Genomic DNA, 56,301 nt, shown 5'->3' with positions numbered 1-56,301 from the left:
GCCGTTACGGGGGCGCGGGGTTGGCGCCGCGCCGGTCCGTCGTGCCCGAGGGTCGCAAGGCGGACGCCACTCCGACCTTGCGAGGGGCCTGCTTCGGCAGGCGGCGGCTGGGTCTTTGCGGCCGGTCGGGCAATCCGACGCCATGGCCTCCCAGGGGGACGGCGCACCCGGGTCCCTTCAAAGAGCTCTGACCCGGGGGTGCCTTTCCGCAGCCGTGAGGCCGGGTCCCGGGCGAGGACGGTCCTGTGATCCTGGCGAGGGGCTGGCCGTCCGAAGCCCCTGCCGACGGGAGCCCCGTTCCTTGAGGTCCTCCTTCGACGCAAGCGCCCTCCTGCTCTGAGGTCTTGGGCGGGCCGAAGGGAGGCGTCGCGGGACGGCGCTCCTGATGGGGAGAGAGTGGGGGAGCGGGGTTAACGATCCGTAAACGGGGCGTTCGGTGGGGGGGTAGGGCGACGCAACACCCCCGAGGCAAATCGTTGATCCGGCTCGGGAACGGCAGGGGCCGGGGTGTTGCGTGGCCCTTGGGGCGAGGCGCTTCGGCGGGTCGCGAATCGGCCCGCAGGGGCGCCGTCCCGGGCCGGGGATGGTGGGCTGAAGCCCGCCCTGCGGCGACCGGAGCTGGCCGGGGATGGTGGGGTGGACCGCCGCCCTACGAGGGACGGAGGGCGCGGCGGCCGATCCTGCCCTCGCTGGCGCGCTGAAGCGCACCCTGCGAAGGGTTCGGTGGTGTCGGGTGGCGACGGGGGGTGAACCTCCGCTTTGCCGGGAGCCACCCACCCTGCGGGGGTGCGTCAGCCCAGCGCCTCGGTCAGCAGGGCGCGGTAGTCCTCCGCCGTCGGGGGGCGGGGGTTGGTGGGGTGGCTGTGGTCGGCCAGGGCGCGCTCGATGAGCCAGTCGAAGCGGTCGGGCGTGACGCCGAGGGCCGAGAGGCCCGGGGGGAGGGCGAGGCGGCGGTTGAGGGCGGCGACCTCCTCGGCGAGGTCGGCGTCGGGCGGGAGGCCCATGGCGCCCTTGAGGGCGGCGAGCTTGGCGCCCACGGCGGGGGCGTTGAAGCGGAGGACCGGCGGCAGGAGGATCGCGTTCAGCGTGCCGTGGTGGAGGCGGAGGTCCTTGAGGCCGCCGAGGGCGTGGCTGAGGGAATGGACGGCGCCCAGGCCCTTCTGGAAGGAGAGGCCGCCCATCAGGGCGCCCATCATCAGGGCGGTGCGGGCTTCGAGGTCGCGGCCGTTCGCGCAGGCGCGTTCGAGGTGGCGCCAGATGCGGCCGGCGCCGTCGAGGGCGATGGCCTCGGCGGGTGGGTTGTCGCGGGGGGAGAGGAAGGTCTCGATGCAGTGGGAGAGGGCGTCGAGGCCGGTGGCTGCGGTGAGGCCGGGGGGCAGGCCGAGCGTGAGCTCGGGGTCGCAGATGGCGCGGCGCGGGATCAGGTGGGGGCTGACGAAGCCGAGCTTGCGGCCGCCGCGGAGCGTGAGGAGCGCGGCGCGGCCGACCTCGGCGCCGGTGCCGGCGGTGGTGGGGATGGCGATGACGGGGGCGACGGATGGGGTGATCCGGGCGAGGCCGCCCTGGATCATGGCGTAGGGCTCCAGCGGGCCGGGGTGGGTCGCCAGCAGGGCCACCCCCTTGGCGAGGTCGATGGGGGAGCCGCCGCCCAGCGCGACGAGGCCGTCGCAGGACTCGGCCCGGTAGAGGGCGAGGGCGGCGAGGACGGCGTCCTCGTCGGGGTTGGGCGGCGTGTCGAGGAAGCGGGGGGTGCCCGGGGGGAGGAGGGCCGTCACGCGGTCGAGGAGGCCGGTGGCGGCGAGGCCATGGTCGGAGACGAGGAGGGGGCGGGCGAGGCCTAGGTCGGAGAGGGCGGCGGGGAGGGTGGCGAGCTCGCCCGGGCCGAAGTCGATGGTCGTGAGATAGGCGATGCGGGCCATCGGGGTCCTCTGGAGTTGGGCGGGCCCACTCTGGCGAGGATCGTGGGCGAGGCAAGGGGAACGGCTTGGAGGAGGCGGTCTGGGCCCTGGGGGCAGCCCTTGTTCTCGGTGGGGCCCGGGCCATTGTGGGGCGGACGGCGGAAGCCCGAAGGAGCGGAAGGGGACGGGATGGACCAGGACCGGCTGGCGGAGCGGTATCGGCGCTACCTCGACTGCCTGAACGAGCGGCGGTGGGACGACCTCGCGGGGTTTCTGGAGGCGAGCGTCGTCTACAACGGCGTGCCCGGCTCGGCGGCCGAGTATCGGGACGCCCGGATCGACGAGGTGGAGCGCATCCCGGACCTGCGCTTCGTGATCGGGCTGCTGGTGGTGCAGGGGGATCACGTGGGCGCGCGGCTCGACTTCCGCTGCACGCCGGTGGGGGAGTTCCTGGGGTTTCCGCCGACCGGCCGGACGGTCGCGTTCTCGGAGAACGTGTTCTACCTGTTCCGGGAGGGCCGGATCGCGGAGGTCTGGTCGGTGATCGACCGCGAGGCGGTGCGGCGGCAGATGGCGCCCTGAGGCGTCAGGTCCCGTGGACGACGGCGGTGGGCAGGTCGATGAGGGCCGGTCCGCCACGCTCCGCCGCTTGCCGCAGGAGGCCGGGGAGGGCGTCGAGGGAGGTGGCGCGCTCGGCGGGGAGGCCGTAGGCGCGGGCGACGGCGACGAAGTCGGGGGCGGAGGGGGTGACGCCGATGGGGGTGACGCCGGCCTCGCGCACGGCCAGCTCGATCTCGGCGTAGCCGTTGCTGTTCCAGACGAGGACGATGACGGGTGCCTTGGCGTCGGCAAGGGAGCCCAGCTCGGACAGGGTGAACTGGAGGCCGCCGTCGCCCGCCAGCGCCACCACGGGGCGCGAGGGGTCCGCCAGCGCCCGGCCGATGGCGGCGGGGAGCGCGTAGCCGAGCGTGCCGAAGCCCATGGCGGAGTTGAACCAGAGGCCGGGGGCGTCGGGCTCGAAGAACAGGTTGCCGGCGTAGATGGGCTCGGTCGAGTCGCCGACGAGGGGGGTGCCGGGGAGGGTGGCGCGGATCGTCTCCAGCACCGAAAGGGCGCGCTGGTGGGCGGGGATGAGCGTGGCGCGGGCGGCGTCGCGAAGGTGGGTGGCGCGGAGGGTGCCGTCGCCGGGGCGGGGGTCGAGGGGGAGCGCGTCGAGGAGGGCCTCGGCGGCGGATCTGGCATCGGCGAGGAGGGCGAGGTCGGGGCGGGGGCCGCGCGCGACCTGGGCGGGGTCGATCTCCACGCGGATGAGCCCCGCGAGGGATGGCATCACGCCGGCCTCGTAGGTTTCATAGTCGGTGGGGCCGAACTCGGTGCCGAGCGCCAGGACGGCATCGGCCTCGCGCAGGAGGGCGCGGACGGGGGGAAGGTAGGGGCTCGCCGGGACGGAGAGCGGGTGATGGGCGAGGAGGCCGCGCCCGTTGACGGTGGTGACCACGGGAGCGTCGAGCGCCTCGGCCAGCGCGCGGAGGGGGACGGCGGCGCGGCGGGCGCCTCCGCCGGCGAGGATCACGGGGCGGCGCGAGGCGGCGAGGCGGCGGGCGGCCTCCTCGATGGCGGCGGGGTCGGGGCGCGCCGGGGCAAGAGGCGCGGCAGGCGGGGGGAGCGCGTCGCAGGGGAGGGCCAGCACGTCCATCGGGATTTCGAGGTGGATGGGGCCGGGGCGGCCTGTCGTGGCCGTCGCGAAGGCGCGGTCGAGGGCCTCGGGGAGGTTCCGGGGGTCGAGGAGGGTGTGGGACCAGAGGGCGACCGACTCCATGAGGCGGCGCTGGTCGGGAAGCTCGTGGAGCGCGCCGGTGCCCCGGCCGAGGGTGTGGCGCGGGAGGGTGCTGGAGATCACCAGCATCGGGATCGACTCGGAGCGGGCCTGCGCCATCGGGGTGAGGATGTTGGTCAGGCCCGGGCCGGTGATGACGAAGGCGACGCCGGGGCGGCCCGTGGCGCGGGCGTGGCCCTCGGCCATGAAGCCCGCGCCCTGCTCGTGCCGGGGGGTGACGTGGCGAAGGGGACTCCCGGCGAGGCCCCGGTAGAGTTCGAGGGTGTGGACGCCGGGGATGCCGAAGACGGTGTCCACGCCGCGCGCGACGAGGCCCTCGACCAAGGCTGTGCCCACTGTCCGCATCCTGTCCCTCCCTTGTTGATCGACAGCTAGGCCCGGCGCGGGGCGGGGCGTCAATAGACCGGCGGCGAGATGATCCAGACGGCGATGGCGGGCGTCTCGCCGTCGTTGCGCCAGGCGTAGGGCTGGCCCGCGAACTGGAAGCTGTCGCCGGGGGCGAGGCGGAACTCCTGCTCGCCGATGGTGAGGAGGAGCGTGCCTTCGAGGAGGACGCCGCCGTGCTCGGCCCCGCGCGCGGAGACGGGGCCGTCGCTGCTCGCCCCGGGGGCGAAGGCAGAGCGGATCATCTCGAAGCCGCCGCCGAGCTTGGGGGAGAGGAGCTCCTCGGAGAGGCCGCTCTCCATGGAGCCGATGGGGACGCGGTCGGGGGCGCGCTGGATCAGGCCGCGCTCGCCCTCGTCGCGGGCGGAGGAGCGGAAGAAGAAGCTGATGTGGATGCCGAGCTGCTCGGCCAGGAGGCCGAGGTCGCGGACGGAGGGGGTGGTCTGGCCCCGCTCGATCTGGCTGAGCCAGCCCACCGAGCGGCCGATGGCGGAGGAGAGCGCCTGCAGCGTCAGGTCGCGGGAGCGGCGGAGCGCGCGGATGTCCTCGCCGATCTGTCGCGACATGGGGCGTCCCTCCGTGGCTTGGCCCCTTGTGGCGGAAAACGGCGGCGGGTTTCAAGTGAGTGAAAATATCGCTTGAGATTTCACTAAGCGGATGCGAGCATCCGGCCCGTCCCACCCCTCAGCGAAGGTTCGGCCATGAGCGTCCTGCCCACCTCGGCCCGTGTCGTCATCATCGGCGGAGGGGCCGTGGGCGTGTCGGCGCTGTATCATCTGGCGAAGGCCGGGTGGACGGACTGCGTGCTCTTGGAGCGGAACGAGTTGACGGCGGGCTCGACGTGGCACGCGGCGGGGAACGTGCCGACGTTCTCCTCCTCGTGGTCGATCATGAACATGCAGCGGTATTCGGCGCAGCTCTATCGCGGGCTGGCCGAGGCGGTCGATTACCCGATGAACTACCACGTCACGGGGTCGCTGCGGCTCGCGCACACGCCGGAGCGGATGCAGGAGTTCGCGCGGGTCGTGGGGATGGGGCGGTACCAGGGGATGGACCTCGACCTGCTCTCGCCGGGGGAGATCGGGGAGCGCTATCCGTTCCTGGAGACGCATGACCTGACGGGGGCGCTGTATGATCCCCATGACGGGGACATCGACCCGGCGCAGCTCACGCAGGCTTTGGCCAAGGGGGCGCGGAACCTCGGCGCTCAGATCGTGCGGTTCTGCAAGGTGACGGGGGCGCGGCGCGAGGCTGGCCGCTGGGTCGTGGAGACGGAAGCGGGGGAGATCCGCTGCGAGAAGGTGGTGAACGCGGCGGGGTATCGGGCGCGGGAGGTGGGCGCGTGGTTCGGGCGCGACGTGCCGATGATGGTGATGAGCCATCAGTATTTGGTGTTCGACACGATCCCGGAGCTGGAGGCGTGGTCCAAGGGGGCTGGGCGGAAGCTGCCGCTGCTGCGGGACGTGGACGTGAGCTACTACCTCCGGCAGGAGAAGATGGGGTTCAACCTCGGCCCCTACGAGCCGGATTGCCGGGCGCATTGGGTGGCGCCGGACGATCCGATGCCCGAGGACTTCTCGTTCCAGCTCTTCCCCGACGATCTGGAGCGGATCGCGCCCATCGTGGAGGACGCGATGCGGCGGGTGCCGATCCTGGGGCAGGCGGGGCTCCAGCGGGTCATCAACGGGCCGATCCCCTATGCGCCGGACGGGAACCCGCTGCTCGGGCCGATGCCGGGGGTGCCGGACGCCTATGAGGCCTGCGTGTTCACCTTTGGCATCTGCCAGGCGGGCGGCGCGGGGAAGGTGCTGGCGGAGTGGGTGACGGAAGGGCGGACGGAGTGGGATATGTGGTCCTGCGATCCGCGCCGGTTCACGGACTTCATCGACTCCGATTATGCGGTCGCCAAGGGGATGGAGACCTACGGGCACGAATACGCGATCCACTTCCCGCGCCATGCCTGGCCCGCCGGGCGGCCCAAGAGGGTGTCGGCGGTGCATGATCGGACCTCCGCACTGGGCGCGCAGTATGGGGCGTTCAACGGCTGGGAGCGGGCGCTGTGGTATGCGCGGCCGGGGGACGACGTGTCCGAGGCCTCGACGCAGACGTGGCGCCGGGACGGGCCCTGGCTGGAGCGGGTGCGGGAGGAGTGCCTCGCGGTGCGGGACGCGGCGGGCATCCTCGACCTGCCGGGGTTCTCGCGCTTCGTGCTGGAGGGGCCGGGGGCAGGGGAATGGCTCGCGGAGCAGGTGACGGGGCGAGTGCCGAGGCCGGGGCGGATGGGGCTTGGGTACTTCGCGGACGAGGACGGGCGGATCGTCACGGAGATGTCGATCCTGACGCTGGGGGAGGACCGGTTCCTGCTCATCACCGCAGCGGCGGCGCAGTGGCATGATAGGGATTGGTTGCTGGCGCATATGCCGGAGGGGCTGAGGCTCTCGGACGTGACGGCGGAGTGGTCGTGCCAGATTCTGACCGGGCCTCGCAGCCGCGAGATCCTGGCGGGGATCACGGAGGCGGACCTGTCGCGGCCGTGGCTCTCGCATCAGGAGGCGACGGTGGCGGGGCGGCCGTGCCTCCTCGCGCGGGTGTCCTTCGCGGGGGAACTGGGGTGGGAGCTGCATACGCGGGTCGGGGATACGCCGGCCGTGTGGGACGCGGTGATGGCGGCGGGGGAACCGTTGGGGCTGCGGCCGTTCGGGATGTGGGCGCTGGACTCCTTGCGGCTGGAGAAGGGATATCGGGCGTGGAAGGGGGACCTGTCCACGGACTACTCGGTGCTGCAGGGCGGGCTGGAGCGGTTCGTGGACTGGACCAAGCCGGCCTTCCGGGGCAAGGCGGCCCTGGAGCGCGAGAAGCAGCGGGGCGTCGCCAAGCGGTTCGTGACGCTGGCCGTCGAGGCGGGGGAGTTCGACCCGCCCTACATGAGCACGCTTTGGCAGGATGGGACCGTGGTCGGCGAGACGACCTCGGCCGGGTGGGGGTTCCGCGTGGACCGCTGCGTGGCCTTGGGAATGCTGCGCGCCGACCTCGCGGAGCCCGGGACGCGGGTGGAGGTGGAGGTCTTCGGGACCCGCATCCCCGCGACCGTCCAGCCCGATGCGCCCCTTTGGGACCCTTTGAACGAGCGCCTGCGGGCCTGATCCAGAGAGACTTCGATGCCTGATCTTCCCTCCCATGCCCGCGCCGTCGTCATCGGCGGCGGGGTCTCCGGCTGCTCGGCGGCCTATCACCTGGCCAGGCTCGGCTGGGACGTGGTGCTGCTGGAGCGTAAGCGGCTGACCTCGGGGACGACGTGGCACGCGGCGGGCCTTGTCGGGCAGTTGCGGGGGAGCCGGAACATGACGCGGCTCGCCAAGTACTCGGCGGACCTCTACGCCCGGCTGGAGGCGGAGACCGGGGTCGCGACGGGGCTGCGTCGCGTGGGCTCTCTGTCGGTGGCACTGACGGCGGAGCGTCACCATGAGTTGCTGCGGCAGGCGACGCTGGCGCGGGCCTTTGGCGTCGAGGTGCACGAGAAGTCGCCCCAGGAACTGAAGGACCTCTATCCGCATCTGGAGATCGGCGATGTCGTGGGCGGGGTGCACCTGCCGGGCGACGGGCAGTGCGATCCGGCGAACATCGCCATGGCGCTGGCCAAGGGCGCGCGAATGCACGGGGCCAAGGTGGTCGAGGGCGTGAAGGTCACGGGCGTGACGCAGGCCGAGGGGGCGCGTGACGGGCGTGGAGTGGGAGGGGCTGGACGGGTCCCGGGGCTCCATCGCCTGCGAGCACGTCGTGAACTGCGGCGGGATGTGGGGGCGGGAGCTGGCGGGGCGGTCAGGCGTGACGCTGCCGCTCCATGCCGCCGAGCACTTCTATGTGGTGAGCGAGCCGATCCCGGGGCTGGAGCGGCTGCCGGTCCTGCGGGTGCCGGACGAGTGCGCCTACTACAAGGAGGACGCGGGCAAGATCATGATCGGGGCCTTCGAGCCCAAGGCCAAGCCCTGGGGCATGGCCGGCATCCCCGAGAGCTTCGAGTTCGACGAGCTGCCCTTCGACATGGAGCACATGGAGCCCGTTCTGGAGAAGGCCATCGAGCGGGTGCCTCTGCTGGCCGAGGCGGGGTTCCGCACGCTGTTCAACGGGCCGGAGAGCTTCACGCCCGACGACCGCTACTACCTGGGCGAGGCGCCGGAGCTGAAGGGCTACTGGATCGCGGCGGGCTACAACTCCATCGGGATCGTGTCCTCCGGGGGCGCGGGCATGGCGCTCGCGCAGTGGATGGAGGACGGGGAGCCGCCCTTCGACCTCTGGGAGGTGGACATCCGCCGGGCGCAGCCGTTCCAGCGGAACCGGCGGTATCTGCGCGAGCGGGTGTCGGAGACGCTGGGGCTGCTTTACGCGGACCACTTCCCTTACCGGCAGGTGGCGACGGCGCGCGGCGTGCGGAAGTCGCCGGTGCATGACCGGCTCGCCGCGAAGGGCGCGGTGTTCGGCGAGGTCGCGGGGTGGGAGCGGGCGAACTGGTTCGCGAAGCCCGGGCAGGAGCCGGCGTATCGCTATTCGTGGCATCGCCCGAACTGGTGGGAGAACCAGCGCGAGGAGCACATGGCCGTGCGAGAGCGCGTGGGGCTCTTCGACATGACCTCGTTCGGGAAGATCCGGGTCGAGGGGCGGGACGCCTGCGCGGTGCTCCAGCGGCTCTGCGGGGCGGACGTGGACGTGGCCGTGGGGCGGATCGTCTACACGCAGATGCTGAACCGGCGCGGAGGGATCGAGGCGGACGTGACGGTCACGCGCCTCTCGGAGACGGCGTTCCTGGTGGTGACGGCGGGGACGAACCTCCAGCGGGACCTTGCCTGGCTGCGGCGCCACGTGGGCGATGCCTTCGCGGTGGTGACGGACGCGAGCGCGGGGGAGGCGGTGTTCGTGGTCATGGGGCCGGAGTCGCGGGACCTGCTGCGGGCCGTGACTCCCGACGACCTGTCGAACGAGGGCTTCCCCTTCGGGACCGCGCGGGAGATCGAGCTGGGGCTGGGCCTCGCACGCGCGCACCGGGTGACCTACGTGGGCGAGCTCGGGTGGGAGCTGTATGTGCCCACGGATCAGGCGCAGCACGTGTTCGACACGCTGGTCGAGGCCGGTGGGGACAGGCTGAAGCTCTGCGGGCTTCATGCGCTGGATAGCTGCCGGATGGAGAAGGCGTTCCGGCATTTCGGCCACGACATCACCGACGAGGATCATGTGCTGGAGGCGGGGCTGGGCTTCGCGGTCAAGGCCGACAAGGGCGAGTTCCTGGGGCGGGATGCCGTGCTGAGAAAGCACAACGAGGGGCTGTCGCGGCGACTCGTGCAGTTCCGGCTGCGGGACCCGGAGCCGATCCTCGTGCACAACGAGGGGATCGTGCGGAACGGGGAGATCGTGGGCATCCTGACCTCGGGCGCCTACGGGCACGCCCTAGGCGGCGCGGTGGGGCTGGGCTACGTTCCCTGCGCGGGGGAGAGCGCGGCCGAGGTGCTGGGCTCCTCCTACGAGATCGAGATCGCGGGGACTCGGGTGCCGGCGGAGGCCAGCTTGCGGCCGATGTATGATCCGAAAGCGGAACGGGTGAGGGCATGACCGACGAGACCATCGACCCCGACCTCTGCGCCCCCCGGGCGGCGGCGCGGCGCCACGGTGGGCGGGCGGCGCGCACGGCGGAACGGGCGGCGCCGCTGGCCGAGAACCTGCGGCCCGTGCGGCCGGGGATGCCGGGCGGGCGCTACAACCCCCTGAGCGAGGAGGGAGTCCAGCGCATCCACCGGGCGGCGTTGGACGCGCTGGAGCAGGTGGGGTTCGGGAAGGCCCCGCCCTCGGCGGTGGAGATCCTGACGGGCGCGGGCGCGGTGCAGGGGGAGGACGGGCGCATCCGCTTCCCGCGCGCGCTGGTCGAGGACATGCTGGCCCGCGCGGCGCGGGGGATCGTGCTGCACGGGCGCGACCCGAAATACGACCTGCATCTGGAGGGGACTCGGGTCCATTACGGGACCGCCGGGGCGGCGGTGCATGTGGTGGACGTGGAGACGGGGGACTACCGGGATTCGACGTCCAGGGACCTGCACGAGGCGGCGCGGCTGGCGCAGGGGCTCGACAACGTCCACTTCTTCCAGCGGCCGATGGTGTGCCGGGACATCCCTGATAATCTGGAGATGGACCTCAACACGCTCTATGCCTGCTGCGCGGGGACGACGAAGCACGTCGGCACCAGCTTCACCGAGCCCGCGCACGTGGCGCAGGCGCTGGAGATGCTCCACCTGATCGCCGGGGGCGAGGACAGGTGGCGCGAGCGGCCCTTCGTGTCGAACTCCAACTGCTTCGTCGTGCCGCCGATGACCTTCGCGGAGGAGTCCTGCCGGACCATGGAGGCCTGCGTCCGTGGCGGGATGCCGGTGCTCCTCTTGTCGGCTGGGCAGGCGGGGGCGACCTCGCCGGCGTCCATCGCGGCGACCATCGTGCAGGCCACGGCGGAGTGCCTTGCGGGGCTCGTCTACGTCAACGCCATGGTGCCGGGCTTCCCGGCGGTGTTCGGGACCTGGCCCTTCGTGAGCGACCTGCGGACCGGCGCCATGTCGGGCGGCTCGGGCGAGCAGGCGCTGCTGACGGCGGGTTGCGCGCAGATGCACCGCTTCTACGGGCTGCCGGGAGGGGCGGCGGCGGGGATGGCGGACTCGAAGCTCCCCGACATGCAGGCGGGGTGGGAGCAGGCGATCTCCAACACCATGGCGGGGCTGTCGGGGCTGAACATGGTCTACGAGGCGGTGGGGATGCACGCCTCGCTGCTGGGCTTCTGCCCGGAGTCCTTGGTCCTGGGCGACGACATGCTGGGGCAGGTGCTGCGCTGCGTGCGGGGGATCGAGGTGACGGAGGATGCGGTCTCGGTGGACGTGATCCGGCAGACCTGCCTCGGCGGGCCGGGGCATTACCTGGGGAGCGACCAGACGCTGCGATTGATGCAGACGGACTACGTCTATCCGGCGGTCGCGGACCGGATGAGCCCCAAGGAGTGGAACGAGAAGGGACGGCCCGGCCTGGTGGAGCGCGCGACGGCGCGGAAGAGGCGGCTGCTGGAGGAGTGGCGGCCGGTGATCGACCCCGCGACCGACCGGGCGGTGCGGGAGCGGTTCCGGATATATTTCTAGGACGGCTTCCGATCAGACCGCCAGACGGGCGGAACTCCGGAGGGCGGGCTTCAGCCCGCCATGCAACCTTGGCTCAGGGCGCGTGGGCGGCGATTGGCGGGCTGAAGCCCGCCCTACGGATAATCGGCTCGTTACCGCCCTTTCCACACCGGGTCGCGCTTCTCGGTGAAGGCGCGGAAGCCCTCCATCAGGTCCTCGCTGCCATAGAGGGCGTCCACGGTGGGAAGCTGGCGCCGGGTGACGCGGTTGAGGGCGTCCTGGAACTTGGAATCCTCGGCGTCGCGGACGACCTCCTTGATGGCCGCCATGACGAGGGGGGGGCCGGAGGCGATCAGGCGGGCCATGTCCCAGGCCTGCGCCATGAGGTCGGGGGCTGGAATGATGCGGTTGACGAGGCCCCAGCGATGGGCCTCCTCCGCGTCGATCCAGCGCCCCGTCAGCAGCATCTCCATGGCGATGTGGTAGGGGATGCGCTTGGGGAGCTTGATCGACGCCGCGTCGGCGACGGTGCCGGACCTGATTTCCGGCAGGGCGAAGGTCGCGTGCTGGGCCGCGAGGATGATGTCGCAGGAGAGGGCGATCTCCAGGCCGCCGCCGCAGCAGATGCCGTTCACGGCGGCGATGACGGGCTTGTTGAGGCGGGGCAGTTCCTGCAGCCCGCCGAAGCCGCCGACCCCGTAGTCGCCGTCCACGGCGTCGCCGCCCGCCGCCGCCTTGAGGTCCCAGCCGGGGCAGAAGAACTTCTCGCCCGCGCCGGTGAGGATGGCCACGCGCAGGTCGGGGTCGTCGCGGAAGGCCTTGAAGGTCTCGCCCATGATGCGGGAGGTGGCGAGGTCCACGGCGTTGGCCTTGGGGCGGTCGAGGGTGACCTCGAGGACGTGGCCCTCGCGTCGGGTCTTGATCGGGGAGTCGGTCATGGGGCTTCCAGTCGGATCAGGGCGTCCACGGCGACGGCCCCGTGCGGGCCGGCGATGAGGGGGTTCACGTCGAGCTCGAAGAGGCGAGGGGCCTCGGTCCGCGCGTAGGCGGCGATGGCTTCGATGGCGTCGAGGAGGGCGTCGAGGTCGGCGGGGGGCTGGCCTCGGTAGCCTTTGAGGAGCGCGGCGAGGCGGAGGCTCATCAGCGCGTCCTGGAGTTCGTCGCGGGTGGCCGGGAGGACGAGGGTGGCGCTGTCGCGGAGGAGTTCAGTCAGCACGCCGCCTGCGCCGATGGTGAGGGCGAGGAGGCCGGTGGGGTCGCGGGTGACGCCGACGAGGAGCTCGGGGCCGGGTGGGGCCATTTCCTCGGCGAGGAGGCCGGTACCTAGGGGGGCGAGGCGCTGGGCGGCGTCGCGGAGGGCCTCGGGAGTGGCGAGGTGGAGGGCGACGGCGCCGGACTCGGATTTGTGGGCCACGCCGAGGGCTTTCAGGGCGAGAGGGAAGCGGAGGGTCCGGGCTGCTTGGACGATGCCGTCCGCGTCGGGAGCCGTGGCGGAGGCGGGGACGCGGAGGCCGTGGCGGGCGAGGGCGGCCTTGGACTCGGCTTCGGAGAGGGTGGTTGCTTCGCCGGGCGCACCGGGGCGGGCGAGGAGGGCGGGCGTGTCTGATGGGGCGAGGCGACCCGCATGGATGGCCGCGTCGATGGCGGCGAGGCCGTCGGTCATGCCGTGAAGGACGGTGACGCCGTGGGACTCGAACCGGGCGGTGAGGGCCTCGTCGATGGCCTCGGGGAGGGAGGCGAGGACGGCGGTGCGGGCTCCGGTGGCTTGGCGAGCGGCGAGGATGGCGTCGATGGCGCAGCGGTAGCCCTCGGGCGAGCAGCGGTCGGCGCGGGGGAGGTCGAGGACGAAGCAGCCCAGGTCGAAGCCGCCCCGGAGGACCGCCGAGAAGGTGGCGGTCATGCGCTCCGTGTCGCCCCAGATGAAGGTGTGGTAGTCGAGCGGGTTCGCGACGGTGACGATGGGGCCGAGGATTTCGCGCAGCTCCTGCCGGGTCACGTCGGGGAAGGGGCGCCACTGGATCGCCGTGCCTTCGGCGCCGTCGGCCATGAGGCTCGCCTCGCCGCCGGAGCAGGAGACGGAGACGACGTTCGGGCCCGCGAGGGAGCCGCCGAGGTGGAGGAGCTTCAGGGTCTCGAGGAAGGCGCCGAGGGAGGTGACCTCGGTGCAGCCCGTCCGCTTGAGGAAGGCGGAGGCCACGGCGGAGCCTCCGGCGAGGCTCGCGGTGTGAGTGAGCGTCGCGGCCTGGGCGGCGGCGGAGCGGCCGGCTTTCAGGACGACGACGGGCTTGCCGAGGCGGCGGGCCTCCTGGGCCATGGCTTCGAAGGCGCGGAGGTCGCCGAAGCCCTCGACGTGCATCCCGACGGCGGTGACGCGCGGGTCGTGGAGCGCGGCGAGGGCGAGGTCGGCGAGGCCGGTCTGGGCCTGGTTCCCGGCCATCAGGACATAGGCGATGGGGAGGCCACGCCGCTGCATGGTCAGGTTGATGGCGACGTTGGACGACTGGCCGACGATGGCGATGCCGCGTTCGACCGCGACGAGGCCGTGCTGGTCGGGCCAGAGCGTCACCATGTCGAGGGCGTTCAGGAACCCGTAGCAGTTGGGGCCGAGGATCGGCATGGACCCGGCCGCCGCGACGAGGCGGTCCTGGAGGTCGGCGCCGGCGCCCTCCTCGGTCTCCTTGAAGCCGGAGGCGAAGCAGACCGCGCCGCCCGCGCCCATGGCGGAGAGCGCGGCGATGACCTCCACCGAGGCCTCGCGGTTCACACCGACGAAGGCGGCGTCGGGGGCGCTGGGGAGGTCGGCGAGGCTGGGGAGGCAGGGAACTCCTGCGATCTCCGCCCGCTTGGGGTGGACGGGCCAGATGTTTCCCGTGAAACATGCCTTGCGGAGCTGGACGATCACGTTCTCGGCCCAGCCGCCGCCGAAAAGGGCGACGGAGCGGGGGCGGAGGAGGCGGGAGAGGTCGCGGGCGGGGGGAGCGAGGTCGCGCATCAGGCACCGAAGGGGCGCAGGAGGGCGCGGCTGATGATGTGGCGCTGGATCTCGCTGGTGCCCTCCCAGATGCGTTCGACGCGGGCGTCGCGCCAGATGCGTTCGAGGGGCAGCTCCTCCATCAGGCCCATGCCGCCGTAGATCTGGATGGCCTCGTCGGCGACCATGGCAAGCATCTCGGTCGCCTTGAGCTTCGCCATGGCCATGTCGGCGTCGGAGGCGGTGCCCTGGTCGAACTTCCAGCCGGCCTCCAGGATCATCAGCTCGGCGGCCTTCATCTCGGTTGCCATGTCGGCGAGCTTGAAGCTGACACCCTGGTTCTTGCCGATAGGCTGGCCGAACTGGGTCCGGGTGGCGGCCCATTCGACGGCGTGGCCGAAGGCCCGTTCCGCCCGGCCGAGGCAGGTCGCGCCGACCTGCAACCGTGTGGCGCCGAGCCACTGGTTGGCGACCTCGAAACCCTTGTGGGGCTCGCCAAGGACCTGCTCCGAGGGCAAGCGGACGTCGTCGAACTCGATGACGCTGTTGGTGTAGCCCCGGTGGGAGACGTTGCGGTAGCCGTCGCGGATCGTCAGGCCGGGCGTGTCGCGGTCCACGAAGAAGGCGGTGATGCGCTTCTTCTTGCCTCGCGGCGTGTCTTCCTCACCCGAGGCCAGGAAGGCGATGACGAAGCCCGCGATGTCGGCGTGGGAGATGAAGTGCTTGGTGCCGTTGAGGACCCAGTCGGGGCCGTCCTGCCGGGCGGTGGCCTTCATGCCGCGCAGGTCGGAGCCGGCGCCGGGCTCGGTCATGGCGAGGCAGTCCCAGGTCTCGCCGCGGACGCACGGCATCAGGTAGCGCTCGCGCTGCTCGGGGGTGCCGGCGCAGAGGATGTTGGAGGGGCGGGCCACGCAGGTCCAGTGAAGGGCGTAGTTGGCGCGGCCGAGCTCCTTCTCGTAGAGGAGCCAGGTCAGGGTATCGAGGCCGGTGCCGCCGAACTCCTCGGGGATGTTGGCGGCGTAGAGGCCGGCGGCGATGGCCTTGGCCTTGACCTCCTCGATGACCTCGCGGCGCAAGGTGCCGGTGCGCTCGACCTCGGCCTCGTGCGGGTAGAGCTCGTTCTCGACGAAGGCGCGGGTGGTGTCGACGATGAGGCGCTGCTCGTCGGTCAGTCCGAAGTGCATGGCGTCACCTCCGCTGGCCGACGTGGCGGCCGAGGCCGTCGGGGGTGGGAAGGCTCGCGTGGGCCTGGGCGACGTGGTCCAGTTTCGCACGGACGGCGGGCGGGGGCTCGGCGCTGGCGCGGGCGTTGAGGTCCATGTGGATCAGGAGGTGCTCGGAGGTCGCGAGGAGGCGGGAGCCTTCGCGCATCTCGTGCCAGAGGTGGACCTTCTTGCCCTTGGCCTCGATCACCTGGGTGGTGATGGCGATGTCCTCGTCGCGGGAGACCTCGCCCAAGTGGCGGATGTGGGTCTCGGCGGTGAAGAGGGAGTGGCCGGCGGCGATGGCGTCGGCGTCGGTCCCGATCATGCGCATGAAGCCGTCCGTGGCGAAGGCGAAGGCTTCGAGGTAGCGGCTCTCGGTCATGTGGCCGTTGTAGTCGAGCCAGTGGGCCGGGACGCGGATCGCGAAGGTGGGCAGCGGCTTCGACCAGTCGGGCTCGGGGGCGTCCTTGGCGAGGGCGGCCTCGTGCCGCGCAAGGGCCTCGCCAGCGCCCCAGTTGTTGGCCTGGAGCGCCTTCTGGATGGCGATGAGGTTGTCGTCGCGGATGCGTTCGAGCTGGCGGATGGGGATATGGCCGCTTTGCGCGTCGCTTTGCCCGGCGATGAGGTCGACGAGGACGTCGTCGAACTCGGGGACGTCCATGAGCTTGGTCCAGGGCCAGGAGAGGCAGGGGCCGAACTGGGCCATGAAGTGGCGCATCCCGGCCTCGCCCCCGGCGACGCGGTAGGTGTCGAAGACGCCGAGCTGGGCCCAGCGGAGGCCGAAGCCGTAGCGGACGATGTCGTCGAGCTCCTGCGTGGTGCAGATGCCGTCCTTGATGAGCCAGAGCGCCTCGCGCCAGAGGGCTTCGAGGAGGCGGTCGGCGACGAAGGCCTCGATCTCCTTCCGGACGCGGACGGGCTTCATCCCAAGGGTGGGGTAGAAGGTCATCGCGCGCTGAATGGCGTCCTCGGAGGTCTGCTGGCCGCCGACGATCTCCACGACCGGGAGGAGGTAGACGGGGTTGAACGGGTGGACGACGAGGAGGCGCTCGGGGTGTTGGAGCGGGCCCTGGAGGTCGGTGGGCTTGATGCCGCTGGTGGACGAGGCAATGAGCGCGTCGGGCTTGGCGGTGGTCTCGGCCTCGGCGTAGACGCGGTGCTTGATGTCGAGGCGCTCGGGGACGGCCTCGACGATCAGGTCGGCGTCGCGGCAGGCGTCGGCGACGGAGGAGGCCATACGGAGCTTGCCCTTGGCGCGGCGCGGGGCCGTGAGGAGCTTGGCATAGGCGGCGTCGGCGTTGGCGAGGGCCTCGGAGAGGCGGCGCTCGGCGTCGGGGGCGGGGTCGAAGACGGCGACGTCGTCCGTTCTCCAGGAGGCGCGCGACCCAGCCCGCGCCGATGACGCCGCCGCCGAGGACGGCCGTTCGTTGAATGGTCATCAGGCCCACCGCTTTTGGAGCTTCAGTTTTTCCCGGACTTCTGCGGGGGAGAGGAGGCGGGCGCCGGTGCCCTCGATGGTCTTGCGGGCTTGGGCCACGAGGTCGCCGTTGGTGGCGAGTTGGCCCTTGCCCAGCCAGATGTTGTCCTCGAGGCCCACGCGGACGTGGCAGCCGCCGGCGACGGCGAGGCCCACGTAGGGGAGCTGGTTGCGGCCGATGGAGAAGGCCGAGACGGTCCAGTCGGCGGGGACGGCCTGGCGCATCGCCATGAAGGTCGTGAGGTCGTCGGGGGCGCCCCAGGGGATGCCCATGCAGAGCTGGATCATGATGGGGTCGTCGAGGACGCCCTGCGATTGCAGCCACCTGGCGAGGAGAATGTGGCCGGTGTCGAAGGCCTCGATCTCGGGGCGGATGCCGAGGGCCTGCATCCCGCGCGCCATGGCGAGGAGCATCGAGGGCGTGTTGACCATGATGTAGTCGCCCTCGCCGAAGTTCATCGTTCCGCAGTCGAGGGTGCAGATTTCGGGGAGGAGCTTCGCAACGTGTTCGAGGCGCTCCTCCGCGCCCACCATGTCGGTGCCCTTCTCGGCGGGCGGTAGGGGCGAGTCGGGGGAACCTAGGGTGAGGTCGCCGCCCATGCCGGCCGTGAGGTTCAGGACCATGTCCTGGCCCGATTCGCGGATGTATTCGACCACCTCGGCGTAGAGGTCGGGGTGGCGGGCGGCCTTGCCCGTCTGGGGGTCGCGGACGTGGATGTGGACGACGGCGGCGCCCTCGGCATTGGCCTCGAGGCAGGCGTCGGCGATCTGGCGGGGCGTGACGGGCACCTTGTCGGAGCGGCCGGTGGTGTCGCCCGCGCCGGTGACGGCGCAGGTGATGAAGACGTCGCGGGAGGGCGTGAGGGGCATGGCGGGGTCCTTGTTCTTGAGGGCCACTATCGCCGAGCGGTGCGGGGTGTTGCTTGACGCGGAACGCAGGAGGTTTGACAGATCGCGCCATGAGCGACGCAACGCCCTTTGCCGTGACCGTGGTCGTGCTGCCGGGGAGCAGCCTGATGACGGTCGCCTCGGCGATCGACCCCTGGCGGGCGCTGAACCGCGTGAGCGGGGCGGAGCGGGTGGTCTGGCGGGTCGTGACGCCCGAGGGCGGCGCGGTGACGACCTGCGGGCTGCCGGTGGCGGGGGAGGCGCTGGGCCCGGATGCGGGGGGCGACCTGCTGGCGGTGGTCGCGGGCTTCGACGTGCTGGAGCACGCGACGAAGCCGGTGCTGGGGGCGCTGCGGCGGGTCGCGCCGCGATTCGGGATGGTGGCGGGGATCGAGTCGGGGGCCTGGGTGCTGGGGGCGCTGGGGCTGCTGGAGGGGAAGCGGGCGACGGCGCATTGGGAGGACCTGGAGGACTTCGCGGCCTTCCATCCGGGGACGGACGTGGTCGCGGACCGCTGGGTGGTGGACGGGCGGGTGATGACGGCGGGCGGGGCCTCGCCGGCCTTCGACCTGATGCTGGCGCTCATCCGGGAGCGGTGGGGGGAGACGGCGGCGCTCGATGTGGCGAGCGTGTTCGTCTACGAGGAGACGCGCTCGGGGGCGGACCCGCAGCCGCTCGTCAGCATGGGCCGGGTGGCGGCGCGGGAGCCGCGCGTGGCGGCGGCGGTCCGGGCGATGGAGGGGGCCTTGGAGCGGCCGCTGCCGACGGAGGTGCTGGCGCGACGGGCCGGCGTCTCGGTGCGGCGGCTGGAGACGCTGTTCCGCGAGGCGCTGGGGACGACGCCGGGGGCCTATTACGCGGGGCTGCGGCTGCTGGCGGCGCGGCGGCTGGTGACGGATACGGCGCTGCCGTTGAGCGAGGTGGCGCTGCGGACGGGGTTCGGCTCGGCCTCGGCCTTCTCGCGGGCCTTCCGGCGGCACGCGGGGATGACGGCGCAGGAGGCGCGGGCGCTCGCCCGGGCGCGGCGGCGGGTGCCGTGACGGAACGGCGCGTGGGTCGCGGCGTTGGGCGGGGGAGCGGGGCCGGAGGTGGGCCATGGCGGAGCCTGAGGAGCGCGACACGGGACGGGCGATGCGGCGCGGGATGCTGGGCCGCTGTCCGAACTGCGGCGAGGGGCGGCTCTTCGCGGGCTACCTGCGGGTGGTGCCGGAATGCCCCCACTGCGGGGAGCCGCTGGGCCGCTACCGCGCGGCGGACGGGCCGGCCTTCATCACCATCACCGTCGTGGGGCTCCTGCTGATCCCGATCCTGGGATGGAGTTACGTGGGGCTGCGGCCGGACCCCCTGACGCTCTCGCTGATCGTGACGGGAGCGGTGACGGTGCTGACGCTGGTGGTGCTGCGGCTCGTGAAGGGGGCTTTCGTGGGCTACCTCTGGGCCATGCACGAGATCGACGAAGGCGCCTGACCGGGAGGCCATCCGGAAGGTTTGACGTCCTCCCCGCGCGAAATTGTTGCGCGGCGAAGCGGGCTGGGGTTTGATCGGCCCAAACAACGGGCAAAAGCCCAGGGGAGGTAATGATGACCAGACTGATCCGACCGGGACTCGCCGGCGGCATCTCGCGCCGTGGCATCCTGAAGGGCAGCGCGGCCTTCGGTGCGGCGGCGCTGATGGGACCGCTGGGCGCCGGGCGGGCCCTGGCCCAGTCCGAGCCCAAGCAGGGCGGCACGCTGCGGATCGGCATCGCGGCGGGCAACACCTCGGACACCGTGGACCCGGCGGTGGCCGAGCACGTCTACGTCCATATGCTCCTCCACGCCTACAACGCCTACCTGACGGTGGTGATGCCGGACGGATCGCTGGAGGGGGATCTGGCGGAGGGCTGGGAGTCGACGCCGGACGCCAAGACCTGGACCGTGCGGCTGCGGCCGGGGGTGCAGTTCCACGACGGCCGGCCGGTGACGGCGGCGGACGTGGTGGCGTCCATCGACTACCACCGGGGCGAGGAGTCGACCTCGGCCGTGAAGTCGGTGCTGGCGCCGGTCACGGAACTCAAGGCCGACGGCGACAACGTCGTGGTCTTCACGCTGGAGGCGGGGAACGCCGACTTCCCGGTGCTGCTGTCCGACTACCACCTGCCGATCCGGCCGGCGCAGGACGGCAAGATCGACCCGCTGGGCACCATCGGCGCGGGGCCGTTCCTCCTCGACCACTTCGAGCCGGGCGTGCGGGCGAGCCTGTCGCGGAACCCCAACTACTTCAAGCCGGGCCTGCCCTACTTCGACGGGCTGGAGCTGCTGTCCATCGTCGACGCGGCGGCGCGGCAGAACGCGCTGATGAGCGGGCAGGTGGACGTGATCGACCGGGTGGACCTGCCCACGGTCAACCTGCTGGAGCGGGCGCCGGGGATCGAGATCATCAGCCTCAACGGGGGCGAGCACTACGGCTACCCGATGGACACGCGGGCGGCGCCCTTCAGCGACAACAACGTGCGGATGGCGCTGAAGCTCGCCATCGACCGGCAGGAGCTCGTGGACAAGATCCTGAACGGCTACGGGTCGGTGGGGAACGACATGCCGATCAACCCGTCGATGCCCTACTTCGACGCCTCCATCGAGCAGCGGGTCTACGACCCCGAGAAGGCGAAGTGGCACCTGAGCCAGGCGGGGATGGAGAACCTGTCGGTGGACCTGCACCTCGCCAACTCGGCCTTCGAGAGCTGCATCGATTCGGGGCTGCTCTACGCCGAGAAGGCGGCGGCGGCGGGGATCACCGTCAACGTCGTGCGCGAGCCCGACGACGGCTACTGGTCCAACGTCTGGATGCAGAAGCCCTTCACCGCGACCTACTGGGGCGGGCGGCCGACGCAGGACTGGATGTTCAGCACCGCTTATGTCCGGGGCGCCGAGTGGAACGAGACCTACTGGGACAACGAGCGCTTCAACGAGCTGATCGTGCAGGCGCGCGTGGAGCTCGACCAGGCGCGGCGGCAGGAGATGTACAGCGAGATGCAGCGCCTCGTCCGCGACGAGGGGGGCATCATCATCCCGATGTTCGCCAACTACACCATGGCGCTGAGCGAGAAGGTCGCCCATCCCGAGGTGGTGGGGGCGAACTGGATCCTCGACGGCTTCCGCGCGCCGGAGCGGTGGTGGTTCGCGTGACGACCCGATCGCGGCCCTGGGCGACCGGGGCCGCGCGCCCGGAGGTCGCGGCATGATCTGGCGCATGGTCGGGCAGCGGCTCGCCCTGGGGGCGCTGGTGCTGCTCGCCATCACGGTCGTCATCTTCGGGGCCATCGAGCTCCTGGGCGCGGACTTCGCCCAGCAGCGGCTCGGGCAGTCGGCGACCGAGGAGACGCTGGCGGCGCTGCGCGAGCAGATGGGGCTGAACCGGCCCGCCTGGGTGCGCTACGGCGCCTGGATCGGCGGGGCGGTGCGGGGCGACTTCGGGGTCTCCATGGCGAACAACCGGCCCATCGCGGACTTGATGGCGGGGCGGCTCGGGAACACGCTGTTCCTGGCGGCCTTTGCCGCGGTGATGTCGGTGCCCTTGTCCATCGGGCTCGGGCTGCTGGCGGCGCTGTGGCGGAACTCGTGGTTCGACCGGGCGGCCAACGTGGGGACGCTGACGGCCATCGCCTTCCCGGAGTTCTTCGTGGCCTACATCCTCGTCTACCTGATCGGATCCACGGGGCTGTTCCCGACGCTGGCCAGCATCCCGCCGGGGGCCACGTTCCTCGAGCGGCTGCACGTCACCTTCCTGCCGGCGCTGACGCTGACGCTGGTGGTGACGGCGCACATGATGCGGATGACGCGGGCGGCGATCGTGAACCTGCTGGCCTCGCCCTACATCGAGATGGCGCGGCTCAAGGGCGTGCCGCGCGCGCGGGTGATCTGGCGGCACGCGCTGCCGAACGCGCTGTCACCCATCATCAACGTGGTGGCGCTGAACCTCGCCTACCTCGTGACGGGCGTCGTCGTGGTCGAGGTGGTCTTCGTCTATCCGGGGCTCGGGCAGCTCATGGTCGATGCCGTGCGGACGCGGGACGTGCCGGTGGTGCAGGCGGCGGCGCTGATCTTCGCGGCGGTCTACGTGATCCTGAACCTCCTGGCGGACGTGCTCTCGACGCTGTCGAACCCGCGCCTGATGCATCGGAGGTGACGGGGTGACGGCGGTTCTCACCTGGGCGGCCTGGGTCGCGGGGGCCTTCGCGGGGGCGGCGGCGCTGGGCGGGGCCTTCCGGGCGGTGGTCTGGCGCCTGCTGGGCGGGCCGGTGGCGCGGGCGGTGAGGACCATGCCGCTGTCGGCGGCCTTCGGGATGGCGGTGATCGCGCTCTACGTGGTCGTGGCGCTCCTGGCGCCCTGGATCGCGCCCTTCGGGGAGCGGGAGGTCGTGGGCGGGCAATACCTGCCCTGGGATTCGACCCATTGGCTCGGGACCGACAACCTCGGGCGCGACATGTTCAGCCGGCTCATCTACGGCGCGAGGAACACCGTGGGGATCGCGCTGGCGACGACCGCGCTGGCCTTCGGCGTGGGGGCGGCGCTGGGGCTGACGGCGGCGGCGACGGGGGGCTGGGTGGACATGGTCCTGAGCCGGATCGTGGACCTCCTGATGGCGATCCCGGCGCTGATCCTGTCGCTGCTGCTGCTGACGCTGCTGGGGGCCAGCATCCCCAACATGATCCTGGTGATCGCGCTGATCGACGCCACGCGGGTGTTCCGGCTGTCGCGGGCGGTGGCGATGGACGTGGTGGTGATGGACTACGTGGAGGCGGCGCGGCTGCGGGGCGAGGGGCTCGCGCACATCGTGCGGCGGGAGATATTGCCGAACGCGATGGCGCCGCTGATCGCGGAGTTCGGGCTGAGGTTCTGCTTCGTGTTCCTGTCGATCTCGGCGCTGTCGTTCCTGGGGCTGGGCATCCAGCCGCCCACGGCGGACTGGGGGAGCATGGTCAGGGACACGGCGACGCTCATCACCTTCGGGGACATCACGCCGCTGCTGCCCGCCGGGGCCATCGCGCTTCTGACGGTGGCGGTCAACTTCGTGGTGGACTGGCAGCTCCACCGCGCCAGCGGGCTGAAGGACTGACGGGATGGCGGGGTCGCTCCTCCTCGACATGAGGGACGTGCACATCGAGGGGCGGTCGGGCGACGCCTGGCTGCCCATCGTCAAGGGCGTGGACCTCCAGCTCCACCGGGGCGAGGTGCTGGGGCTGATCGGGGAGTCGGGGGCCGGGAAGAGCACGCTGGGCCTCGCGGCGATGGGCTACGTGCGGGGCGGGACGCGCATCTCACGGGGGGAGGTGACGTTCGACGGCACCGACCTCGTCACGGCGCCGGAGTCGTTCCGGCGGGGCCTGCGGGGCAAGCGCATCGCCTATGTGGCGCAGTCGGCGGCGGCGAGCTTCAACCCCGCGCACAAGCTGATCGACCAGTTCTGCGAGGCGCCGGTGATGCACGGCGTCCTGGGGCGCGGGGAAGCCGAGCGGCAGGCGGTGGACCTCTACCGCCGGATGCGGCTGCCGGACCCGGAGGGGATCGGGTTCCGCTACCCCCACCAGGTGAGCGGCGGGCAGCTCCAGCGGGCGATGACGGCGATGGCGATGGCCTGCAAGCCCGACCTCATCATCTTCGACGAGCCGACGACGGCGCTGGACGTGACCACGCAGATCGAGGTGCTGGCGGCGATCCGGGACATCGTGGACCAGTCGGGGACGGCGGCGATCTACATCACCCACGACCTCGCCGTGGTCGCGCAGATGGCGGACCGCATCAAGGTGCTGCTGCGCGGCGACGAGGTGGAGGAGGCGCCGACGCGGGAGATGCTGGCGAGTCCGCGGCAGGCCTACACCCGGAGCCTCTGGGCGGTGCGGAGCCACCGCCGTCCCGAGCAGCCGCCCGCGCGCGAGGCGCCGGTGCTGGAGGTGCGGGCGGTCTCGGCGGGCTACGGGGCGGTCAAGGTGCTCCATGACGTGAGCTTCGACCTGCATCGCGGGCGCACGGTGGCGGTGGTCGGGGAGTCGGGGTCGGGCAAGAGCACCACGGCGCGGGTGATCGCGGGGCTGCTGCCCGCGTCCAGGGGCGAGGTGCGGATCGAGGGGCGGCCGGTCGCCCCGAGCTTCAAGGCGCGCCCCAAGGAGGAGCTGCGGGCCGTGCAGCTCATCCACCAGTCGGCGGACACCTCGCTGAACCCCAAGCAGCGGGTGCGGGAGATCCTGGGGCGGCCCGTCGCCTTCTACGCGGGGATGTCGGGGGCCAAGGTGGAGGCGCGGGTGCGGGAGCTCCTGCGGATGATCGAGCTGGAGCCCGACAGCTTCATCGACCGGCTGCCGGGGGAGCTCTCGGGCGGGCAGAAGCAGCGGGTGTCGCTGGCCCGGGCGCTCGCGGCCGAGCCCCGGGTGCTGATCTGCGACGAGGTGACGAGCGCGCTCGACCAGATCGTGGCGGAGGGGATCCTGAAGCTCCTCGACCGGCTGCAGAGGGAGCTGGACCTCGCCATCATGTTCATCACCCACGACCTCGCCACGGTGCGGGCCATCGCGGACGGCGTGGTGGTGATGAAGGGTGGGCGCGTGGTGGACGAGGGGACCAAGGCCGACGTCTTCACGCCGCCGCACCACCCCTACACCGAGCTGCTGCTGTCCTCGGTCCCCGAGATGGACCCGGGCTGGCTGGACCGGGTGCTGGAGGCGCGGGCGGCGCGGGCCTGACGGGGCCGGCGTCCCGGGGATCGTCCCCCGTTCGCGGCAGGCCTGGGCCGGCTGCCCAGGCCTCTTGCGTCCGCCGCCGCGCGGGCTCCCGGCGCCGCCGGGTCAAGCGGGCAGGGACATTGAAGGCGGGAGGCCCGGGAATAGATGCTGGGGCATCGAGACAGGTCGGGAGGTCCGTTCATGCCGCTGCGATCCCGTTCGGGCGCCCCCGCCGCAAGGACGGGACCCTCCGGGCCTCGGGCTCGGCGCGGCTGATGGAGGCCCTGTCGCCGATCCTCGACGGCCCGGCCCGGAGCCCCGTGGCCCGGATGGTCGCGGATCTCGACTGGGCCTCGACGCCGCTGGGGGCGCCCGAGGGCTGGCCGGTGCCGCTGCGCACGCTCCTGGGCGTGATGATGGGATCGAACCAGCCGATGTTCGTGGCCTGGGGGCCCAAGGGGACGCTGCTCTACAACGATCCCTACGTGGAGGTGCTGGCGGGCAAGCACCCCGCCGCCCTGGGCTGCCCGCTTCTCGACGTGTGGCACGAGATCCGCGACGACCTGGCGCCCATCGTCGAGCGGGTCCTGGGCGGCGAGCCCGTGCAGATGGACGACATCCGCTTCACCCTGGAGCGCCGGGGCTACGCGGAGGAGGCGCATTTCGCCTTCTCCTACACGCCCGTCCGGGACGAGGGGGGTAGCGTCGCCGGCTTCTTCTGCGCCTGCCGGGAGACCACGGGGCAGGTCCTCGCGGAGCGGGGCCTGCGGGACAGCGAGCGGCGGCTCCGCAGCGTGCTCGACGGCATGGACGAGGCCTTCGGCCTCCTGGACCGGGACTTCCGCATCCTGACCTTCAACCAGGCCGCGATGGCGCTGGAGTCGCGGCCGCTGGAGGAGATCCTCGGGCGCTGCCACTGGGAGGTCTATCCGGGCTCCGAGGGCAGCGAGCTCGGCCGCCTCTACAGGCGGGCCATGGACGAGCGGGTGCCCGTGGAGCTCGAGCACCGCTACGTCTGGCCGGACGGGACGCCGCGCTGGCTCGACATGCGGGCCTATCCGGTGCCGGAGGGGCTCGCGGTGTTCTGGCGCGACATCACGGCGCGCAAGGAGGCCGAGGCGCGGCTTCGCGCGAGCGAGGCGCGGGCGCGGGAGGAGGCGGAGAGGGTGCAGCTCGCGCTCGACTCCGGGGCGATCCTGGGGACCTGGGAATGGGACATCCCGGCCGACCGCTTCACCGCCGGCGAGATCTTCGCCCGGTCCTTCGGGCTCGATCCTGAGGCGTGCCGGACGGGCCTGCCCATCGGGCGCGTGGTCGAGACGGTGCATCCCGAGGACCTCCCGGACCTGGTGGCCACCATCGGGAGGGCCGTCGCGGAGGGCGGGCTCTCGGTGCGGCAATACCGCGTGGGCCGAGCGGACGGGCTCTACTACTGGGTCGAGGCGGCCGGGCGCGTGGACCTCGGGCCCGACGGCAAGCCCCTGCGGTTCCAGGGGGTGCTGATCGACGCCGAGCCGCGCCGGGCGGCGGAGGCCGAGCGCGACCGGGCGATGCGGCTCCTCAAGGCCTTCGTCGAGGCGGTGCCGGGCGTGGTCTACGCCAAGGACCGCGAGGGGCGGATGCTGGTCGGCAACCGCGGCACGAGCGAGCTCATCGGCAAGCCGCCGGAGGAGTACCTGGGCCTGACCGACGCCGAGTTCCTGGAGGACGAGGCGCAGGCGCGCGCCGTCATGGAGACCGACCGGCGCATCATGGACTCGGGCCAGGCCGAGCAGGTCGAGGAGGAGGTGCGCCTGGCCGACGGGACCCCGGCGGTGTGGCTCTCCACCAAGGCGCCGATGCGCGACGCCGAGGGGCGGGTGGTGGGGCTGATCGGCTCCTCGGTGGACATCACGGCGCGCAAGGCGGCCGAGGCGGCGCTGCGGGAGAGCGAGGAGCGCTTCCGCTTCGCGCTGGACGCGGCGGGCGGCATCGGCACCTGGGACTGGGACGTGGCGCGGGACCTCGTCCACACCAGCGAGCACTTCGCGCGGACCTACGGGATCGACCCCGGGCGCGCCCGGGCGGGCCTGCCCGTGGAGGACTACGTGGGCGGCATCCACCCCGACGACCGGGCCGAGGTCGCGCGGCTGATCGGGGAGGCGCTGGCCACGGGGGGCGAGTACCGGGCCGAATACCGCATCCTGGACGGTGACGGCGAGGTGCACTGGGTGGTGGCGCGGGGGCGCTGCCTGACGGACGATGCGGGGCGGCCCGTCCGCTTCCCGGGGGTGACCTTCGACATCACCGACCGCAAGGCCGTGGAGGCGCGGGCGCTGGAGAGCGAGTCGCGGCTGCGCGCGGTCCTGGAGGCGGTGCCGGTGGGCCTGGTCTTCGCCGACGCGCGGGGCTGGATCACCGGTGGCAACGCGCGGGTGGAGGGGATCCTGGGCCATTCGATCCTGCATTCCCGGGGCGTCGAGGACTACGGCCGCTGGATCTCCTTCCACCCGGACGGGCGGCAGGTCGAAGGGCGGGAGTATCCGCTCGCCCGGGCGCTGGCCGGCGAGGAGCGGCCGGAGCTCGAGGTGAGCTACCAGCGCGGCGACGGGCGGCGCGCCTGGGTCAGGTTCATCGCCTCGGCGGTGCGCGACGCGGACGGCGCCGTCACGGGCGGCGTGGTGGCCTCGCTCGACATGGACCGCGAGCGGCGGGCCGAGGAGGAGCTCAGGCACCTGAACGAGACGCTGGAGCGCCGGGTGGCCGAGGCCATCGCCGAGCGCGAGAGGGCCGAGGAGGCGCTGCGGCAGGCGCAGAAGATGGAGGCGGTCGGGCAGCTCACCGGCGGGATCGCCCACGACTTCAACAACATGCTGGCGGCCGTGATGGGGTCGCTGGACCTCCTCGGGCGGCGGATCGGAGAGGAGGACGCGCGGGCGCGGCGCTACGTGGGCGCGGCCATGGAGGGGGCCCGGCGGGCGGCGACGCTGACGCAGCGGCTCCTCGCCTTCTCGCGCCAGCAGCCGCTCAGGCCCGAGCCCATCGACGCCAACCGCCTCGTGCAGGGGATGTCGGACCTGCTGCGGCGGTCGCTCGGGGCGGGGGTGAAGCTCGAGACGGTGCTGGCCGGCGGGCTGTGGCGCACCAGCGCCGACCCCAACCAGCTCGAGAACGTGATCCTGAACCTGGCGCTGAACGCGCGGGACGCGATGCCCGAGGGCGGGCGGCTGACCATCGAGACGGTGAACGCGCATCTCGATTCGCGCTACTCGGCGCGGCACCTGGGCGTGCCGGCGGGGCAATACGTGCAGATCGCGGTGACCGACACCGGCCATGGCATGACCCCGGAGGTCATGGCCCGCGCCTTCGACCCCTTCTACACGACCAAGCCCGTGGGGCAGGGGACGGGGCTGGGGCTGAGCCAGGTCTACGGCTTCGTGCGCCAGTCGGGCGGGCACGTGAAGCTCTACTCGGAGCCCGGACAGGGCACGACGGTGAAGATCTACCTGCCGCGCCTCCCCGGGCCGCATCCCGAGGAGCCCCCGGGCGAGCGGCGCGAGGACCTGCCCCTGGGCGAGGCGCAGGAGGTCGTGCTCGTGGTCGAGGACGAGGCGGTGGTGCGGCAGTTCACCGTCGATGCGCTGGGCGAGCTCGGCTACCGCGTGCTGGCGGCGGAGAGCGCCGGGGCCGCGCTGCGGCTCCTCGACGCGCACCCGGAGGTGCAGCTCCTCTTCACCGACGTGGTGATGCCCGACATGGACGGGCGGCGGCTGGCCGACGAGGCGCTGCGGCGGCGGCCCGATCTCCGGGTGCTCTTCACCACGGGCTATTCGCGCAACGCGGTGGTCCACAACGGCGTGCTCGATCCCGGGGTGCACCTGATCGGCAAGCCCTTCACCGTCGAGGCGCTGGCGGCCAAGCTGCGCGAGGTGCTGGACGGGATGCCGGCGCAGGCCTGACGGGCGGCGGGCCGTTGGACAAGCGGGCCTGCGCGCCTAGCATCCTCCTCGGCAGCAAGGCCGCCCCCGGCCCGCGGGACCGGGGCGAGAACACGCGCAACGGGGAGAGACGTTCATGACACGACGGCTGATGGGGGCCCTCGGGGCCTGCTCGGCGCTGGGGCTCCTGGCCTCGGTCGCGGTGGCGCAGGAGGCGAAGACCATCCAGGTCGCCACCCACTACACCGAGGAGCAGGCGGCGCCGCTGCTCGAGTGCTTCCGGGCCTACGAGGCGGAGCATCCGGGCGTCACCGTCGAGCACCAGCAGACGGCCTACGGCGACTTCCTGCAGACGATCCTGACGAGCCGCGTGGGGGGCACCGCGCCCGACATCTACAACGTCTACTCGGTCTGGGTGCCGCAGCTCGCCGCGGCCGGGACGCTGGAGGCGCCGCCGCAGGAGATGGCGGACTTCATCACCCAGAACTACTCGCCCGCGACGGTGGGGGCGGCGACCATCGGCGGCCAGCTCTGGGGCGTGCCGACCGAGCTGTCGGTCTATGCGCTGGTCTACAACAGGAAGCTGCTGGAGGCGGCGGGCACCACCGAGCCGCCCAAGACCTGGGCCGAGCTGCGCGAGATCGCCCAGAAGATCACCAGGACCAACGACCAGGGGAACATCGACGTGGGCGGCTACGCCTACGGGACCTCGGTCGCGGAGGGGGTGCACCCGCTCTACAGCCAGATGTTCGCGGCGGGCGTCGCGCCCTTCGCGGAGGACGGGAGGTCCACGAACCTGACCTCGCCGCAGGCGGTGAAGATCCTGGGCGACCAGGCGGCGCTCTTCGCGGACGGCATCACCTCGAACGCGATCACCACGGACAACTTCGCCTCGGGCGCGGTGGGGATGCAGATCAGCGCCAACTGGAACAAGTTCGGCTGGCAGGAGGCCTTCGGCGACCAGTTCGCGGACACCGTGGGGGTGGCGCCGATCCCGCATGACGAGGGGCCGGGGGGACGATGCTCTATTCGTTCCTCTGGGCGGTGGATTCGACCTCGGACGCCAAGGACGAGGCCTGGGACCTCCTGCGCTACATCGGCACGCCGGGCGAGGACGGGCTCACCTGCACGGGGCGGATGATGAAGGGGATGGGCTCCTTCTCGGGCGCGAACGCCGACCTCGAGGTGATGGGGCGGGACGCGGATGCCTTCGACAAGGCCTATCTCGACGAGGTGACCTCCGGCCGCGCCGTGACGCAGCCCAACATCTGGCAGGCGTCGGAGGTGGACCGCATCCTGCGCGGCTACATCGACCAGGCCTGGGCCGGGACCATGAGCGCCGAAGACGCCTTGACGCAGGCCGACGCGGAAATCCAGGCTATCCTCGACGAGCAGCCCTAATGACGACCCGCCCGGGGCGCCGTCCGGAGAGGAGGCGTCCCGTGCTGTCCCGGCTCAACTCCAAGGAGGTGGCGCCCTGGCTCTTCCTGAGCCCGGTGATCCTCTTCGCGCTGGTGTTCTTCGTCCTGCCCGTCGGGTTCGCGGCCTATGTGAGCCTGACGACCTGGGACTCCCTCACCCCGCCGCGCTGGGTGGGGGCGAAGAACTACCAGTACCTCTTCGCCACCGACCCGGTGTTCCTCAAGACGCTGTGGCAGACGCTGTATTTCGCCGTCGGGACGCTGGCGATCGGGGTGCCGCTCGCGCTGCTGGTCGCGCTGGCCTTCAGCAAGGTGCGGCACCAGGGGGCGTGGCGAGTGGCCTACACACTCCCGATGGTGACCAACATCGTGGCGGTGGCCTTCATCTTCACCTTCGTGCTGCGGCAGACGGACGGCCTGCTGAACCGGCTGCTGGGACTTTTGGGGCTGCCGGGGCCGGGGTGGCTGACGGACCCCCGGCTCGCCATGCTGTCGGCGATCCTCGTCTTCGTCTGGATGGAGCTGGGGCGGAACATGCTGCTCTTCGCGGCGGGGCTGGGGAGCATCGACGAGAGCTATTCCGAGGCGGCGCGGCTGGACGGGGCGAGCGAATGGCAGGTGTTCCGGCACGTGACGCTGCCGCTGCTGCGGCCCACGGTCCTCTTCGTGGTCATCACCGGCTTCATCTCGGGGATGAGCTACTTCACCCTGATGCTGGTGCTGTTCCCCGGCACGCAGGGCGGGCCGTCGCGCGCCGCGCTGACGACCGGGCAGTACATGTACCAGATGGCCTTCGAGGACCTGCGGATGGGGCGGGCCTCGGCGGTGGCCTACGTGCTCTTCGCGCTGGTCTTCGTGGCCTCGCTGGTGCAGCTCCGGTTGCTGCGCCGGGGCGGGATGGAGGCGCCCTAGGATGGCCGAGGACTCCGTCCCCCTCGCCGCGCCCGCCGTCGCCGCCGTGGCGGAGGCCGCCGCGCCGCGCCGGCGTCCAAGGGGGCCGGGGCTCTGGGCGGTGCTGAAATACGCGGCCCTGACGCTGGGGGCGCTGGCGATGCTGCTGCCCTTCCTCGACATGGTGCTGGGGGCGCTGCGGACGCCGGCGGAGCGGCTGGCGCGGCCGCCGGTCTACTGGCCGCAGGACCCCCAGTGGGGCAACTTCGTCCGGGTCTTCGACGAGCTGCCGATGCTGCGCTGGACGCTCAACAGCCTGGGCGTGACGCTGGCGATCACGGTGCTGCAATGCCTGACCTCGGCCATGGCGGGCTATGCGCTGGCCAAGTTCCGCTTTCCCGCGCGGCTCGCGGTGTTCCGCTTCGCGGTCGGGGCGCAGATGTTCCCCTTCTTCATCTTCCTGATCCCGTGGTTCTTCATCCTGCGCTACTTCCCGCTCGCGGGGGGGAATGGCTGGACCGGCTCGGGCGGGGCGGGGTTCCTGGGAAGCTACACGGCGCTGATCCTGCCTTTCGCGGTGTCCTGGTACGGCATCTTCCTGATGCGGCAGTTCTTCCTGGCGATCCCGGACGAGCTGATCGACGCGGCGCGGATCGACGGGGCGGGGGAGTTCTACATCTTCTTCCGCATCGCCCTGCCGCTGGTGGGGTCGGGCCTCGCCACGCTCGCCATCTTCGTGTTCCTCTACCACTGGAACGAGGTGCTCTGGACGCTGACGGTCACGCGGACGGCGCCCGACCTGCAGACGCTGCCGGTGGGGATCTACCTGCTGCGCGGCGCCTACGAGAACGAGGCCACGAAGTCGGTGCAGCAGGCGGCGATCGTGATCTCGATCCTGCCCGTGATAATTGTCTTCCTTCTTCTTCAAAGGTATTATGTCGCTAGCGTGACCTCGGGCAGCGTCAAGGGCTAGCCATGATCAACTTCTCATTGCCTCCCCTTCCCGAGGAGGAGGTCGATGCGCGCTTGGCCGACATGGAGCGGCTGGGCAACCGCGACTACAAGGAGATCGGCGTGCCGATGTTCCTCGTGGCCGAGGACCTGACGGAGGGGGCCAGGCCCCGTTCCGGCGGGGACGGCTCGGGCCGCATCCTCGCGCTGCTGCTGGCCGAGGGGGCCGAGGCGCTGCGGACGCGGCGGCCCGACCTCGATGCCGAGGACATCGCCCGCCTGATCGAGGCGCTCGCCGACCGGCACTTCCTGTCGCTGGCCGCGCCGTCCTTCAGCCGCGCGACCGAGCTTCATCCCGAGACGGCCTCCTGATGGGCGAGCTGCTCCTCCCCGGCGGCTTCGACGAGACGCTGGCCGCGCTGGTGCGCGGGCTCTCGGCGGGGCGGGTGCTGCGCGTGGTCAACTTCCATGCCACGCCCAGCTACCGGCGCGAGGAGTATCGCCGCCAGTTCGAGGCCTATGCGCGGCTCTTCGCGCCGATCACGCCGCAGGACTTCGACTCGGCCTTCGATGGCACTTGGACCGACGCGCGGCCGGGGCTGATGCCGGTGCTCTTCAGGGTCCGCGACAACGTGGACGTGATGCTCCCCATCCTGGAGGAGTTCGGGTTCAAGGGCTGGTTCTTCGTCCCCTCGGCCTTTCCGGCGGTCGTGCCGGACGTGCAGCGGAGCTACGCCAAGGCGCACAAGCTCCACGTCCCCGCCCGGGACGAGTATCCGGGCGAGCGGATCGTGATGACTTGGGACGAGGCGCGCGACCTCGCGGGGCGGGGCCATGGCTTCGCCTGCCATTCGCGCAGCCACTTCGACCTGAGGCCCGACACGCCGGACCATGTCCTCTGGGACGAGATCCACACCGCCGCCAACGAGATGCGGGCGGGGATCGGCTGGCCGGTGGAGATCTTCTGCTGGCTGCACGGCGCCGAGACGGGGGTGAACCCGCGCGCCGACGAGATGCTGCGCGAGGCGGGGTTCCGCTACCTCTTCTCGAACTTCAAGGTCCAGAGGCTGGCCTGATGGACGCCGAGGCCCTGGTCCGGGCCTTTGCCGGCGGGCCGCCGATCCGGGCCGTCAACTTCCACAACACGCCGGTTCATCGGGCCGAGGAGTACGACCGGCAGCTTGGGGCGCTGGCCGAACGGTTCGGGCCGGTGACGGAGGACGACCTCGCGGCGTTCCTGGCCACGGGGAGGTGGACCCGGTCGCGGCCGGGCGTGGTGATCGCTCTCTACAACGGCTACCGGAACAACTTCGACGTGATGCGGCCCCTGCTGGAGAGGCATGGGCTGGTGGGCTGGTTCTTCGTGGCCTCGGGCTACGTGGGCTGCCCGGTGGCGGAGCAGCTTGCGTTCGGCGCGGCGCATACGCTGGCCACGATCCCGGACGAATACCCGGACGGGCGGTATGCGCTGAGCTGGGACGAGGTGCGGGAGCTGGACCGCGCGGGGGCACGTGATCGCGAGCCACACGCGGACGCATACGCGGGTCTCGGAGGGGGATGCCGTGGCGCTGGAGGCGGAGATCGTGGGCTCGCAGCAGGACTTCCGGCGCGAGCTCGGCCATCCGGTGCGGGCCTTCGCGTGGCTCATGGGCTCTCCTTACGGGGAGAATCCGGTGGCCGACGCGCTGGTGGACCGGGCGGGGTACGAGGTCCTGTTCTCGAACTTCCGGGTGCAGCGGCTGCCGGGGCTGAGGCCGGCGGCCTGACTCGGGCCCAGACGCTCTATTGAGCGGCCACCACGAGGATCTCGCCCTCGCCGGTGACCCCTGGCGCCCTCGCCGGGGGAGAGGGCAAGCGTGTGCGACGGCGGCAGCTCCCGGTCGCCCAGGCGGGCAGGGCCGGTGAGATGGGCCAGGCGCTCCACATCCTCGCCCAGCCCGGCGGAGGCGTCGGTCTCGCCTTCGAGGGGGAGAAGGCGGAGGCGCAGGCGCTCGGCGGGCTCCTCGATGGCGAGCACCCCTTCGACGGGACGGAAGGCGCGGGGGGCGGAGGCGGAGGAGGGACGGGCGCGGGCGTAGGCGACGGTGGCGGGGGTGAGCGGCTGGAGTCGATAGTGATGGTCGGGCGGCAGGTAGATCGCCCAGTCGCCATCGGCGTCGAGCTGGAACTCGGCCTGGTGCGTGCCCGTGACGGCGATGGAGACAGCGCCGGCGAGGAGGACGACGAGAACCTCGTCCGCCTCGGCCTCGCCGTTGATCTCCGTCCCGTCGGTGAACTCGTAGACGCGGAGGCTCACGAGGTCGCGGAAGCCGGTGACGGACTGGTCGATGTCCACCGGGCGCGGCGTGGGGCCGACGCCGGGGAGGTCGATGCTGCGGTCGAAGTCGGGGGCGATGAGCTGCATGGGACTCAGGCGAACTGGGGCAGGTGGTCGCGGTGGGCGGCGAGGAGATCGTCGCGCAAGGCTCTCGCCTTGGCCGGGTCGGTGACGCCGCCGTCGGCGAGCATGGCCTCGAGCATGACCTCGCGGTCGCCCGAGACGGCGGCCTCGACGGTCAGCTCCACGGCGTGGATCTTGGCCTTCAGCTTCTCGACCAGCGGCTCGGGGAGGTCGTCGGCGAGGAGGGGGACGAAGCCGCCGGCGGTGGCGCTCGCGTTGCACTCGATGACCGCGTTGAGGGGGAGGTAAGGCGCCTGACCCCGGTTCGGGATGTTGACCGAGAAGACCGCCCGGCCGTCGCCCATCAGCGAGTGCATGATCTGGAGGAGCTGCTCCGACTCGCCCGGCAGGTTGTCCCAGCGGTCCTGGGGCAGGGGCTCCTCGGAGCGGGCGAGGGCCAGCATCTCGGCATACCACTGGTCGCCGAGCTGGATGCGCTTGTCGATGGGGAAGGCTTCGCGGCCGAGGAGCCGTCCGTGGTAGGCGCCGTTCGGGAAGAGCTCAGGGAAGAACTCGACGGCGTGGCGGTCCATGGCGCAGGGGAACACGCCGTGGGCCTCGTAGACGCCCCAGGAGAAGGGGTCGTCGGCGTAGCGGGGCGTCTCGCCCGAGGGGACGATGTTGGGCCATTCCTCCTTGCCCGCGATCTCCTGCTCCAAGCCGCGCTTCTGCTCGGCGAGCTTGGCGTGGATGAGGGGCGCGGCGTCCCTGCCCTCCACGAAGAGGCGGGTGAGGAAGGTCAGGTGGTTGAGGCCCACGCCCAAGGAGGTCACGGTGCCGGGCGCGGTGCCGAGGAAGCGGGCGATCTGGTGCTCCACGTGCAGGACGCCGTGGCAGAGGCCGGTGACGGGGACCGAGGTCTCGCGCCGGATCGCGCGGCAGATGGCCGTCATGGGGTTGGAGTAGTTGAAGAAGTGGGCAGTGGGGCAGAGCCTTTCCACATCGCGGGCGATCTCCAGCATGGGCGGGATCATCCGCATGGCGCGGGAGATGCCGCCGGGGAGCATGGTGTCGCCGACGGGCTGGTAGATGCCGTGCTTGCGGGGGACCTCGATGTCGGCCTGCCAGCCGGGGCGGCCGCCGACGGCGATGGTGGTCACGACGAAATGGGCGCCGGGCAGGACCGTCCGCCGGTCGGTCGTGGCGGTGACGGGGATGCGGGCGCCCTTGGACGCGAGCATCTTGCCCACGAGGCGCTCCACCGCGTCGAGCGTCACGGGGTCGATGTCGACGAGGGCGATCTCCCAGGCCTCCTCCTCGCCCGCGAGGATGATGTCGGCGACGAGGCGCTGGGTGAAGACGGTGCTTCCCGCGCCGATCAGGACGACCTTCTTGCGTTCGGGCATGGGCTTCCTCCCTGCTTCGCTTTCCCTTAGCCGAGGCAGGGGCTCCGATCCACTCACGGGGCGCGGAAGGCCTCGGGGTTGATGGCGTCGGGTGGACATCGGCCATCGAGGGCTGCGAGGGCGTTGTTCACGGCGCGGACGGCGGCGTTCACCTTGGCCGAGGCGGCAAGGCCGGCCTGGTGGGGCGTGAGGACGACGTTGTCGAGGGCGAAGAGGGGGCTTTTGAACAGCGGCTCGGTCTCGAAGACGTCGAGGCCGGCGCCCGCGATGCGGCGGGTGCGGAGCGCCTCGACCAGGGCGGGCTCATCGATCAGCTCGCCGCGCGCGATGTTGATGAGGGCGGCGGAGGGCTTCATCAGGCCGAGCTCGCGGGCGCCGATCATGTGGCGGGTGGCCTCGTTCAGGGAGGCGTAGAGGCTCACCACGTCGGATTCGCGCAGGAGCGTGTCGAGGTCGGTGTAGGTCATCCCCATCTCCTCGCCGAAGGCGGGGTCCGGCGTGCGGGTGTGGCAGAGGAGACGGACGCCGAAGGCCTTGAGGCGGCGGACGGCGGCCTTGCCGATCAGGCCCAGTCCCACGATGCCGACCGTGGCGCCGTAGAGGTCGAGGCTGGTCTGGGTGCGGGCGGCCCAGAGCCCCTGCCGGATGGCGATGTCGCCGGTGCGGATCTGGCGGGTGACGGCGAGCATGAGGCCCAGCGAGAACTCGGCGCATTGCTCGGCGTTCACGCCCTTGACGTTGGTCACGACGATCCCGCGCCGGGTGGCCTCCGCGAGGTCCACGTTGTCGCTGCCGGAGGTGTGCAGCGCGATGACGCGGGCGCGGGGGAGGAGGCCGAGGGCCTCGGCGTCGAGCCACATCAGGCGGCCGGTGACGAGGGCGTCGGCCTGCCTCGGGTCCACGAGGCCGCGCGCCGCGATCACGGGAAGGGGGGTCAGGGCGTCGACGTAGGCGACGCGGTGGCCCGAGGATTCGAGGGCGGCGACGGCGGGGGGCAGCTCGCGCAGCGAGTCGGAGACGACGAGGATGTTCATGCGCGCGTCCCGCCCCGTGCCCTGGTCATGCCGGCCCTCCCCGCCTCCGGGCGAGAATAGGGGAGCGTGCCGGGCCGGCAACCGTGAAGGCTCAGACGGGGATGCGCGCGATCCGGCGGCGGACCACGGCAAGGAAGCGCTCGCGCTGGGCCTCGGTCGAGCGATCCATGTCGTGCCGCGCGAGCCAGAAGGTCCTCGCGTCCCGCGCGACGCAGGGGCGGAGGCCCCGGAGCAGCATCCTGCGACCGGGGGCGCCGATCAGGAACGTCCAGGCCCACCAGGGGGAGCCCAGGGTCGTGACGACGCCGAGGAGCCGGACCTGGGGGAGCCCCGGCCGGATCGCCCCGCCACCCGGATCGGCGTGGAAGGCGACGCCGGGCCGCCAGACCCGGTCGAGCCAGCCCTTGAGCATCGCGGGCGGAGCCATCCACCAGGTGGGGTGGACGAGGACGATCCCCTCGGCCCAGCGCAGCGCCTCCAGATGGGGACCGAGCGTCGGGTCGAGGAGGGCCGGATCGGGGGGCGGCGCGTCGTTGTAGCTGCGTCGCTCCTCGGCGGAGAGGCGCGGGTCGAAGCCCTCGGCGTGGAGGTCGATGGCGCGCACCTCGTGGCCCGCGCCCGCCGCCGCCTCGGTCACGGCCCGGAACAGGGCCGTGCCGAAGCTCTCGGGAACCGGATGGGCGTGGACGACGAGGAGGCGCACCTCAGAAGAAGCGCTGGGGCGCCGGGGGCTTGTTCTGGACGATGCTCTCGATCGCCTCCATGACGTCGGGGGTGAGCTTCTCAACGGCATCCATCGCCGCGAGGTTGTCCTGGAGCTGCGAGAGCCGCGAGGCGCCCAGGATCACCGTCGAGACGCGCGGGTTCTTGAGGCACCAGGCCAGCGCGAGGTGGGTGAGGCTGATGCCCAGCCCGTCAGCCACCTTCTGCAGTTCCTGGATCTGGGCGATCCGGCGCTTGCCTTTCTCGCCCTCGAAGATATCCCGCAGCCATTCGTAGCCCGGCAGCGCCGCGCGGCTGTCCTGGGGGATGCCGTCATTGTACTTGCCGGTCAGGAGCCCCGAGGCCAGCGGCGACCAGATCGTCGTGCCGAGGCCGTAGGTGTCGTAGAGGGGCCGGTAGTCGCCCTCGACCTTCTCGCGCTCGAAGAGATTGTACTGCGGCTGCTCCATGGTGGGCGGGGTCATGCGCCACTCGCGGGCCACCTGATGCGCCTCGGTGATCTGCTGGGCGGACCACTCGGAGGTGCCCCAGTAGAGGACCTTGCCCTGCCGGATCAGGTTGTCCATCGCCCGCACCGTCTCCTCGATGGGGGTGTCGATGTCGGGGCGGTGGCAGAAGTAGAGGTCGAGGTGATCGACCTGCAGGCGGCGGAGCGCGGCGTGGCAGGCCTCGGTGACGTGCTTGGCCGAGAGGCCGCGCTGGGTGGGCAGCTTCCCGCCCCAGAAGACCTTGGAGGAGACGATCCAGGTCTCGCGCGGCCAGTCCAGCTCCTTGAGGGCCTGGCCCATGACGACCTCGGACTGGCCCTGCTCGTAGCCCTCGGCGTTGTCGAAGAAGTTGACGCCGGCGTCGTAGGCGGCGGTCAGCATCTCCTTGGCGAGCGAGGTGTCCACCTGCTTGGCGAAGGTGACCCAGGAGCCGAAGGACAGGGCGCTGACCTGAAGGCCCGATTTTCCGAGGCGGCGGTATTCCATGGGATGTCCTTTCGCGTGAATGCCGGCGCCTAGAGCTAGCGGCGGGGTCGGCGCCTGGAAAGGCCTCTTGCGGCGGCGGGGCCATGGCTTATGTTCCGCGCCACCTCGGGGTGCCCGTCCAGGGCTGAGATGCGTGATCCGCGAACCCGTCGAACCTGAACCGGCTAGTACCGGCGGAGGGAAGGTGGCCAATCGGGGCCTCGCTCGTCCGCCTAACGATAAGGACGACCCATGAGACCCACCCTTGCCGCCCTCCTCGCCCTCGCCGCCGCGCCGGCCTTCGCGGAAGGTAAGCCTGTGCTGACGGTGCTGGCCTATGACAGCTTCACCGCCGAGTGGGGACCGGGGCCGGCGGTCGAGGCGGCCTTCGAGGCCGAGTGCGGCTGCGATCTGCGGTTCGTGACCGCCGGGGACGGGGCGGCGCTGCTGGCGCGGCTGCAGCTCGAGGGCGAGACGACGGACGCGGACGTGGTGCTGGGGCTCGACTCGAACCTCGTGGCGGCGGCGAAGGCGACGGGGCTCTTCGCGCCGCATGGGGCCGCGCCGAAGCTCGACCTGCCGGTGGAGTGGACGGACGACACCTTCCTGCCCTTCGACTGGGGGTGGTTCTCGGTCGTGGGCAAGGCCGGGGGGCCGATGCCGACGAGCTTCCGGGAGCTGGCCGACAGCGATGCGACGCTGGTGATCGAGGACCCGCGCTCCTCGACGCCCGGCCTCGGCCTCGTGCTCTGGATCGAGGCGGCCTATGGCGAGGAGGCGCCGGCAGTCTGGGCGGCGCTGAGGGACAACATCGTCACCGTGACGCCGGGCTGGACCGAGGCCTACAACCTCTTCCTCGAAGGTGAGGCTGACCTCGTGCTGAGCTACACGACCTCGCCGGCCTATCACCTGATCGCGGAGCAGGACCCGGGCTACGTCGCGCTGCCCTTCGAGGAGGGGCATTACCTGCAGGTCGAGGTCGCGGGGAAGGTGGCCTCGACGGACCAGCCGGAGCTGGCGGACCGCTTCCTGGCCTTCATGCTGACCGAGGGCTTCCAGGGCACCATCGCGACGGGGAACTGGATGTATCCGGCGGTCACGCCCGCCGCAGGGCTGCCGGACGGATTCGAGAGCGTGCGGCCCGAGACGACGCTCTACCTCGCCCCCGAGGAGGCCGAGGCGCTGCGCGGGCCGGCGATCGAGCGCTGGCGCACGGCGCTGGCGCAGTGACGCGGTCGGGTCCCGGGTTGCCACGTTGGCCGGGGGCGCTCGCCGCGCTTCTGATGGCGGGGCTGTGCCTCGGGACCCTGGCGCCCTTGCTGGGACGCGCGGGCGGGGGCGGGCTCGGCCCGGCGGACTGGGCGGCGCTGCGGTTCACGCTGGTGCAGGCGGCGCTGTCGGCGGGCGCGTCGGTGGTGTTGGCCGTGCCCGTCGCGCGGGCCTTGGCGCGGCGGCGGTTCCCAGGGCGGAGCGCGTTGGTGACGTTGCTCGGGGCGCCGTTCATCCTGCCGGTGATCGTGGCGGTGCTGGGGCTTCTCGCGGTGTTCGGGCGGGGGGGCCTCCTCAACGACGGGTTGCGGGCGCTGGGGTGGCCCCCGGTGTCGATCTACGGGCTGCAAGGCGTGGTGCTCGCCCATGTGTTCCTGAACCTGCCGCTCGCCACGCGGCTGATCCTGCAGGGCTGGCTCGACATCCCGGCCGAGCGGTTCCGGCTGGCCGCGACGCTGAACGCGCCGGTCTGGGCGGTGCTGGAGCGGCCGATGCTGCGGCAGGTGGTGCCAGGGGCCGTCGCGGCGATCTTCGCGCTGTGCCTGACCAGCTTCTCGGTGGCGTTGATCCTGGGGGGCGGGCCGGCGGCGACCACGGTGGAACTGGCCATCTACCAGGCGATCCGCTTCGAGGCGGACTTCGCCGGGGCGGCGCAACTGGCGCTGCTGCAATACGCGCTCTGCGGGGGGGCGGCGCTGCTGGCCGTCGCGCTCACCCGGGGGCCGGTCCTGGGGGCGGGACTCGGGCGCGCGGTGGAGCGGTGGGACGCCGGAGGGCTGGGGGCGCGGGTCGCCGATGCGCTCTGGATCGGGGCGGCGGCGCTGTTCCTGCTCCTGCCGCTGGGCCTCATCGTCCTGAGGGGGATCGGCGGGCTCGACGATCTGCCGGGGGAGGCCTGGGGCGCGACGGGGCGGTCGCTCCTGGTGGCGCTGGGGGCGACGGCGCTTTCGGTGGGGCTCGCCCTGGCGCTGGCGCTGCGGGGCGGCGCGCTGGCGCAGGTGGCAGGCGCCCTGCCGCTCGCGGCGTCCTCGCTGGTGCTCGGGACGGGGCTCCTGCTGGTGCTGCGGCCCTTCGTGGGGCTCGGCGCGGTCGCCCTGCCGGTGACGGCGCTGGCCGATGCTCTGATGGCGCTTCCCTTCGCGTTGCGCTCCCTTGCGCCCGCCTTGGCCGAGGTCGAGGCGCGGCACGGGCGGCTGGCGGAGTCGCTCGGGATCGTCGGCGTGGCCCGGCTCGGGATCGTGGTGCTGCCGCTGCTGCGGCCCGCCCTGGGCTTCGCGGGCGGCCTCGCGGCGGCGCTGTCCATGGGGAACCTCGGCGTGATCGCGCTCTTCGCGGGCCAGGGGCAGGGGACGCTGCCGCTCCTCATGGCGCAGCTCATGGGGGCCTACCGGATGGAGGCGGCGGCGGGGGTGGGGCTCGTGATCCTGCTTCTGGCGCTCGGGCTCTTCTGGGCCTTCGACCGAGGGGGACGGCTCGATGCTGCGGCTCGATAGGCTGGAGCTGCAGGTGGGGGCGTTCCGGCTCTCGGCCGACCTCGAGGTGCCGGGCGGGGCGTCCGTGGCGGTGATGGGACCCTCGGGCGGGGGGAAGTCCACGCTGCTATCAGCCATTGCGGGGTTCCTGGCGCCTGTCTCCGGGCGGGTGCTGTGGGACGGGCGGGACCTCGGGCCGCTATCCCCGGGGCAGAGGCCCGTCGGCGTGCTCTTCCAGGACAACAACCTCTTCCCGCATCTGACGGCGCTCCAGAACGTGGCGCTGGGTCTTCGGCCTTCGTTGCGCCCTCGGCCGGAGGAGAGGGCGCGGGCGGAAGCGGCGCTGGCGCGGGTGGGCCTCGGGGGGTTGGGCGACCGGCGGCCGGCGCAGCTCTCGGGCGGGCAGCAGGGGCGGGCGGCCCTCGCCCGGCTCCTCGTGCAGGACCGCCCGCTGGTGCTGATGGACGAGCCCTTCGCGGCGCTCGGGCCCGCGCTCAAGGCCGAGATGCTGACGCTCACCCGCGAGGTGCTGGGCGCGCGGGGGGCGACGCTCCTGATGGTGACGCACGATCCGGAGGACGCGCGGGCCATCGCGGAGTCGGTGATCGTGGTGGCCGAGGGGAGGGCGGCCCCGCCGGTGCCGACCGAGGCGCTGCTGGCCGACCCGCCCCCGGCGCTGCGGGCCTATCTGGGATAGGGTTTCGGCCCTTCGTCCCGAGTCGTCCCTGCGCGGGGCCTAGGTCCGAACGGAAGGCGCAACTCCCCCTACCCCGCCGGGCGGCGACCCAGGGACGGGATCACCATGGCAGGGACAGGTTAAGAAACCGCTAAAGCTACAGCTCCTGCGGATGAATCGGCCGTCGGGCGGGCTTCAGCCCGCGACGCTCCGCCGGATAGGAGAGCATTGTTCGCCGCCGCATGGCGGGCTGACGCCCGCCCTCCGGAGCCCCGCCAATCGGACGCCGTCCCAGCGACGGCAGCGGAGCCCCCGGCCCGCAACGAAGAAGGGCGCCCGGTCTCCCGGGCGCCCCTCCGATGTCCGTCCTGGCACGACGTCAGTGCTGGTCCGCCCCGAGCGGCCGGCCACCCGCCTTCACCGGCGCCCAGATGCGCTTGTTGGTGAGGTAGAGGAGCACCGACAGGATCGCGAGGAAGAGCACGCCGGTCAGGCCGGCCTCCTTGCGGGCGTTCAGATGAGGCTCGGCCGCCCACATCAGGAAGGCCGCCGCGTTGTAGGCCTCGGCCTCCGTGTCGTTGCGCGAGCCGTCCGCGAAGACCACCTGACCATCCGCGAGCGGCGGCGGCATGGCGATCCAGGAGCCGGGGAAGAGGTGGTGGCCCTCCTCGTCCTTGCACTCCTCGGGGTAGCCGCCCGCCTGGAAGACGGTGTTGTAGTAGCCTTCGAAGTCCTCGGGCGCGCAGGCCGGCGGATCCTCGTAGCCGTTCAGGAGCGAAGTGATGTACTCCGGTCCGCCCATGCCGTTGAAGAGCTGCGAGAGGCCGGTCCCATAGGGGCCGTGGAAGCCCGCCCGGGCCTTGGCCATGAGGCTCAGGTCCGGGGCGTTGGGCAGGCCGGAATGGGGGAAGCGGTCCGCCGGCGTGGCGGGACGCTCGCCCCCCTCGCCGTCGTTCAGGGTCGGGTCCAGGACCGTGAACTGCTCCGCGTAGGCACGCATCTGGTCCTCGGGGAGCTCGGGGCCGCCGGGCTGCGCGAGCGTCCGGTAGGCCACGTAGCTCAGGCCGTGGCAGGCGGAGCAGACCTCGGTGTAGACCTGCAGTCCGCGCTGGAGCTGGAGCTTGTCGAAGGAGCCGAAGGGCCCCTCGAAGGAGAAGGCGTAGTCGGTCACGTGCCCCTCCCCTTCCGCGAAGGCGGGGAGGGCGGTGAGGGCGAGCGCCGCGCCGAGGGCGAGCGTCTTGAGCATCTTCGAGGGTCCTCTCACTCGGCCGGGCTGCCGGCGAACTGCTTGGTGCCCCCGGTCTGGGGGTCGTAATGGGCCGCGAAGTCGGCCTCGATGGACGCGGGCGGGGTCAGCGGCCGCTCGATGACGCCGAGGAGCGGCAGGATCACCAGGAAGTAGGCGAACCAGTAGGTGGCGCCGATCAGGGCGATGTAGGGGTAGATCCCCTCGGCCGGCTGGGCGCCGACCCACATCAGGACGACGAAGTCGACCACGAGGAGGGCGAACCACCACTTGAACATCGGCCGGTAGCGGCCCGAGCGCACCAGCGAGGTGTCGAGCCAGGGCGACAGGGCCATCACCACGATGGCGCCGAACATCGCGAGGACGCCGAAGAACTTGGCGTCGATGATGCCGAAGCTGATCCAGTTGGCGAACATCACCACCCAGACGTCGCCGGTGAAGGCGCGCAGGATCGCGTAGAAGGGCAGGAAGTACCATTCCGGCACGATGTGCGACGGCGTGGCGAGCGGGTTCGCCGGGACGTAGTTGTCCGGGTGCCCGAGGTAGTTGGGCATGAAGGCCACGATGGCGAAGAACACCGCGAGCACGACCGCGAGCGCGTAGAAGTCCTTAAGGATGAAGTAGGGCCAGAAGGGGACGGTATCGCGCCGGGCCTCCTCGACCGAGGAGCGCCGCACCTCGACGCCGGTGGGGTTGTTGTTGCCCGTCGTGTGGAAGGCCCAGACGTGCACCAGGGTCAGGCCGAGGATGACGAAGGGCAGCAGGAAGTGCAGCGAGAAGAAGCGGTTGAGCGCCGGCTGGCCCACCGCCGAGGCGCCGAGCAGCCAAGTCTGGATCGATTCGCCGATGAAGGGGATGGCGCCGAAGAGGCCGGTGATGACCGAGGTGCCGTGGAAGGACATCTGGCCCCAGGGCAGCACGTAGCCCATGAAGGCGGTGCCCATCATCAGCACGAAGATCAGGATGCCGATGATCCAGGTGATCTCGCGCGGGGTCTTGTAGCTTCCGTAGTAGAGGTTGCGGAAGATGTGGCAGTAGACGGCGAAGAACATCAGCGACGCGCCGTTCGCGTGGAAGTAGCGCAGCATGAAGCCGCCGTTCACGTCGCGCATGATGTGCTCGACCGAGGCGAAGGCGAGGTCCACGTGGGGCGTGTAGTGCATGGCGAGCACGACCCCGGTGGCGATCTGGCCGATCAGGGCGAACATCAGCACGATGCCCCAGATCCACATCCAGTTGAGGTTCCGGGGGTGCGGATCATCAGCGTGCCGTAGAGCAGCGAGATCAGCGGCAGGCGACGCTCGACCCACTTCTCGGCGCGGGTCTTGGGAACGTAGTCGTCGTGAAGGACGCCGGACATCGGGACCTCTCCTCAGCCGAGTTGAATGGTGCCCGCGTCGACGAACTTCGCGACGGGGATGGGCAGGTTGCGGGGCGCGGGCCCGCGGCGGATGCGGCCGGCGGTGTCGTACTGCGAGCCGTGGCAGGGGCAGAACCAGCCGCCGAAGTCGCCCGATTCGCCCAGCGGCACGCAGCCGAGGTGGGTGCAGACGCCCATCTGCACGAGCCAGGTCTCGGGCGGGAGCTCGCTCCCCTCGAAGGCGGCGAGGGCGCGGTTCTCGTCGGAAGCGGGCGCCGAGGGGTCGAGGTTGGCGTTGTTGGCCTCCGGGTCGGGGAGGGTCGAGACGTCGACGTCCTTGGCGGAGGCGATCTCGTCCTCGGTGCGGGCGCGGATGAAGACGGGCTTGCCCTGCCAGAGCACGGTGATCTGCGTGCCCGGGGTGACGCCCGACACGTCCACCCGGATCGAGGCCAGGGCCTGCACGTCCGCGGACGGGTTCATCTGGTTGACCAGGGGCCACACGGCCGCTCCGGTCACCACGGCGGCGGCGCCGGCCGTCGCGTAGTAGATGAAGTCGCGGCGGGTGCCCTGAGGTGCTTCGGTATGCGACAAGGGGACCTCTCTTCGGGATGGGGGCGGGGCGGCCCGCCCATGGCTCGACGGCGGCGGGCGCGAGGCGCACCCATCCGCGTTCGCGCGGCTTTTAGCACCAAAATCGCCATGGTCCAGCGGACAACTCGGCGCAGGCGGGGCGGGGGAAACACGAATGGCGGAGGGGTGATGCGGGAGGAGCGCGGTGGGCCGGTGGCCCCGCGCGCGGCCCGGAGGCCAAGGGGCCGGGCGGGGCGCCTGTCCGAGCGTCAGGGCAGGACGGCGGGGGGCCGTCCCGCGCTCCCGCCCCACGCGGCCCCCGTCAAGCGGGGCTTCCGCTCAATTCTCCGGATCCTGCCGGGGGACCGTGGCGGATCGGTCACTTCTGCGGCGCAGAAACATCGCAGGGGCTGGCATTCCGGGCCGAACCGGGGTCCTGCGCTTGTCCGAGGGCCCGCCGGCCCCTATCCTGATCGTGCCGAAGAACGGATGCCGATGCGACGCTTCCTCCCCCTCGTGGCTCTTCTCGCCGCCTCGCCCGCCTGGGCGGAGGTGGAGCTGAGCTTCTACGGCGGCTGGCAGGGGGCGCCCGACGGGGGCGTGACGCTCAGCGGCGACGCGACCCTGCCGGACGCGGAGGCCTCGGGCGACGAGGCGACCGGGGATTCGTCGCAGCTCGGCCTGCGGGCGACCTGGTGGGCCGAGAACGGCTTCGGCATCGCGCTCGACTACAGCCATTTCGGGATCGACGCGGACGACGAGGCGGTGGCGGCGAACGGCCTCGCGCTCGACGGGCTCGACACCTTCACGGTGAACGGGATGCGCCGGTGGGAGGAGGCCTTCGGCTCCGTCACGCCCTATGTCGGCGCGGGCCTGGGACTTGCCATCGCGGACGTGGAGATCGAGGGCGGGGGCAGCGCGGACGCCTCGGGCCCGGCGGTGTCCTGGGTGGCCGGGGCCTCGGTCCCCCTCACCGACAGCCTCTCCGTCTTCGGCGAATACGAGGGCACCTACTCCCGGCTCGACGGGGAGACCGACGGGGGCGGCAACCTCGACGGCGATCCCGTGACGAACTCGATCAACCTCGGCGTCAGCTTCAGCTTCTGAGCGATCGGGCGGGTTTAAGGCCCGCGCTCGATCACGGCCCGCAGGCCATCGGTGCGGTGCGCGGGGCTCAGGGCAGGACTTTGGCTCCGACGGCCTCGGCGCGCGGCTGGCCCCCTCCGGGCCGCCCGGAACGGGCCGTGTCGCCTCGGCGGAGGTGCGGCTCAAGCCTCCACGAGGACCTCGAAACCGCCGAAGATCATGCGCTTGCCGTCGAAGGGCATGGCCTCGGCGCTCATCTCGGCGTCGTCCATCATCCGCTTCCATGCGGCGTCGCGGGTCGCCTTGTCCGGCCACCACACCCAGGAAAAGACGACCGCCTCGTCGTCCTTGCGCTGGACGGCCATGGGGAACGAGGTGACCTTCCCCTCGGGCACATCGTCGCCCCAGGTCTCGACGCAGTGGAGCGCCCCGTAACGCCTCATGATCGTCGCCATCCGGGCGGAGTGATCCCGGTAGACGTCCTTGTTGGCGATGGGTACGGCGGCCAGGAAGCCGTCGATGTAGGCCATATTGGGTCCTCCTGCTCAGTTGCCATTCCGAGGTTCCACGCATCCTGCCGGAGATCGGAGCTCGACGCCAACGGTATCGCGATCCGGGTCGATCAGGGCAGGGCCGTTCGCGCAATCGGTGGCCGCCTTGGCCCGAGGCTCAGGCGGCGCGAAGGCGCTCGCCGTCGCGGCCGGCGATCTCCGCTTCCACGAGGGCGCCCAGGGGCTGCCCTGTCCCGAAGAGCACCTCGGCGAACTGCTCGGTCCGGCCGAGGGTGGCGCTCTCCATGAGGACCAAGTGGCGGCGGCCGACCTGGGCGTCGAGGTGCCGGCGCGTGGCCTCCTCCCCGGCGGCGCGGAGGCGGGCGGCGCGCTCGCGGATCAGGGGGCCGGCGACCTGGGGCATCTTGGCGGCGGGCGTGCCCTTGCGGGGGGAGAAGGGGAAGACGTGGAGCCAGGTGAGGCCGCAGTCATCCACCAGCCGCAGGGTGCCGTCGAACATCTCCTCGGTCTCGGTCGGGAAGCCCGCGATGAGGTCGGCGCCGAAGGTCACGTCGGGGCGGAGCCGCCGGGCCTCCTCGCAGAAGCGGAGGGCGTCGTCGCGCAGGTGGCGGCGCTTCATGCGCTTCAAGGTCAGGTCGTGGCCGGCCTGGAGGCTCAGGTGCAGGTGCGGCATCAGGCGCGGCTCGGTGGCCAGCGCCTCCATGAGGCGCGGGTCGGCCTCGATGGAGTCGATGGAAGAGATGCGAAGGCGCGCGAGGCCGGGGACGAGCCTCAGGACCTGCATCACGAGGTCCCCGAGGCGCGGGGTGCCAGGCAGGTCCGCGCCCCAGGAGGTGAGGTCCACGCCGGTCAGCACGACCTCGAGGAATCCCTTGTCCACGAGGCGCGCGATCTGGTCCACCACGACGCCCGCCGGGACGGAGCGCGAGTTCCCCCAGGCCATAGGGGATGATGCAGAAGGTGCAGCGGTGGTCGCAGCCGTTCTGGACCTGCACATAGGCGCGGGCGCGGGTGCCGAAGCCGTCGATCAGGTGGCTCGCCGTCTCGCGCACCGACATGATGTCGTCCACTTGGACGCGCTCGGTCCGGCCCACGAAGTCGGGGGCCTCGCTCCGGCCGACCTGGGCCCAGCTCTCGGCGGCCATCTTCTCGGCGTTGCCGAGGACGAGCGAGACCTCGGGCATGGCGGCGAAGGTCTCGGGCTCCACCTGCGCGGCGCAGCCGGTGACGACGACGCGGGCGCCGGGGTTCTCGCGCGCCAGGCGCCGGATCTCCTGCTTGGCCTTGCGGACGGCCTCCTGCGTGACGGCGCAGGTGTTCACCACAACCGCGTCCGTGACGCCCGCCTGCGCGGCGAGCGTCTTCATCGCCTCGGTCTCCCAGGCGTTGAGGCGGCAGCCGAGCGTGGCGAAGACGGGCGCGTTCATGCGAGCGCCTCCAGGAAGGCGGGTGTCAGGACCCCGGAGAAGACGTGGGCGGTGCGGCCGGTCATCCAGACGCCGTCCTCGGCCCAGCGGACGCGCAGCTCGCCGCCGTCGAGGACCACGGTCACGTCGCGCCCGGTCAGGCCCCGGCGCGCGGCGGCCACGGTGACGGCGCAGGAGGAGGAGCCGGAGGCGAGGGTGAGGCCCGTCCCCCGCTCCCAGACCCGCATCCGCAGGCGGTCGGGCGCGAGCACCTGCACGACCTGCACGTTGGTGCGCTGCGGGAAGAGCGGGTGATGCTCGTGCGCGGGGCCGAAGGCGAGGAGGTCCACGACCTCGGCGTCGGGGACGAAGAAGGTGCAGTGGGGATTGCCCATGGAGGTCGCCGTGGGCGCGCCCTCGATGGGGAGCTCCAAGGTGTCCATCTCCTGCGCGAGCGGGATCTCGTGCCAGAGGAGGCGTGGCGGGCCCATGTTGACCGAGGTGATGCCGTCGCCCTCGTCCTTCGCCGCGAGGAGGCCGCGCTCGGTCCGGATCGCGAGGCGGGCCTTGCCGGTGCGGTCCATCTCGGCGCGGGCGATGCAGCGGGTGGCGTTGCCGCAGGTCGAGGATTCGGAGCCGTCGGCGTTCCAGAAGCGCAGGGCGAGGTCGGCGCCGGGCGCGTCCTCGATAAGCGCGAGCTGGTCGAAGCCCACGCCCCTGTGCCGGTCGCCTAAGCGCCGCGCGAGCGCAGGCGTGACCGACAGGCCGGTCCCCCGCCCGTCGATCACCACGAAGTCGTTGCCGAGCCCATGCATCTTCTGGAAGGGCAGGCCTGTGTCGGTCCGGTCACGCATGGCGCCCACATAGTCCTGATCGAAGCGTGGTGCCAGAGGCCCTTGACCCCGCCGTGCTGCGGCCATATGTGGCGCCCCGAGTGGGCCGTTAGCTCAGTTGGTAGAGCAACTGACTCTTAATCAGTTGGTCGTAGGTTCGATCCCTACACGGCTCACCACTCACCCCGACTTTCCGGTTGACGCTTCCCGCGCAGCCGCCTAGTTCCGGTCCCGGGCGGGCCGTTAGCTCAGTTGGTAGAGCAACTGACTTTTAATCAGTTGGTCGCAGGTTCGAATCCTGCACGGCTCACCAGTATTTTTCGTTTATCTGTATGAAGTTGTCTGGAGATTAGCTTCGGGCTGGCCTAGCCGTGTTCCGTCCAGGGTAACATCCAGGGTAACATTTGGCTGCTCTGCCCTGGCTGCCGCGCTGTCGTTCTGCTCAGAGTTTCTGCAAGCGCCTCGCTGACAGAAGAAACCTTCATCGGAACCGCTCTGGCAGGCTTGGAGCGAGTAAGCGTGTAATAAGGGAGGACCAGCCGGGGCAGATCGGGCCTCACAACGTGTTTCCTATCGGAGAGTGGCCGTCATCCCGCTGATCGAGCAGTCCCATCAGGCAGCGGTGAGGCGAAGAGGAGTTCTTGCGGAGTGGGCTCCTGAACGAAGCAGGCCCATAATGATCCTCGCCTAGATGGCCTAGCGGTCGCTCACCGGGCGCAGGATCGTATCCTCATCCACGATCCGGAACGACGGCGCGTATCCCTCCGGCGGGGGCCGTCTGACGCTGGCGGGGGAGGTCAGGTAAGACCCTGACCTTATGGCAGGCTCTAAGGTCATATCGCAGGTGGAGGTCCTCTCGGCGTCGGGCGTAGGTCGGCGCCGGGGCTGGACCGACGAGGACAAGGTCCGCATCGTCGAGGAGAGCCTGCGGGGCGCCCGGCAAGGAGCACCGACAGCCCGGCGGCACGGGATCTCGCGCTCGCTGCTGACGCGCTGGCGGCGGGAGTTCAGGGAAGGATTGCTGAGGGCGGAGGGGCCATTCGGGTTCACGCCCTTGCAGATTGCGCCAGAGGTGCCGCGGCCGGCTCGAGAAGAGACCTGTCGCTCCCAGGCCGGCCAGGACCGTATCGAAGTGATGCTGACGAATGGCCGACGTCTGGTGATCGGGGCTGGCGTCGATCTCGAGAGGCTGGCCCGGCTCGTGCGGGTGCTGGAGCGGGCATGATCGCCTTCCCGGCCGGTGCGAGGGTCTGGCTCGCGGGAGGCGCCACCGACATGCGCTCGGGCATGAACAGTCTGGCGCTGAAGGTTCAGGAGGGGCTCGGACGTGACCCGCACGCGGGCGAGATCTTCTGCTTCCGGGGCCGGCGGGGCGATCTGGTCAAGCTTCTCTGGCACGACGGCGTGGGCATGTCGCTCTACGTGAAGCGGCTCGAGGCGGGGAAGTTCATCTGGCCGACGAGCCCCACGGGCGAGGCGCTGGCGATCTCGGCGGCGCAGTTGGGCTATCTTCTGGACGGCATCGACTGGCGCAATCCACGCTGGACGCAGCGACCTGCCAAGGCGGGGTAAGTGGGCCCGCAGCCCTGTTTTTGTTGGGCTTTGCTGATGCGGAAGGGTAGTCTCGGGCCATGCCCGACACCGCCTCGGAGATCGCCCAACTGCGCGCCGCCCTCACGGCCTCAGAGGCCCGCGCAGATGCTGCGGAAGCAGAGCTGGCGCAAGCCCGCGCGGTCGTGTCCACCTCCGAGGCGATGATCCAGCACCTCCGGCTCGAGATCGCCAGGCTGCGCCGGGCGCAATACGGTCAGACCGCCGAGCGCCGGTCCCGTCTCATCGACCAGCTCGAGCTGCAACTCGAGGAGCTCGAGGCCGCGGCGGCCGAGGAGGAGATCGCTGCGGAAAGGGTGAGGGCGAAGACCACAACTGTCGGCGCCTTCGAGCGCCGTCGCCCCTCCCGCCAACCGTTCCCGGAGCATCTGCCGCGCGAACGCGTGGTGATCGCCCCGCCGACATCCTGCGCCTGCTGCGGGTCGGGGCGGCTGGTGAAGATGGGGGAGGACGTCACTGAGACGCTCGAGGTGGTCCCTCGGCAGTGGAAGGTGGTCCAGACCGTCCGCGAGAAGTTCACCTGCCGCGACTGCGAGAAGATCAGCCAGCCGCCCGCGCCCTTCCATCCCACGCCCCGGGGCTGGGCCGGCCCGAACCTCCTCGCCATGCTGCTGTTCGAGAAGTTCGGGCAGCACCAGCCGCTCAATCGCCAGGCCGAGCGCTACGCCCGGGAAGGGGTCGACCTCAGCCTCTCCACGCTCGCCGACCAGGTCGGGGCCTGCGCCTCGGCTCTGGCCCCGCTCCATGCGCTGATCCGGTCGCATGTCCTGGCGGCCGAACGGCTGCACGGCGACGACACCACCGTGCCGGTCCTGGCCAAGGGCGGCACCCGCACCGGCCGGCTCTGGACCTACGTCCGCGATGATCGGCCCTTCGGGGGACCGGCCCCGCCCGCCGTCATCTTCCACTTCTCTTCCGACCGGCGGATGGAGCACCCGAACCAGCACCTCGTTGGCTGGCAGGGCGTCCTCCAGGCCGATGCCTATGGGGGCTACAACGACCTCTACCGGGCTGATCGCACGCCGGGGCCGGTCACCAGCGCGCTCTGCTGGGCCCATGCGCGGCGCAAGTTCTTCGAGCTGGCCGACATCGCGGGTCAGGCCCGCGGGGCCAAGCCCGCCCACGAGATCTCGCCCGTGGCGCTCGAGGCCGTGACGCGCATTGACGCCCTGTTCGAGATCGAGCGGGGGATCAACGGGCTGCCCGCAGAGGCCCGGCTCGAAGCGCGTCAGCGCCTCTCGCGACCGCTGGTCGAGAGCCTCCATGACCGGCTCCTCACTGAGCGGGCGCGCCTCTCCCTGCACGCGCCCGTGGCCAAGGCCAGCGCCTACATGCTCGACAAGGACCGCTGGCCCGCCTTCACCCAGTTCCTCGAGGACGGCCGCGTCTGCCTGACCAACAATGCCGCCGAGCGGGCGCTGCGCGGCGTCACCCTCGGGCGCAAGGCCTGGCTCTTCGCCGGCTCCGACCGAGGTGGCCACCGCGCCGCCTTCTTCTACTCGCTGATCGTCACCGCGAAGATGAACGGCATCGACCCACAGGCCTGGCTCGCCGCCGTCCTCGCCCGCCTGCCCAGCCTGCCCGTGTCGCGCCTCCCAGACCTCCTGCCGTGGAACTGGGCCCCAGCCTCAAATCGACAGAAAGCAGCCTGACCACGGCCCTCCCCGGATGGTTACGACGGCGCCGCCCTCGATGGCATTGAGACGGCACCGGAGTGGCGGGTCCACCAGAAAGGCTTAGGGAAGTCCGACCAGCCTGCCCCTCCCATCCAGGTTCGCGCTCTGACCGGGTTGTTCCCGCCAGATCTCGAGCTGATATCTGCGGCCAGCCTCGTTCTCGCAGGTCATCGTCGGCTCCACGCGCAGAGCCATCACGCCACCGCCTCGGCCACGATGTCGGGATGCCGGGCGATCACCCGCACATAGGCCACCGCGAAGTCGGGCGGGGTCACGCGGGCCTGCTCCCAGTCCCGGAGCGTGCCCACAGGCACATGGAAGCGGGCCGCGAACTCGGGCTGCGACAGGCCAAGGCCCGTCCGCGTCATCCGGACCAGGCGCGCCCTCTGGCCCCGCTCCAGGCCCTCGGGAGAGACGTCGCGGTCCTCGAGATCAGCCGGGTCAGCCGGTAGTGCGATAGGCTTTTTCCTCACCTGTGTTGCTCCTCCTGACCGAGATGAAGCGGGGCAGCTCACCCCGCCACGTGAACACCGCCGTGTAGAGCTTGTCTTCGACCTGCCCGACCACCTTGAAGCGCTCCTCCTCGTCCTCCTGCCGGATCGTTGGAATGATGAGGTGAGCCTCGTCCTCGAAGATCCGGTCGCCGAAGATCAGCGGGAGCCCGTGCTTGTCGCGGTTCGCAGCATCCTTGGCGGGGTCGAAGCGCTGCTCCATGCCGTAGATATACGGAATGTCCGTATGCCTATCAAGGAGCCGAGGCGTGGCATCCGTGGGCCCTGACCGGGCGGTGGCTCATTCTCATAACTCTCTCGAGCAAGCCCAGAGCATTGCCGATACGCTCGCCAGAAGTCCGACATTCGCTCCCACAACGTAGCATCCGACGCCGCCCCAGGACGAGAGTCCCAACAACACGGCTGCGACCACCGCAAGCGCGCCGAAGATGAACCCGAAAAACAGGTGAACGATGAGCATCGGCCCTCAGCGACACTGGACATGTTGGGTTGGAGGCGGAGCACCTTGCCGCAACGGGAAGCCTATTACGAGATGGCCAGTTGCCGCAGGGTGAGGCCACTAAAGCGGTTTGCTTTTGACCTGAATCGGGGCTGCTGGGGATCCTGAGGCTGTGATTCACTTCCATGCGGAGGTGGATCATGGGCAAGCCTTACTCGATGGACCTGCGCGAGCGCCTCGTGGCCTATGTGGAGGCGGGCCATTCCTGCCGGGCGGCGGCGCGGGTGTTTGCCGTGAGCGCGAGCACGGCGGTGCGGTTGGCGGCGGCCCAGCGGGAGCACGGCAATGTTAGCCCCAAGCCGCAGGGCCGCGCTCCGGGGACCGCCGGCAAGCTGGCCGCGCACAGAGCGTTCCTGCTCGAGATTGTCCAAGCCGAGCCGGACATCACGCTCAAGGAGCTGGCCGGGGCGCTGGCCGAGGCGCACGGAGTGAAGGTGCAGCTCTCGTCCCTCCACCGCGCTCTCCGGCGGGCCGGCTACTCATATAAAAAAGGACTGGTCGCTCAGGAGCGCGACAGAGCTGACGTGCGGCACCGGCGCCAGGACTGGGCACGACGGCAGCGCTGGATGCGCGAACTCCCGCATCGCCTGGTGTTTCTGGACGAGACCTCAGTCAGGACCGGGCTCGCCCGCCTGCGCGGGCGCTGCCCCCGAGGCGAGCGCCTTTACGGCTCGACCCCGTTCGGCCGCTGGCACAGCCAGACCTTTGTGGCGGGCCTGACCTGTGACGAGCTGATCGCCCCGTGGATCATTCCAGGGGCCATGGATGGCGACGCCTTCGACACCTACGTCGAAACCCAGCTCGCGCCCATTCTGGTCCCGGGCACGGTGGTGATCCTGGACAACCTCTCGACCCACCGCAGCCCACGGGCCGCCGCGTCGCTCAAGGCCAGAGGCTGCTGGCTCCTGTTCCTGCCGCCCTACAGCCCTGACCTCAACCCGATCGAGATGGCCTTCTCCAAGCTCAAGGCGCACCTGCGGCGCTTGGAGGCCAGAAGCTTCGAGCGCATCGTCAAGGCCCACGGCAGCATCTGCGCCCTCCTCACGCCCACAGAGTGCCAGCACAATTTCCGAGCGGCAGGCTATGCGTCAGATTAAACGCAAACCGCTTTAGTGAGACCTGTGCGCGGGTGGAGTTTTCGGCCGGTATTAGGGTCGTTTCCGCTGGTTGCGATCGGCAGATTGGGCGATCACACGGGCATAGCGGGCGCTGCCCTTCCGATTCCGGCCGACCTGGGCAGAGTCCACCGGCATTCATGCCAAGGCCGCTCTGACGAGCGCTACGGCGCGGCGTAGATTGTAGGCCGTCGCGGTCAGCCGTACCTGCAAGGCCGCCTTGGCCAGCCCCCGCCAGCGCATCCGCCGCAAGCCATAGCAGCGCTTCCAAGTGCCGAAGATCTTCTCGATGCAGCGCCGGATGCGCCCCACCTGCGCATTCCAGGCCTCCAGGCGCGCCAAGGCGGCTGCGTCGCCCGCAACTGCCCAGACACCCCGGCCCGGCAAATGGGGCCGACCGCCCGCCGCCCGGATCTCCTGCTCGTTCGCCGTGCTGGCATAGGCGAGATCGGCATAGACGTCGCCAGGGCTCTCCGGCAGCACCGCCCCCAGCATTCGCCCATCGTTGATGTTGGCTGGCGTGACCTCGAGCGACCTTACGATCCCGCCCTTGGCATCGGCGGCGACATGGGCCTTGTAACCGTGGACGGCCGCCCGGCCGCGATGCTTTACCCAGCGCGCCTCGCCATCCTTGTCCTTGCTGTTTGAGGCAATGATCGTGGCGTCGATGAGCGTGCCGGTTCGGACCACCACGCCCTTGTCGTCGAGTTGGCACGTCACGGCCTCGAACAGCACCCGGTCAAGCGAGCGCGCCACAAGCTCACGGCGCAAACGAACAAAGGCGGTGCGCTCGGGCGTGGGCTCGTGCTGCGCAAACCCGCAGAACTGCCGGAAGCTGGCCCGGTCATCCAGAGCCTCGGCCAGCTTCACGTCGGACAGGTCGTGCCAGACCGCCAACAGAAGAGCCTTGAACAGGGCCAAGGGCGGCCAAGCCTGCTCCCCCTTTGGTGCGGCATAGATCGGGGCGAGATGGCGGTCGATCTCCGCCCAGTCGATCAGACTGGCAATCTCATCGAGGGATCCGGACCGGCGGCCCCGGTCCGCCTCACGCCTCAGCTGGTCCTGCCCGATCCGACGCCGCGCCATGGCCGCCCCCCTGTCCGGAGACGACGCATGGAATCACGTCCGCAGAACGCGTTCAAAGCCTTTCGCGCACAGGTCTCTTAGAGCACTGGATCGTGCAGACGCCTGGCAATCGCACCATAAGCGACAGGCACTTCTGGCAACGTATCCTGCTCAAACGAGGCGAGCAGGGCCTGAACAAGAGTTAACTGACCCACATCGTTGACAGCCCAAGTTCTGCTTAGAGACTTTTCGGCGGGGGGAGGCATGCCTCCCCCGCGCCGGCGCCCGTCTTTCGTCACTCTCGCGCAACGACGGTATCGTACAGGCCGTAGTGGGTCAGCCCCTCATGGCTGTCGATGCCTGTGTAGCGAAGCGAGGCATCTTCATAGCGCCGGAACGCAAAGACCGCTTCGTTCATGCGCTCCGTGTTGAATACCTTCAGGCGCACCAACAGATCGAAGTCCGCGACCGTTAGGCCAGTGACCGTCAGGAAGAGATCTGTTTCCAGCTTAGTGATCACATCCTGCAAGGTATTCTCGCGGAAATCCGTCAAATACATGAATGCTGGAATACGCGTGGCGAACTTTATTAGCTTTTCTTGAACCAGCTTGCGCTTGGACTTGTATTCTCTCTCTTCCTCCGTGAGATCCCTCTTGTCTCTCGCGGACAGTTCGCCGCCATTAGCCTTAGCTTTGGCCTTGAGGTCTTTAACCACGTCGCTCTTGTTGATGATCGTCTCAATGACGTTATCGCCAAGCGATCGCCAGCCCTCGATACGGTCGACTGCAGCCATAGCTTCGGGACTGTTAAGAACCCGTCGCAGCGTTTCGTTGTCAACATTGACCAGCAAAGCGGATTCCCACTTACGCGCCAGCAGCGTGGCCGAGGTTCCTGCCATCGCGATGTCGAGAATACCTCCAGCATCGATCTGAGTCATGTTCGCGCCATCGTAGGCGAGGACAGGTAGGAACGGCGTTGTTGCATAACTCGGTCTGAGGCCGAGCTTGGCCCTTTCCCCTTCGGTTCAGACGGCGCGCACGATCTCCGCCCTGCCCAGGGCTGAAAAGCGGTTCATCAGGGCGATGCGGGTGTGGATCTCGGCGGCTTGGCGGTCGGGGTCGCGTGAGGCGATGCGGTCCCCAAAGGCTTTGAGGCGGAGCATCTGGGCTTCGATCCGACTTCGGGCGTGATAGCCCGTCAGCCGTTTCCAGAAGGCCCGG

Annotated in this window: 45 protein-coding genes, 2 tRNA genes, 5 pseudogenes and 1 riboswitch; of the genes and pseudogenes, 28 read left to right on the top strand and 24 right to left on the bottom strand. The window is 71.0% G+C overall.

Translation table 11 applies throughout. The features are described from left to right. Positions 1-791 precede the first annotated feature (791 nt). The gene (locus RUMESO_RS03160) at positions 792-1,919 is read right to left on the bottom strand and encodes an iron-containing alcohol dehydrogenase (protein WP_037278050.1); all 1,128 of its coding nucleotides are present in this window, start codon (positions 1,917-1,919) and stop codon (positions 792-794) included. A 168-nt stretch (positions 1,920-2,087) separates the two neighbouring features. Here RUMESO_RS03160 and RUMESO_RS03155 point away from each other — a divergent pair, with 168 nt between their 5' ends. Beyond that, on the top strand, positions 2,088-2,480 hold the full coding sequence (locus tag RUMESO_RS03155) for an ester cyclase (protein WP_037278049.1): 393 nt from the start codon (positions 2,088-2,090) through the stop codon (positions 2,478-2,480). A gap of 4 nt (positions 2,481-2,484) precedes the next feature. Here the strand turns inward: RUMESO_RS03155 and RUMESO_RS03150 are convergent, their stop codons facing one another. After that, the gene (locus RUMESO_RS03150; protein ID WP_037278048.1) at positions 2,485-4,080 is read right to left on the bottom strand and encodes a 5-guanidino-2-oxopentanoate decarboxylase; all 1,596 of its coding nucleotides are present in this window, start codon (positions 4,078-4,080) and stop codon (positions 2,485-2,487) included. A gap of 50 nt (positions 4,081-4,130) precedes the next feature. Next, positions 4,131-4,685 (bottom strand): helix-turn-helix domain-containing protein, encoded by a 555-nt coding sequence (locus RUMESO_RS03145; protein WP_037278047.1) that lies wholly within the window; start codon positions 4,683-4,685, stop codon positions 4,131-4,133. A 135-nt stretch (positions 4,686-4,820) separates the two neighbouring features. On the opposite strand from RUMESO_RS03145, the gene RUMESO_RS03140 reads away from it, so the two are divergent. The 4 genes and pseudogenes from RUMESO_RS03140 to RUMESO_RS03130 all read left to right on the top strand — a co-directional run bounded on the left by RUMESO_RS03140 (position 4,821) and on the right by RUMESO_RS03130 (position 11,279). After that, positions 4,821-7,262, top strand: a complete 2,442-nt coding sequence (locus tag RUMESO_RS03140) for a GcvT family protein (protein ID WP_037278046.1) — start codon at positions 4,821-4,823, stop codon at positions 7,260-7,262. A gap of 15 nt (positions 7,263-7,277) precedes the next feature. Further along, positions 7,278-8,322, top strand: a pseudogene (locus RUMESO_RS28285) (NAD(P)/FAD-dependent oxidoreductase); the annotation flags it as partial. A gap of 42 nt (positions 8,323-8,364) precedes the next feature. Beyond that, a complete protein-coding gene (locus tag RUMESO_RS28280) occupies positions 8,365-9,720 on the top strand; it encodes a glycine cleavage T C-terminal barrel domain-containing protein (protein WP_425414864.1) in 1,356 nt (451 codons plus the stop codon). Then, positions 9,717-11,279 (top strand): trimethylamine methyltransferase family protein, encoded by a 1,563-nt coding sequence (locus tag RUMESO_RS03130; protein ID WP_037278045.1) that lies wholly within the window; start codon positions 9,717-9,719, stop codon positions 11,277-11,279. The genes RUMESO_RS28280 and RUMESO_RS03130 overlap by 4 nt, the downstream gene beginning before the upstream one ends. A gap of 131 nt (positions 11,280-11,410) precedes the next feature. Here RUMESO_RS03130 and RUMESO_RS03125 read toward each other — a convergent pair whose 3' ends face one another. From RUMESO_RS03125 to RUMESO_RS03105, 5 genes and pseudogenes are all read right to left on the bottom strand, one after another. Further along, positions 11,411-12,196 (bottom strand): carnitinyl-CoA dehydratase, encoded by a 786-nt coding sequence (locus RUMESO_RS03125; RefSeq protein ID WP_037278044.1) that lies wholly within the window; start codon positions 12,194-12,196, stop codon positions 11,411-11,413. After that, entirely contained in the window at positions 12,193-14,250 is a 2,058-nt protein-coding gene (locus RUMESO_RS03120) for an acetate--CoA ligase family protein (RefSeq protein WP_037278042.1), read from the bottom strand. Before RUMESO_RS03120 ends, RUMESO_RS03125 begins: the two co-directional genes overlap by 4 nt. Beyond that, positions 14,250-15,413, bottom strand: coding sequence for an acyl-CoA dehydrogenase family protein (locus tag RUMESO_RS03115; protein WP_037278041.1), 1,164 nt, complete (start codon positions 15,411-15,413; stop codon positions 14,250-14,252). Before RUMESO_RS03115 ends, RUMESO_RS03120 begins: the two co-directional genes overlap by 1 nt. Before the next feature lie 4 nt (positions 15,414-15,417). Further along, positions 15,418-16,873 (bottom strand): annotated as a pseudogene (locus RUMESO_RS03110) (carnitine 3-dehydrogenase). Continuing rightward, complete coding sequence (locus tag RUMESO_RS03105; RefSeq protein ID WP_037278040.1) at positions 16,873-17,781, bottom strand: beta-keto acid cleavage family enzyme; 909 nt, start codon at positions 17,779-17,781, stop codon at positions 16,873-16,875. The pseudogene RUMESO_RS03110 and the gene RUMESO_RS03105 overlap by 1 nt, the downstream one beginning before the upstream one ends. Positions 17,782-17,870: 89 nt before the next feature. Here RUMESO_RS03105 and RUMESO_RS03100 point away from each other — a divergent pair, with 89 nt between their 5' ends. The 13 genes from RUMESO_RS03100 to RUMESO_RS28275 all read left to right on the top strand — a co-directional run bounded on the left by RUMESO_RS03100 (position 17,871) and on the right by RUMESO_RS28275 (position 33,440). After that, the gene (locus RUMESO_RS03100; RefSeq protein WP_037278039.1) at positions 17,871-18,839 is read left to right on the top strand and encodes a GlxA family transcriptional regulator; all 969 of its coding nucleotides are present in this window, start codon (positions 17,871-17,873) and stop codon (positions 18,837-18,839) included. 55 nt (positions 18,840-18,894) lie between these two features. Next, positions 18,895-19,266, top strand: a complete 372-nt coding sequence (locus tag RUMESO_RS03095) for a DUF983 domain-containing protein (RefSeq protein ID WP_037278038.1) — start codon at positions 18,895-18,897, stop codon at positions 19,264-19,266. A 113-nt stretch (positions 19,267-19,379) separates the two neighbouring features. Further along, a complete protein-coding gene (locus RUMESO_RS03090) occupies positions 19,380-20,963 on the top strand; it encodes an ABC transporter substrate-binding protein (protein WP_037278037.1) in 1,584 nt (527 codons plus the stop codon). 52 nt (positions 20,964-21,015) lie between these two features. Then, positions 21,016-21,963, top strand: a complete 948-nt coding sequence (locus RUMESO_RS03085) for an ABC transporter permease (RefSeq protein ID WP_037278036.1) — start codon at positions 21,016-21,018, stop codon at positions 21,961-21,963. Between the two features lie 4 nt (positions 21,964-21,967). After that, positions 21,968-22,894 carry an ABC transporter permease gene (locus RUMESO_RS03080; RefSeq protein WP_425414863.1) on the top strand — a complete coding sequence of 309 codons (927 nt, stop codon included), beginning with the start codon at positions 21,968-21,970 and terminating at the stop codon, positions 22,892-22,894. Positions 22,895-22,898: 4 nt separating this feature from the next. Beyond that, on the top strand, positions 22,899-24,515 hold the full coding sequence (locus RUMESO_RS03075; protein ID WP_037278035.1) for an ABC transporter ATP-binding protein: 1,617 nt from the start codon (positions 22,899-22,901) through the stop codon (positions 24,513-24,515). Between the two features lie 254 nt (positions 24,516-24,769). Next, the gene (locus RUMESO_RS03070) at positions 24,770-28,432 is read left to right on the top strand and encodes a PAS domain-containing hybrid sensor histidine kinase/response regulator (RefSeq protein WP_082483319.1); all 3,663 of its coding nucleotides are present in this window, start codon (positions 24,770-24,772) and stop codon (positions 28,430-28,432) included. A 115-nt stretch (positions 28,433-28,547) separates the two neighbouring features. Further along, the gene (locus RUMESO_RS03065; RefSeq protein WP_037278034.1) at positions 28,548-29,552 is read left to right on the top strand and encodes an ABC transporter substrate-binding protein; all 1,005 of its coding nucleotides are present in this window, start codon (positions 28,548-28,550) and stop codon (positions 29,550-29,552) included. A gap of 301 nt (positions 29,553-29,853) precedes the next feature. Next, positions 29,854-30,744 (top strand): carbohydrate ABC transporter permease, encoded by an 891-nt coding sequence (locus RUMESO_RS03055; RefSeq protein ID WP_245639118.1) that lies wholly within the window; start codon positions 29,854-29,856, stop codon positions 30,742-30,744. Position 30,745: 1 nt separating this feature from the next. Further along, positions 30,746-31,696 (top strand): carbohydrate ABC transporter permease, encoded by a 951-nt coding sequence (locus RUMESO_RS03050; RefSeq protein ID WP_051520959.1) that lies wholly within the window; start codon positions 30,746-30,748, stop codon positions 31,694-31,696. A gap of 2 nt (positions 31,697-31,698) precedes the next feature. Next, a complete protein-coding gene (locus RUMESO_RS03045) occupies positions 31,699-32,046 on the top strand; it encodes a hypothetical protein (RefSeq protein ID WP_037278033.1) in 348 nt (115 codons plus the stop codon). Next, positions 32,046-32,750, top strand: coding sequence for a polysaccharide deacetylase family protein (locus RUMESO_RS03040; RefSeq protein WP_037278031.1), 705 nt, complete (start codon positions 32,046-32,048; stop codon positions 32,748-32,750). Before RUMESO_RS03045 ends, RUMESO_RS03040 begins: the two co-directional genes overlap by 1 nt. A gap of 435 nt (positions 32,751-33,185) precedes the next feature. Next, the gene (locus RUMESO_RS28275) at positions 33,186-33,440 is read left to right on the top strand and encodes a polysaccharide deacetylase family protein (protein ID WP_082483318.1); all 255 of its coding nucleotides are present in this window, start codon (positions 33,186-33,188) and stop codon (positions 33,438-33,440) included. On the opposite strand, the gene RUMESO_RS03035 is transcribed toward RUMESO_RS28275, so the two are convergent. The 5 genes from RUMESO_RS03035 to RUMESO_RS03015 form a co-directional block, all read right to left on the bottom strand. Further along, positions 33,332-34,078 carry a 5-deoxy-glucuronate isomerase gene (locus tag RUMESO_RS03035; RefSeq protein WP_037278030.1) on the bottom strand — a complete coding sequence of 249 codons (747 nt, stop codon included), beginning with the start codon at positions 34,076-34,078 and terminating at the stop codon, positions 33,332-33,334. The genes RUMESO_RS28275 and RUMESO_RS03035 overlap by 109 nt on opposite strands. A gap of 5 nt (positions 34,079-34,083) precedes the next feature. After that, positions 34,084-35,460, bottom strand: coding sequence for a family 4 glycosyl hydrolase (locus RUMESO_RS03030; protein ID WP_051520958.1), 1,377 nt, complete (start codon positions 35,458-35,460; stop codon positions 34,084-34,086). A 53-nt stretch (positions 35,461-35,513) separates the two neighbouring features. Next, positions 35,514-36,494 carry a 2-hydroxyacid dehydrogenase gene (locus RUMESO_RS03025; protein ID WP_037278029.1) on the bottom strand — a complete coding sequence of 327 codons (981 nt, stop codon included), beginning with the start codon at positions 36,492-36,494 and terminating at the stop codon, positions 35,514-35,516. A 91-nt stretch (positions 36,495-36,585) separates the two neighbouring features. After that, the gene (locus RUMESO_RS03020; RefSeq protein WP_037278028.1) at positions 36,586-37,197 is read right to left on the bottom strand and encodes an NAD(P)H-dependent oxidoreductase; all 612 of its coding nucleotides are present in this window, start codon (positions 37,195-37,197) and stop codon (positions 36,586-36,588) included. Between the two features lies 1 nt (position 37,198). Further along, on the bottom strand, positions 37,199-38,191 hold the full coding sequence (locus RUMESO_RS03015; RefSeq protein ID WP_037278026.1) for a potassium channel beta subunit family protein: 993 nt from the start codon (positions 38,189-38,191) through the stop codon (positions 37,199-37,201). A gap of 96 nt (positions 38,192-38,287) precedes the next feature. Continuing rightward, positions 38,288-38,390, top strand: a riboswitch (TPP riboswitch). Between the two features lie 32 nt (positions 38,391-38,422). On the opposite strand from RUMESO_RS03015, the gene thiB reads away from it, so the two are divergent. The 3 genes from thiB to RUMESO_RS03000 are packed head-to-tail and all read left to right on the top strand — an operon-like array spanning position 38,423 to position 41,608. Continuing rightward, complete coding sequence (gene thiB, locus RUMESO_RS03010; RefSeq protein WP_037278025.1) at positions 38,423-39,400, top strand: thiamine ABC transporter substrate binding subunit; 978 nt, start codon at positions 38,423-38,425, stop codon at positions 39,398-39,400. Between the two features lie 17 nt (positions 39,401-39,417). Beyond that, positions 39,418-40,932 carry an ABC transporter permease family protein gene (locus tag RUMESO_RS03005; RefSeq protein ID WP_037278024.1) on the top strand — a complete coding sequence of 505 codons (1,515 nt, stop codon included), beginning with the start codon at positions 39,418-39,420 and terminating at the stop codon, positions 40,930-40,932. After that, a complete protein-coding gene (locus RUMESO_RS03000; RefSeq protein ID WP_037278022.1) occupies positions 40,916-41,608 on the top strand; it encodes a thiamine ABC transporter ATP-binding protein in 693 nt (230 codons plus the stop codon). Before RUMESO_RS03005 ends, RUMESO_RS03000 begins: the two co-directional genes overlap by 17 nt. Positions 41,609-41,966: 358 nt before the next feature. On the opposite strand, the gene RUMESO_RS02995 is transcribed toward RUMESO_RS03000, so the two are convergent. From RUMESO_RS02995 to petA, 3 genes and pseudogenes are all read right to left on the bottom strand, one after another. After that, positions 41,967-42,833, bottom strand: a complete 867-nt coding sequence (locus RUMESO_RS02995; protein WP_037278020.1) for a cytochrome c1 — start codon at positions 42,831-42,833, stop codon at positions 41,967-41,969. Positions 42,834-42,847: 14 nt separating this feature from the next. Continuing rightward, a pseudogene (locus RUMESO_RS02990) lies at positions 42,848-44,193 on the bottom strand (cytochrome b). Between the two features lie 12 nt (positions 44,194-44,205). Then, positions 44,206-44,787, bottom strand: coding sequence for a ubiquinol-cytochrome c reductase iron-sulfur subunit (petA, locus tag RUMESO_RS02985; RefSeq protein WP_037278018.1), 582 nt, complete (start codon positions 44,785-44,787; stop codon positions 44,206-44,208). A 474-nt stretch (positions 44,788-45,261) separates the two neighbouring features. Here petA and RUMESO_RS02980 point away from each other — a divergent pair, with 474 nt between their 5' ends. After that, a complete protein-coding gene (locus RUMESO_RS02980) occupies positions 45,262-45,873 on the top strand; it encodes an outer membrane protein (RefSeq protein WP_037278016.1) in 612 nt (203 codons plus the stop codon). A gap of 161 nt (positions 45,874-46,034) precedes the next feature. Here the strand turns inward: RUMESO_RS02980 and RUMESO_RS02975 are convergent, their stop codons facing one another. The 3 genes and pseudogenes from RUMESO_RS02975 to dapF form a co-directional block, all read right to left on the bottom strand. After that, positions 46,035-46,382 carry a DUF1428 domain-containing protein gene (locus RUMESO_RS02975; protein WP_037278015.1) on the bottom strand — a complete coding sequence of 116 codons (348 nt, stop codon included), beginning with the start codon at positions 46,380-46,382 and terminating at the stop codon, positions 46,035-46,037. Positions 46,383-46,521: 139 nt separating this feature from the next. Further along, a pseudogene (gene mtaB, locus RUMESO_RS02970) lies at positions 46,522-47,791 on the bottom strand (tRNA (N(6)-L-threonylcarbamoyladenosine(37)-C(2))-methylthiotransferase MtaB). Further along, positions 47,788-48,624, bottom strand: a complete 837-nt coding sequence (gene dapF, locus RUMESO_RS02965) for a diaminopimelate epimerase (RefSeq protein WP_037278014.1) — start codon at positions 48,622-48,624, stop codon at positions 47,788-47,790. Before dapF ends, mtaB begins: the two are co-directional and overlap by 4 nt. Before the next feature lie 82 nt (positions 48,625-48,706). Here dapF and RUMESO_RS02960 point away from each other — a divergent pair. From RUMESO_RS02960 to tnpC, 5 genes are all read left to right on the top strand, one after another. Further along, positions 48,707-48,782: transfer RNA gene (locus tag RUMESO_RS02960), tRNA-Lys, on the top strand. Positions 48,783-48,840: 58 nt separating this feature from the next. Beyond that, positions 48,841-48,916 (top strand) — tRNA-Lys (locus tag RUMESO_RS02955). A gap of 531 nt (positions 48,917-49,447) precedes the next feature. Beyond that, positions 49,448-49,828: an IS66-like element accessory protein TnpA gene (tnpA, locus tag RUMESO_RS02950; protein ID WP_037278081.1), complete on the top strand. Its 381-nt coding sequence runs from the start codon at positions 49,448-49,450 to the stop codon at positions 49,826-49,828. Beyond that, positions 49,825-50,175 carry an IS66 family insertion sequence element accessory protein TnpB gene (gene tnpB / locus RUMESO_RS02945; protein ID WP_037278012.1) on the top strand — a complete coding sequence of 117 codons (351 nt, stop codon included), beginning with the start codon at positions 49,825-49,827 and terminating at the stop codon, positions 50,173-50,175. The genes tnpA and tnpB overlap by 4 nt, the downstream gene beginning before the upstream one ends. Positions 50,176-50,234: 59 nt before the next feature. After that, entirely contained in the window at positions 50,235-51,866 is a 1,632-nt protein-coding gene (gene tnpC, locus RUMESO_RS02940) for an IS66 family transposase (protein ID WP_037278011.1), read from the top strand. Positions 51,867-52,084: 218 nt separating this feature from the next. On the opposite strand, the gene RUMESO_RS26755 is transcribed toward tnpC, so the two are convergent. Both RUMESO_RS26755 and RUMESO_RS02930 read right to left on the bottom strand, forming a co-directional pair. Continuing rightward, the gene (locus tag RUMESO_RS26755) at positions 52,085-52,363 is read right to left on the bottom strand and encodes a helix-turn-helix domain-containing protein (protein WP_037278010.1); all 279 of its coding nucleotides are present in this window, start codon (positions 52,361-52,363) and stop codon (positions 52,085-52,087) included. Then, a complete protein-coding gene (locus RUMESO_RS02930; protein ID WP_037278008.1) occupies positions 52,332-52,604 on the bottom strand; it encodes a BrnT family toxin in 273 nt (90 codons plus the stop codon). Before RUMESO_RS02930 ends, RUMESO_RS26755 begins: the two co-directional genes overlap by 32 nt. Before the next feature lie 437 nt (positions 52,605-53,041). On the opposite strand from RUMESO_RS02930, the gene RUMESO_RS23805 reads away from it, so the two are divergent. Then, complete coding sequence (locus RUMESO_RS23805) at positions 53,042-53,998, top strand: IS630 family transposase (RefSeq protein ID WP_037278007.1); 957 nt, start codon at positions 53,042-53,044, stop codon at positions 53,996-53,998. A gap of 156 nt (positions 53,999-54,154) precedes the next feature. On the opposite strand, the gene RUMESO_RS02920 is transcribed toward RUMESO_RS23805, so the two are convergent. The 3 genes and pseudogenes from RUMESO_RS02920 to RUMESO_RS02910 all read right to left on the bottom strand — a co-directional run. After that, complete coding sequence (locus RUMESO_RS02920) at positions 54,155-55,102, bottom strand: IS5 family transposase (protein ID WP_037278005.1); 948 nt, start codon at positions 55,100-55,102, stop codon at positions 54,155-54,157. A 274-nt stretch (positions 55,103-55,376) separates the two neighbouring features. Further along, positions 55,377-56,018, bottom strand: a complete 642-nt coding sequence (locus RUMESO_RS02915; protein WP_211262763.1) for a hypothetical protein — start codon at positions 56,016-56,018, stop codon at positions 55,377-55,379. An 87-nt stretch (positions 56,019-56,105) separates the two neighbouring features. Further along, a pseudogene (locus RUMESO_RS02910) lies at positions 56,106-56,301 on the bottom strand (IS5/IS1182 family transposase); the annotation flags it as partial.

This window comes from Rubellimicrobium mesophilum DSM 19309, assembly GCF_000600335.2.
GTDB lineage: Bacteria > Pseudomonadota > Alphaproteobacteria > Rhodobacterales > Rhodobacteraceae > Rubellimicrobium > Rubellimicrobium mesophilum.
This window is presented reverse-complemented; position numbering and strand designations above follow the sequence as displayed.

Bases quoted from the DNA above. Each gene is read 5' to 3' on its own strand.
- dapF (WP_037278014.1), bottom strand. From the start codon at position 48,624: ATGCGTGACCGGACCGACACAGGCCTGCCCTTCCAGAAGATGCATGGG.
- thiB (WP_037278025.1), top strand. From the start codon at position 38,423: ATGAGACCCACCCTTGCCGCCCTCCTCGCCCTCGCCGCCGCGCCGGCC.
- RUMESO_RS03070 (WP_082483319.1), top strand. From the start codon at position 24,770: ATGGAGGCCCTGTCGCCGATCCTCGACGGCCCGGCCCGGAGCCCCGTG.
- RUMESO_RS03105 (WP_037278040.1), bottom strand. From the start codon at position 17,781: ATGCCCCTCACGCCCTCCCGCGACGTCTTCATCACCTGCGCCGTCACC.
- RUMESO_RS03150 (WP_037278048.1), bottom strand. From the start codon at position 4,080: ATGCGGACAGTGGGCACAGCCTTGGTCGAGGGCCTCGTCGCGCGCGGC.
- RUMESO_RS03125 (WP_037278044.1), bottom strand. From the start codon at position 12,196: ATGACCGACTCCCCGATCAAGACCCGACGCGAGGGCCACGTCCTCGAG.
- RUMESO_RS02980 (WP_037278016.1), top strand. From the start codon at position 45,262: ATGCGACGCTTCCTCCCCCTCGTGGCTCTTCTCGCCGCCTCGCCCGCC.
- RUMESO_RS03130 (WP_037278045.1), top strand. From the start codon at position 9,717: ATGACCGACGAGACCATCGACCCCGACCTCTGCGCCCCCCGGGCGGCG.
- RUMESO_RS03040 (WP_037278031.1), top strand. From the start codon at position 32,046: ATGGGCGAGCTGCTCCTCCCCGGCGGCTTCGACGAGACGCTGGCCGCG.
- RUMESO_RS03155 (WP_037278049.1), top strand. From the start codon at position 2,088: ATGGACCAGGACCGGCTGGCGGAGCGGTATCGGCGCTACCTCGACTGC.
- RUMESO_RS03000 (WP_037278022.1), top strand. From the start codon at position 40,916: ATGCTGCGGCTCGATAGGCTGGAGCTGCAGGTGGGGGCGTTCCGGCTC.
- RUMESO_RS03145 (WP_037278047.1), bottom strand. From the start codon at position 4,685: ATGTCGCGACAGATCGGCGAGGACATCCGCGCGCTCCGCCGCTCCCGC.
- RUMESO_RS03045 (WP_037278033.1), top strand. From the start codon at position 31,699: ATGATCAACTTCTCATTGCCTCCCCTTCCCGAGGAGGAGGTCGATGCG.
- RUMESO_RS02975 (WP_037278015.1), bottom strand. From the start codon at position 46,382: ATGGCCTACATCGACGGCTTCCTGGCCGCCGTACCCATCGCCAACAAG.
- RUMESO_RS03065 (WP_037278034.1), top strand. From the start codon at position 28,548: ATGACACGACGGCTGATGGGGGCCCTCGGGGCCTGCTCGGCGCTGGGG.
- tnpB (WP_037278012.1), top strand. From the start codon at position 49,825: ATGATCGCCTTCCCGGCCGGTGCGAGGGTCTGGCTCGCGGGAGGCGCC.
- RUMESO_RS03035 (WP_037278030.1), bottom strand. From the start codon at position 34,078: ATGCAGCTCATCGCCCCCGACTTCGACCGCAGCATCGACCTCCCCGGC.
- RUMESO_RS03015 (WP_037278026.1), bottom strand. From the start codon at position 38,191: ATGGAATACCGCCGCCTCGGAAAATCGGGCCTTCAGGTCAGCGCCCTG.
- RUMESO_RS03025 (WP_037278029.1), bottom strand. From the start codon at position 36,494: ATGAACATCCTCGTCGTCTCCGACTCGCTGCGCGAGCTGCCCCCCGCC.
- RUMESO_RS03030 (WP_051520958.1), bottom strand. From the start codon at position 35,460: ATGCCCGAACGCAAGAAGGTCGTCCTGATCGGCGCGGGAAGCACCGTC.
- RUMESO_RS02915 (WP_211262763.1), bottom strand. From the start codon at position 56,018: ATGACTCAGATCGATGCTGGAGGTATTCTCGACATCGCGATGGCAGGA.
- RUMESO_RS03085 (WP_037278036.1), top strand. From the start codon at position 21,016: ATGATCTGGCGCATGGTCGGGCAGCGGCTCGCCCTGGGGGCGCTGGTG.
- RUMESO_RS03050 (WP_051520959.1), top strand. From the start codon at position 30,746: ATGGCCGAGGACTCCGTCCCCCTCGCCGCGCCCGCCGTCGCCGCCGTG.
- RUMESO_RS03100 (WP_037278039.1), top strand. From the start codon at position 17,871: ATGAGCGACGCAACGCCCTTTGCCGTGACCGTGGTCGTGCTGCCGGGG.
- RUMESO_RS03075 (WP_037278035.1), top strand. From the start codon at position 22,899: ATGGCGGGGTCGCTCCTCCTCGACATGAGGGACGTGCACATCGAGGGG.
- RUMESO_RS03090 (WP_037278037.1), top strand. From the start codon at position 19,380: ATGACCAGACTGATCCGACCGGGACTCGCCGGCGGCATCTCGCGCCGT.
- RUMESO_RS02930 (WP_037278008.1), bottom strand. From the start codon at position 52,604: ATGGAGCAGCGCTTCGACCCCGCCAAGGATGCTGCGAACCGCGACAAG.
- RUMESO_RS03140 (WP_037278046.1), top strand. From the start codon at position 4,821: ATGAGCGTCCTGCCCACCTCGGCCCGTGTCGTCATCATCGGCGGAGGG.
- RUMESO_RS03095 (WP_037278038.1), top strand. From the start codon at position 18,895: ATGGCGGAGCCTGAGGAGCGCGACACGGGACGGGCGATGCGGCGCGGG.
- RUMESO_RS02995 (WP_037278020.1), bottom strand. From the start codon at position 42,833: ATGCTCAAGACGCTCGCCCTCGGCGCGGCGCTCGCCCTCACCGCCCTC.
- RUMESO_RS23805 (WP_037278007.1), top strand. From the start codon at position 53,042: ATGGGCAAGCCTTACTCGATGGACCTGCGCGAGCGCCTCGTGGCCTAT.
- RUMESO_RS03115 (WP_037278041.1), bottom strand. From the start codon at position 15,413: ATGCACTTCGGACTGACCGACGAGCAGCGCCTCATCGTCGACACCACC.
- RUMESO_RS03160 (WP_037278050.1), bottom strand. From the start codon at position 1,919: ATGGCCCGCATCGCCTATCTCACGACCATCGACTTCGGCCCGGGCGAG.
- RUMESO_RS03120 (WP_037278042.1), bottom strand. From the start codon at position 14,250: ATGCGCGACCTCGCTCCCCCCGCCCGCGACCTCTCCCGCCTCCTCCGC.
- RUMESO_RS28280 (WP_425414864.1), top strand. From the start codon at position 8,365: ATGGCGCTCGCGCAGTGGATGGAGGACGGGGAGCCGCCCTTCGACCTC.
- RUMESO_RS02920 (WP_037278005.1), bottom strand. From the start codon at position 55,102: ATGGCGCGGCGTCGGATCGGGCAGGACCAGCTGAGGCGTGAGGCGGAC.
- tnpC (WP_037278011.1), top strand. From the start codon at position 50,235: ATGCCCGACACCGCCTCGGAGATCGCCCAACTGCGCGCCGCCCTCACG.